The sequence below is a fragment of the Polaromonas aquatica genome (assembly GCF_050626995.1).
GTDB lineage: Bacteria > Pseudomonadota > Gammaproteobacteria > Burkholderiales > Burkholderiaceae_C > Polaromonas > Polaromonas aquatica_A.
The window spans coordinates 3453788-3511458 of the sequence record NZ_CP192467.1 but is presented as its reverse complement, the minus strand read 5'-3'; the positions used below and the strand labels follow the sequence as shown (position 1 = coordinate 3511458).

Here is a 57671-nt window from a genome sequence, read left to right as displayed (position 1 = left end):
TCGCACAGCAAGGCCATGGCAATCATCACACGCTGGCGCATGCCGCCCGAAAACTCATGCGGGTACATGGTGATGCGGCGGGCGGCTTCAGGGATCTTGACGGCGTCCAGCATTTGAACCGACCTTGCTCGGGCGGACTTCCGGTCAAAGCCCTTATGGAACTGCAGCACCTCGGTCATCTGCCGCTCCACCGTCAGGTAGGGATTCAGCGAAGTCATGGGGTCCTGGAAGATCATCGCCACGCGATTGCCGCGTATCTTGTTGAGCTCGGCCGGCTTCATGGCCAGCAGGTCCTGGCCCTTGTACAAGGCCTGGCCGGTAGCCTTGCCGTTGCTCGCGAGCAAACCCATCATGGCCAGCACGCTCTGGCTTTTGCCGGAGCCGCTTTCTCCTACGATGCCCAGGGTCTGGCCGCGCTCCAGCGCAAAGTTGATTCCGTTGACGGCGTAGATCAATCCGTCCTGGGTCCGGAACTGGACCCCGAGGTTCTTGACGTCAATCAGGCTCATGGTGTGTTCATGGGTTTAGAGCTTTCCGGGCGTGCCGTGGAAGTCAGCGGTCCTTGGGGTCGAGTGCATCCCGCAGGCCGTCACCGATGTAGTTAAAGCAGTAAAGCGTCAGCGACAACATCCCCGCGGGAAACAGCAGCATCCACGGAGAAACTTCCATGACGGACGCACCGTCGTGGATCAGCACGCCCCAGCTTGTCATAGGCTCTTGTATGCCCAACCCCAGGAACGACAGCACGGACTCGACGAGGATCACCGCCGGCACGGTGACCGTGGTGTAGATCGCCACAATGCCCAGGAGATTGGGAACAATGTGCTGGAAGATGATGCGCCGCGTGGGCACACCCAGTGCACGGGCGGCTTCGATAAACTCCTTGGAGCGCAGCGACAAGGTCTGGCCGCGCACGACGCGCGCCATGTTCATCCACGAAAACACCGTGATGGTGATGACCACCAGGTAAAAAGCCCGCCCGAGGATGGTCACCATCAAAATGGCGATCAACAGGTAAGGCACGGCATACATCATGTCGACGACGCGCATCATGAAGGCGTCGACCCTGCCACCTATAAAACCCGCCGTCGCACCCCAGACGATGCCCAGCGTCACGGCCGACAAGGTCGCGAGGAATCCCACCATCAGCGAGACGCGGCCGCCAACCAGGCTGCGCACCAGCAGGTCGCGGCCTGACTCGTCAGTGCCGAAAAAATGCCAGCCCTTGAGCATGGGCGGCAGACTCATGGCATCCCAGTCAGCGGTATCAAACGCATTGGGAAGCAACCAGGGGCCGGCGATGCAGCACAGCGTGATGAATGTGAGCAGGCACAGGCTGAACACGGCGGCCTTGTTGCGCATGAAGCGCGCGCGCGCATCCGCCCAGGGGCTACGGCCCTGGATGTCGGCCGCGGCCAGCGCCTGGCCGACGGCCGCCGCGAGCTTGTCCTGCTTGTCTTTATGTTCGAACAGCATGCTTGTCTCCGCTCAGTACCGTATCTTCGGGTCGAGCAAGGCGTAGGCCAGGTCCACCAGCAGGTTCAGCGTGACCGCAACCACAGTCACCAGCACCACAAGGCCCAGGACCAGTGTGTAGTCACGATTGGCGGCGCCGTTGACGATCAGCTTGCCGAGGCCGGGCAGGGAGAACACCGACTCGGTCACGATGGCGGAGGTGATGGATGAGATTGCCAGAGGACCCATGACGGACACCACCGGCAGCAGCGCGGGTTTGAGGGCGTGGCGCAGGATGACGGTACGCATGGGCAGGCCCTTGGCGCGCGCGGTGCGGATGAAATTACTGTGCAGCACCTCAATCAGGCTGCCGCGCATGACACGGCCGATGGTGGCCACATTGATGAAGATCAGCAGCAGCATCGGCAGGATCATGAAGCGCGGCGCAAAGTCATTCCATCCGCCGGCAGGCGCCACCTTGAGCCAGACGGCAAACACCAGGATCAACACCGGACCGATCACGAACGAAGGAAACACATGCCCGGCATTGCCGAGCAGCATCACGAGGTAGTCGACCGCACTGTTCTGGCGCACGGCGGCCATCGTCCCGAGGAACACCCCGAGAAAGAAGGAGATGATGATGGCGCCCCCGCCTATCGCCGCCGACACCGGCAGCGCCTTGGCGACCAGCTCATTGACCGACCAGTCGGCATAACGGAATGAGGCGCCCAGGTCGCCGTGCAGCAGGCTGTTGAGGTAATACAGGTATTGCTGCCACAGGGGTAAATCGAGGTGGTACTTGGCCTGGAGGTTGGCCAGCACCGCGGCGGACACCTTACGTTCGTCGTCAAACGGCCCGCCCGGTGTGCCGTGCAGCAGGAGATAGCAGACAGTGACGACGGCCAGCAAGGTGGGGATTGTCGCCAGGATGCGCCTGAAGGTGTAGGACCACATGGGAATGACTCCGGGCTATGTCTATGTCAGTAAAAGCGCATGAATGGGAGGCCGGGTACCGCTTCGCCCTGAAAGGCCCAAGAGGCATCAGAAAATTCAGGAAAGCGGAAGGAGAAGACCGGAAGCAGGCAGGCGCGCGACGGCGCCTGCTCCATGGCCGTCATCAGTGCTTGATGATGTACAGGTCCTTGCCGCGGTAGCGGTCCAGTGCGTTGGTGGTCGAATAACCGCCCACATAAGGCTTGACCAGCCGCGGCACGGTGTACTGCAACAGCGGGATGATGGGGTAGTCTTCCATGATCATCTTCGCCGCCTGCGTCAGCAGGGCCTTGCGCTTGGCCGGGTCCATCGACTGGTTGCCTTCGTCGATCAGCGCGGAGGCCTTGCGGTTGCAGCTGTTGTGGTAGTTCTGGTCAGAGTCGCACTGCACCAGGGTCAACCAAGTAGTGGCATCGTTGTAGTCGGCAATCCAGCCGTTGCGGGCGATCTGGTAATCCTTGTCGGTGCGCTTCTTGATCAGCACCTTGAATTCCATCGCTTCGAGTTCAACGTCCAGGCCCAGCTTGGTCTTCCACTCGGAGGCGGCAAAGATCGCCATTTTCTTGTGGTAATCACTGGTGTTGTAGGAGAACTTGAGCTTGGTTCCGGGTGGAAGATTGGCTTCCTTCAGCAGCTTCTTGGCTTCGGCAATGCGCTTGTCGGCGGGCCACTTGGCCCAGTCATAGGCGGTGACGTCGGCGCCCGATGTGCCCTTGACGATCACCCCGTAGGCCGGGGTCTGCCCGTCGGCCGTGACGCGCTGCGCCAGGATGTCCCGGTCCAGCGCCATGGACAGCGCCTTGCGCACACGGATGTCCTTGAGGGCCGGGTCCGCATTGTTCAGCGAGTAGTAACGCAGGCCCAGCATGTCGGTGTTGCGGATCTCCTTGGGGTATTGCGCCTTGTACTTGTCGTAGGTGCCGGGCGGGAGCTGGTAGACCCAATCGTTTTCGCCGGATTCATAAAGCTTGACGTCGGCATTGCCGTCCTCGACAGAGAGGTAGGTGATCTTGGTGAGCTGGACGTTCTTCGCATCCCAATAGTTGGGGTTTTTGGCCAGGAGGATCTTGCTGTTGACCTGCCAGTCTTTCAGCGAGAAGGCGCCGTTGTTCACCATGTTGGCGGGCCGGGTCCAGTCCTTGCCGAATTTTTCGATGGTGGCTTTATGCAAGGGGGCCAGCTGGGGGTTGGAGACGACTTCGGGGAGAAAGCTGACCGGGAAAGGCGTCTTGATTTCCAGGGTGTAGGGGTCCACCGCCTTGACGCCCAGTTCGGTAAGGGGCTTCTTGCCTTCAATGATCTCTTTGGCATTGAGCAGGAAGACACCGTAGGTGGAGGCGTATTTCGAGGCGGTCGCCGGATCGACGAAGCGGCGCATGCTGTAGATGAAGTCGTCGGCGGTTACGGCATCGCCGTTGGACCACTTGGCGTTCTTGCGCAACTTGAAGACCCAGGTCTGCGGGTCGACCTGCTTCCAGCTCTCGGCCACGCCGGGGACGATCTTGCCATTGTTGTCGGCGGCGCACAGTCCTTCGAACATGTCGCGGATGACATTGTTGGCGGGAACGCCGGTCGCCAGCGCAGCATCCAGTGTTTCAGGCTCGGAGCCGTTGTTGCGGACCAGCTCTTGCGTTTCATGCAGCTTCACGCCTGCGGGCACCGTGGCCGCGGCAGCCAGGCCGGCCGAAGCCAGCAGCACGGCGCTTGCCAGCGCCTTCATCGTCCAGTTTGAGTTCATGCTTGTTGCACTCCCATATAGAAAATTAGCGGACTTGTGGTCCGTCATGGTTGATGGAACGCTTCACCTCCCATGAGAGAGTCCACGTTTGCCTGTCAGTCGGCAGCGAATATACCGCCGCGCCAGGCGCGGCCCCGTAGGGAGTAACCCTTCAGCAATTACCGTGCCTTACGAAGCCGTTGAAGGGGCAAAAGGCGGGTGGATACATCCGGAACACTTGCTCACAACTGAGGGACTGGCAACGCCTGCTGCTGATCGTGGGCAGGTGTCGCAGTGGAGACAATGTGGTTGGCGGCGGTGCTTGTGGTGCACACGCGCACGTTGGTGATTCGAGCCAGATCGCTATAGTTTTGATAGCGCCTTGTGCCCATCCTGCTTGGACCGCAGGCACAAATCACATTGCAAGTGCAAGATAGAAACGGATAAGGCCCACATACCGTTACCCGAAAATTTATATCAAACCAGCCAGTACCCCTCAGCAGACGGTCGCAAGCAGCTATCAAATAGATAGCAAATCCTGCTCGCCAGGGTGAACCGGGCAGGCTCCCGGTGATCAGCGGCTGAGCTGGCGGGACGCCTTCAGGCTCAAGGCTTCTTCGGGCGGCGCTTCCTTCCAGCCGCCACCCAGGGTCTTGTACAGCGTGACCTGGCTTTGCAGCTGGGCCAGGCGGGTTTGCACCACGGCCTGGCGTGCCGCAAACAGCGAACGCTGGGCATCGAGCTGGTCCAGGTAGCTGGCGACGCCGTTCTGGTAGCGCAGATCCGCCAGTTTGAAGCGCGTCGCTTCGGCATTGGCCTGGGCCTGCTGGGCGCGCAATTGCTCGCCCAGGGTGTCACGGCCTGCAAGCGCATCGGCTACTTCCCGAAAAGCCGTCTGGATGGATTTTTCGTACTGGGCAATGGCGATATCACGCCCGGCATTGGCCGAGTCCAGGCTGGCCCGGTTACGGCCCGCATCAAAAAGCGGAAGGATCAGCTGCGGCGCCAGCGTCCAGCCGTAGGATCCGCTCTTGAACAGGCCCGACAGGTGCGAACTGGCACTGCCGGCGGAAGCCGTGAGCGAGATACGCGGGAAGAACGCTGCCCGGGCAGCGCCGATATCGGCGTTGGCAGCCAGCAGCTGCTGCTCGGCCTGGCGGATGTCAGGGCGGCGCGTCAGTAAATCGGACGGCAGCCCCGCGGGCACATCGACCATCAGGGGAGCATCGGACAGGCCCTTGCCGACAGGCAAAGCTACCGCAAGATCACCCGTTAGCGGCTGGCCGATCAGCAGGGTCAGGGCATTCTGGTCCAGCGCGCGCTGGCGTACCAGCTGGGCCAGCGATGCGCGGGCCGCTTCGGTCAATGACTCGGCCTGGCGGAAATCCAGCTCGGAAGCGACACCATTGTCAAAGCGCAGCTTGCTGAGCTTGAAAGATTCTTCCCGCGTGGCCAATGTCTGCTGCGTGATGGTCAGCAATTCTTCGTCGGCCAGCAGGCTGAGGTAGGTATTGGCCACCGACGCAATCAGGCTGATCTGCGCCGTCTTGCGGCCCTCTTCCGTCGCCAGGTACTGTGCCAATGCTGCTTCTTTCAGGCTGGCAACGCGGCCGAAAAAATCAAGCTCATAGGATGGCATCAGCAACCCGGCGGTGTAGGTGCTGGTGATGCTGCCGTTGCCGTTGGGATTGGGCTGGCGCGAACCTGTGATGCCGGCATTGATCGTGGGGAACTGGTCGGCACGCCGGATTCCGTACTGAGCCCTGGCCTGCTCGATGTTGAGCACGGCAATGCGCAGGTCGCGGTTGTTGCGCAGCGCAGCCTCTATCAGCTGCCGCAATTTGGGGTCACTGAAAAAGGCCTGCCATTCGATATCGGCCGCAGCGACCGCAGGCGCATTGGCGCCGGCAGGCTGCGCTTGCGCGGACGCGGTGGTGAAACCGGAAGTAGCCGGCCACTGGTCCGCGATAGGCGCTGCCGGCCGCTCATACTTCGGAATCATGGAACAGCCGGCAAGCAGTGCCGCTGCACTGACTGCCAACAGTTGCGGGAACCGGGGCTTCACGGCGAATCCAGCGCCGGATTTAACGGTGAATTTATTCATGGGCTTTACCTTCGCGTCCTTCTTCTCCGGTGATGCCTGCTGCCTTGGCATGCTCCGAGTACATCCTGTTTTGCCGCTCGCTGCCCTTGAAGAGGCCGCGCACCACCACAAAGAACACCGGAACGAAAATCACCGCCAGGACGGTGCCGGTGATCATCCCGCCGATCACGCCGGTGCCGATGGCGCGCTGGCTCGCGGAGCCGGCGCCCGAGGCCAGCACCAGGGGCAGCACACCCAGGCCGAAGGCGAGCGATGTCATGATGATGGGACGGAACCGCAGATGCGCGGCAGCCAGCGCCGACTCGATCACGCCCCTGCCCTGGGCCTGCAGATCCTTGGCGAATTCAATGATCAGAATCGCGTTCTTCGCCGACAGGCCGATGATGGTGATCAGGCCCACCTGGAAGTACACGTCGTTGGCATACCCCCGGAACAAGGTGGCAAGCAGCACGCCGATCACACCCAGCGGCACCACCAGAATCACTGCGAGCGGGATGCTCCAGCTTTCGTACAGTGCGGCAAGGCACAGGAACACCGCCAGGATGGCGAAGCCGTACAGCAGCGTAGCCTGCGCGCCTGCGAGTTTTTCCTCGCGCGACTGGCCTGTCCATTCAAAACCAAAACCCTGAGGCAATTGCGCTGCGAGTTTTTCCATCTCGGCCATCGCCGCACCCGTGCTGTAACCCGGTGCGGCACTGCCGCTGATACGCATGGCCGGGTAACCGTTGTAGCGCACTGTCTGCATCGCGCCCTTGATCCATCGCGTACTGGCAAATGCCGACAACGGAACCGGCAGACCGCGGCTGTTGACGGCGTTGAGCCGGAGCAGGTCGTCGGGCTGCATGCGCGAAGGCGCATCGGCCTGGACGACCACGCGTTGCAGGCGTCCCTGGTTGGGGAAGTCGTTCACATAGCTGGAGCCCAGCGATGTGGACAGAACCGAATTGATCGCATCAAACGACACACCCAATGCATTGGCCTTGTCGCGGTCAATGTCGAGCTGCAGCTGCGGCGCGTCTTCCAGGCCGTCGGGTCGCACCTGCGTGAGCACCGGGCTCTTGGCAATCATGCCCAGCAGCTGGTTGCGCGCATTGACAAGCGCATCATGACCCGCACCGCCGCGGTCTTGCAGGCGGAAGCTGAATCCCGACGCCGTACCCAGCTCGGGAATGGGGGGCGGGCTGAGCGGGAAGATAAAGGCATCGCGCACCCCCATGAGGGCACCGAATGCACGGCCCGCTACCGCTGCGGCCGAATGCTCCTCGCCTTCGCGCTCATCCCAGTCCTTGAGCGTCACGAACGCCAGCGCGGCATTCTGGCCTTGGCCTGAAAAGCTGAAGCCAAGCACGCCGACCATGCTTTGAACTTCAGGCTGCTTGAGCATGAAACCCTCGACTTTTTCCATCACGGACAGCGTGCGCTCGTAAGTTGCGCCTGGCGGCAACTGTACGTTGACCAACAGGTTGCCCTGGTCTTCGTTGGGCAGGAAAGATGTGGGCAGACGCAGGTACACCACGGCCACGGCCGCAATGATGGCCACATAAATCACGAGGTAACGCGCCGCCCGCTTGAGAATGCGTGCAACCATGCTTTCGTAGCTTTTGGCGGTACGCGAGAAACCCCGGTTGAACCAGCCGAAAAAACCCTTCTTTTCGTGGTGGTGCCCGGCCTCAACCGGTTTCAGCAGCGTGGCACAAAGTGCCGGCGTGAGCGACAGCGCGAGGAAGGCGGAAAAACCGATGGACGAAACCATCACAGCGGAGAACTGGCGGTAAATGTTGCCGGTCGAGCCCGCGAAGAACGCCAACGGCACGAACACGGAAATCAGCACCACGGTCACGCCAATGATGGCGCCCGAAATCTGGCCCATCGCCTTGCGGGTGGCTTCGAGCGGCGGCAAGCCCTCTTCGGTCATGATGCGTTCCACGTTTTCGACGACCACGATCGCATCATCGACCACGATACCGATGACCAGTACCATGCCAAACATGGTGAGCACATTGATCGAAAAACCGAGCGCCAACAAGGTGGCAAAAGTCCCCAGCAATGCAATCGGCACCACAATGGTCGGGATGATGGTGTAGCGCCAGTTCTGCAGGAACAGGAACATCACCAGGAACACCAGGGCTACCGCTTCAAACAGTGTTTCAGCTACCTGCGAAATCGATATCTTGACGAAGCGTGAGCTGTCGTAGGGAATGCTCCACTTCATGCCTTGCGGAAAGTAGCGCTCGAGTTCGGTCATTCTGGTTCGAACGGCCTTGGCCGCAGCAAGCGCGTTGCCACTGGGCGCCAGCTGAACGCCGATACCGATCGCCGTCTTGCCGTTCAAACGCGCCGACGTGGCATAAGTCTGGCCGCCCAGCTCAATGCGGGCAACGTCTTTGAGGCGCACCGACGAACCGTCGGTGTTGGCACGAAGGACGATATTGCCGAATTGCTCGACATTGGCAAGCTGGCCATTGACCACCACAGTGGCGGCAATGCCCTGGCCGGCGATATTGGGCCGGTCGCCAATGCTGCCGGCTGAGACCTGCGCATTCTGTGCGCGGATTGCTGCGTTCACGTCGGCGGCGGAAAGGCTGAAGCCTGTGAGTTTGGCCGGGTCCAGCCAGATACGCATGGCGCGTTCGCTACCGAACAGCTGGGCCTGGCCAATACCGGGCAGGCGCTGCAGTTCAGGCACGATGTTGCGCGAAGCATAGTCGCCGAGCGCCACAGGGTCATGCGCCGGGTTGTCGGAGGACAACATGGTGAACAGCAGGAAGTTGGCACGCGACTTGTCGACGCGCACGCCTTGCTGCGTGACGGCGGCGGGCAACCGCGGCGAGGCGCGCGACAGGCGGTTCTGCACATCTACCTGTGCCAGGTCAGGGTTGGTGCCGGGCTGGAAGCTCAACGTGATGCTGCCGGAACCGTCAGCTTGGGCAACGGACTCCATGTAGATCAGGCCGGGTGAACCGTTCATTTCACGCTCAATCACCGACAACACGCTGTCCTCCAGGGTCTGGGCAGACGCACCGGGATAGGCGGTGTTGATGACAATGGCGGGCGGCGCCACGGGCGGGTACTGGGCAATCGGCAGCTGAGTGATTGCCACACCGCCGACCACCAGGATGAACAGTGCGATCACCCAGGCAAAGATCGGCCTGTCAATGAAAAACTTGGCCATGCGGTTGGCTCCTTACTTCGCTGCTGCAGAAGCAGCGGAGGCAGCGGGTACGGCGGTTTTCGCGCCAGAGGCGGCGGCAGCAGGAGCGGAGGCGGCATCAGCCGGCTTCGCGCCGGCAGGCTGCCATGGCACCGGTTTCACCGTTGCGCCTGGCTGCAATTTCTGGAACCCATCCACCATGACTTTTTCACCGTTCTTCAACCCATCAAGAACCACCCACTGGTTTCCCTTGGCGGAACCGATCTTGATGGGGCGCGGGCTGACCTTGCCATCGTCCCCCACCACCATCACGGTGTCGCCCTGTGCGGTGCGCGTGACAGCCTGTTGGGGCAGGGTGATGGCATTGCTGGCCTGCGCCTGCTCCAGACGTACGCGCACATAGAGACCGGGGAGCAATTGGCCGCCGGGATTGGGTACTTCGGCCCTCAGGGTCACCTGCCCCGTTGTGGAGTCGACCGTCAAGTCGGAAAAGAGCAAACGGCCCGGGCGGGCGTATTCAGTACCGTCTTCGAGAACGATGCGCACGCTGGCTGCTTCGGCGCCGGTGGCACGCTTGAACTGGCCGCTTTCCATGGCCGCACGCAACTTCATGATCTCCGGGGCGGATTGCGTGAAGTTGACGTACATCGGGTTGATTTGCTGGATCACGGCGAGCTGGGTGGCCTCGCCCTGGCCAACCAGGGCGCCTTCGGTGACCAGCGCACGCCCGATGCGCCCGGAGATGGGCGCCGTCACCGCGGCATAGCCAAGATTGATGCTTGCGGTCTGCACATTCGCCTTGCCCACTGCGACGTCAGCCTCTGCCTGTTTTTGCGCGGCAACGGCGTTGGCATATTCCTGTTTGCTGATGGCGTTGGCCTCGACCAGCGGCTTGTAACGCTCGGCCAATGCGGTGGCCTGCGCCAGGTTAGCCTCGGCACGTGCCTGGCCAGCTTTTGCGCTTGCAGCGGCTGCTGCATAGGGGGCGGAATCAATCGTGAACAGCGGCTGCCCTTCTTTCACGTCGCTGCCCTCACGGAACAATCGTTTTTGCAGAATACCCGCGGCGCGAGCCCTGACCTGAGCCACGCGTGAAGCCTCCAGGCGGCCGGGCAGTTCGGTCACCAAACCGACGTCACCCTGGGTGACTGTCACCACACCCACTTCCGCAGGCGGAGGCGCTCCGCCGGGAGCGCCTCCGCCCTTGCCACATCCGGCCAGGAACAATCCGAGTGCGGCAACCAGGACAAGGGGTTTGTATGGCGCAGGCTGAGAAAAAGAAAATAACTGGGCAACGCGGAACTTGGGCATGCTGATCCTCAATAGGGGAAAAAAGCGCAAAGCAGAAATGAGAGCGGCATTTGATGCAAGTCATCTTTGCCGGAGCAGAAAAGAATATGGGGTTTTTACGAGTGGTATAGTTTACATACATTTATGAATGTATAACGACAACCCGCGAATTGCCGTGCAGGAGACATTGATTGGCCCGTCGAACAAAAGAAGAAGCGATGGCAACCCGGCACAGGTTGCTGGATGCGGCTGAGCATCTGTTTCAGGCTCAGGGCGTCTCACGCACAAGCCTTCAGGACATCGCACGGCGCGCCGGCGCCACCCGTGGCGCCGTTTATTGGCATTTCAAGGACAAGGCAGACCTGTTCAACGCCATGATGGAACGAGTCACCCTACCCATGGAAAACTCGTTCAACCATGAAAATAACCCGCAGCAACAACTGGATGGGGACCCTCTCAACTCGATGGACAGGATACGGCTTTCCACCATCAATGCGCTGCGACAAATTGTGACGGACGCACAAACGCGGCGCGTCTTTGAAGTCGCGACCCAAAAAGTGGAATATGTTGAAGAGCTTCAGGCGGTTCGCCTGCGCCATCTGGCAGTGCGCGGGGGATTTTTATCCGGCATCCAGCAGGGCATGGAAACGGCAGCGGGACAGATGCGTCTCAAATTGCCTGTGCCGGCTTCAGCAGCGGCGCAGGGACTGCATGCGATGATCGACGGACTGATACAGAACTGGCTGCTGGATCCGGAGGCTTTTGACTTGCTGGGAGTTGGCCAGCATGCGATCGACATTTATCTGCGCGGGCTTGGTTTTCCCGGCTCACAGCCAACCCCAAGTTCACCCAAGCCGGCTTAGTGCAAATGACGGGGCTTGCGGCCACCGCCGCCATGGCCCGAACCACCTTGCGGTCCGCCCAGGCCGCGCGGCGGCTTGCCAAGCTGCATGGAATTCACCAGCGCATCAAAACGCTGCTCGAACAGCTTGTCAACGGCCGCGACAACTTCCCCAAGCTCCGAGCCGTCAAAGTGACGCTCCATCAAACCGATCATGTCCTGAACCAGGAGATCGCGCTGAACCTGCATGATGGCGGCCGGCGTGGGCCCCACAAAATACATGGCGAAGTCATCGCGCGCCTCTTCATCGCCGGCACCGTCGTCTTCGTCGAAGTCGGAGTCGTAGAACGTCACTTCAATGGGAGCACCCGCTTCGGCGAGGTCGTTCAGGCCCATGCACATTTCGTCTAGCGCCTGGCGAAAGTCTTCATCGCCCGGTACTGTCCAGCACATCTGCAACATATGCTTCTGCGCGTCGAAGCGAATGCCCGGCTCTTCCTCATAAGCGCTCGCAGCGCCGGCAGCCAGGGACTTGGAGCCCGAGTACTTCCACAGTGGCTTGAGAGCCTCCTGCAACTGTTCAAAGGTGACTTCCGCACGCAAGGGTACTTCGCCGTGAACGTGGATCTCAAAAGGTGTGTTGTAGCGGGACATGATGGAATTTATCTTACCCAGTTTTTTAAAGCGCGCCCGCGCTTGGGTGAGCCGCACAATCGTGGTGCCTGAGACCGGAATCGAACCGGTACGCCCGTTATTCACGAAGCGGCGGATTTTAAGTCCGCTGTGTCTACCTATTTCACCACTCAGGCTCAAACGCCGCATTCAAACGTCTTGCAGCGTATTGTCAAACAAAAAAGCCCCATTACGGGGGCCAATGACAGGAGCTTTGATGGAGGCGCGGCCCGGAGTCGAACCGGGCTAGCCGGATTTGCAATCCGGTACATAACCGCTTTGTTACCGCGCCGTATTCTGTCTTACTGATAAAGCCCAACAGCTTTACCAACTAAATTCAATGCAATCCCCAATGAAAAAGGACAGCATTTTAACGTGCTGCCCTTTAAATTGGAGCGGGAGAAGAGTCTCGAACTCTCGACCTCAACCTTGGCAAGGTTGCGCTCTACCAACTGAGCTACTCCCGCGATTACAGCCTCAAATTATAGCTTAACTTTTTGGCCTTTTCCAGAACTTCGAAAAAACTTCTGAATTAATGTTTCACGCTACCAGCAGCTTGCGCAGGCGGAGCCACTGCAGCAGCCGCTGCAACGGCAACTTCTTCATCGGTAAGCGGGACCGGCTGACGCTCGAGCGCCACCTGCAGAACCTGGTCTATCCATTTCACCGGAACGATTTCCAGACCACTCTTGACGTTGTCAGGGATCTCTTGCAAATCCTTGGCATTTTCTTCCGGGATCAACACGGTCTTGATGCCGCCGCGCAAAGCCGCCAGCAGTTTCTCTTTGAGCCCGCCAATCGCCGTTACCTCTCCACGCAAGGTAATCTCGCCGGTCATGGCGACATCACCACGCACCGGAATACCGGTCAAGGCGGAAACAAAGGCCGTGGTCATCGCGGCGCCGGCGCTCGGGCCATCCTTGGGCGTTGCACCATCCGGCACGTGAATGTGGATGTCGCGCTTTTCGAACATCTCATCCTTGATACCAAGCACCTTCGAACGGCTACGCACCACCGTGCGTGCAGCCTCGACGGATTCTTTCATGACATCACCCAGCGAGCCAGTGCGCGTGATCACGCCCTTGCCGGGCATGATGGCGGCTTCAATGGTCAGCAGATCACCGCCGACTTCCGTCCAGGCCAACCCAACCACCTGGCCAACCTGGTTTTGCTGCTCTGCCCGGCCATAGTTGAACTTGCGCACGCCCAGATATTCGTTGAGGTTGTCTGGCGTGACGATGACCTTGGGCGTCAGCTTCTTGAGCTGGATTCCCTTGATGACCTTGCGGCAAATCTTGGAGAGCTCGCGCTCCAGCGAACGCACGCCGGCTTCACGTGTGTAGTAACGCACGATGTCGCGCACAGCCTGTTCCTGGACCTCGAGTTCGCCGTCCTTCACGCCATTGTTCTTGACCTGCTTGGGCAACAGGTAACGCATGGCGATGCTGGTTTTCTCGTCTTCCGTATAGCCGGAGAGCCGAATGACTTCCATACGGTCCAGCAGGGCTGGTGGAATATTCATCGAGTTCGATGTGGCCACAAACATCACGTCACTCAGGTCGAAGTCGACCTCAACGTAGTGATCACCAAAGGTATGGTTTTGTTCGGGATCCAGCACTTCGAGCAACGCGCTGGAGGGGTCACCGCGAAAATCCGTGCCCAGCTTGTCGATTTCATCGAGAAGGAAAAGCGGATTGCGGGTACCGGCCTTGGTCAGGCTTTGCAAAACCTTGCCGGGCAAAGCGCCGATGTAAGTGCGGCGATGGCCACGAATTTCCGCTTCGTCCCGCATGCCACCCAGGGCCATGCGCACATACTTGCGCCCGGTCGCCTTGGCAATCGATTGGCCCAGTGAAGTCTTGCCGACGCCTGGAGGTCCGACGAGGCACAGAATCGGCGCCTTGAGCTTGTCGACGCGTTGCTGCACCGCGAGATATTCAACGATACGATCCTTGACCTTCTCGAGGCCGTAGTGATCTTCGTTGAGCACGTTCTCGGCATTGCCCAGGTCATGCTTGATTTTGGTCTTCTTGCTCCACGGCAACCCGGTGAGCACATCAATATAAGTGCGCACCACCGTCGCCTCGGCGGACATGGGCGACATCAGCTTGAGTTTTTTGAGTTCGCTCTCGGCCTTTTTACGGGCCTCCTGCGGCATCTTGGCGGTCTTAATCTTCTTTTCGATCTCTTCGATGTCAGCGCCCTCTTCGCCTTCACCCAGTTCCTTCTGGATGGCTTTCACCTGCTCATTGAGGTAGAAGTCGCGCTGGTTTTTCTCCATCTGGCGCTTGACGCGGCCACGGATTTTTTTGTCGACGTTGAGGATGTCTACTTCGCGCTCAAGTTGCTCGTAGAGGTTCTCAAGCCGCGCCTTGACGTTGTCAAGGTCCAGGATCACCTGTTTCGCATCCAGCTTGAGCGGCAGGTGCGCGGCAATCGTGTCGGCCAGACGCCCCGCATCGTCAATACTGGAGATCGACGTGAGAATCTCCGGCGGAATTTTTTTATTGAGTTTGACGTAGTGGTCAAACTGCTGCATCACGGCACGGCGCAAAGCTTCGATTTCGCTGGTCTTGTCGCCTGCGATCACGACAACCGTTTCAACCGGTGTGACATTGGCCGTGAAATGCTGCTCACCCTCTTCGATCTTGTTGACGGTGGCGCGCTGCTGACCTTCTACCAGCACTTTTACAGTACCGTCAGGCAGCTTGAGCAATTGCAGGATGGTTGCGACGCAACCCACCTCAAACATGTCTTCGACAGATGGCTCATCTTTGGCGGCAGCTTTTTGTGCCACCAGCATGATGCGGCGCTCGGCTTCCATAGCCGACTCCAGCGCCTTGATGCTCTTGGGACGGCCCACGAACAGCGGGATCACCATGTGAGGAAAGACCACCACGTCCCGCAGAGGCAGGAGAGGCAGGTCAATCGGGGTGGAAGGCAATGAAGTTTGTCCGGACATATAAACCTTAAACGTTAGCCGTGACGGCCAGTTGCGTGGCCCGGCGAAGCACAATCAACCCAGACATGGGGCGCAGGGGAGCGCTTTTCAAGCATTCCGGCCAGCCTTTGGGTACTCAGGCTTTTTTGGCCGCTTCACGGTACACGAGCAGGGGGGCCTTGTTTTCTTCGATTGTGGACTCGTCCACAACAACCTTGTCCACATTGCTGGCATTGGGCAGGTCAAACATCGTATCGATCAGTGACTGTTCGAGGATGGAGCGCAAGCCCCGGGCGCCGGTTTTGCGGGCAAGCGCCCTGCGGGCAATGGCTTTCAGCGCAGACGGGCGAATCTCCAGATCGACCCCCTCCATGGCCAGCAGCTTGCTGAACTGTTTCACCACAGCATTCTTCGGCTCGGTCAGAATTTGCACCAGCGCGTCTTCACTGAGTTCTGCCAGCGTGGCAACCACGGGCATGCGACCCACTAGTTCGGGGATCAAGCCAAACTTGATCAAATCTTCCGGCTCGACTTCCTTGAAGGCGTCGGTCAAGGTGCGCGATTTTTTGCTTTTAACAGTCGCTCCAAAGCCCATGCCTGACGCTTCCGTGCGGTTTTCAATGACTTTTTCGAGGCCAGCGAAAGCGCCACCACAGATGAACAGGATGTTGGTGGTATCCACCTGCAGGAAATCCTGATTGGGGTGCTTGCGGCCGCCCTGCGGTGGTACCGAGGCCATGGTTCCTTCAATCAGCTTGAGCAGCGCCTGCTGAACGCCTTCGCCGGACACATCGCGGGTGATGGACGGGTTGTCGGACTTGCGCGATATCTTGTCGATCTCATCAATATAGACAATCCCTTGCTGGGCGCGCTCCACCTCATAATTGCAGCTCTGCAGCAGCTTCTGGATGATGTTTTCAACGTCTTCACCCACGTAGCCGGCTTCAGTCAAAGTCGTGGCGTCGGCCATCACAAAGGGCACATTGAGCGTGCGCGCCAGCGTCTGGGCCAGAAGCGTTTTGCCGGAGCCCGTTGGTCCGATCAGCAGAATGTTGCTCTTGGTCAGCTCGACGTCATCTTTTTTGGCTTTTTCTTTGTGACGCAGGCGCTTGTAGTGGTTATACACAGCCACGGCCAGCGTTCGCTTGGCCGGTTCCTGACCTATCACATAACCATCAAGCGTTCCCTTGATTTCGAGGGGTGTGGGCAGGTCCGTGCGTGTTTCGCGGACATCTTCGCCGGCGGGAAGCTCGTCGCGAATGATCTCGTTGCAGAGATCGATGCACTCGTCGCAGATAAAAACCGAGGGACCAGCGATAAGTTTTTTGACTTCATGCTGACTTTTACCGCAAAAAGAGCAGTGCAAAGTCTTTTCGCTGGAGGAGCCTTTTTTCTCGGCCATTGGTGGGGATGCCTTTAAGGTGCCTGGAGGGAACTGTTACCTAATGATAACCAATAAAAAAACGGCGTTTCTGTTACAGAAAACGCCGTTGTTGCAGAGCAACTTGAGAGAGTTTCAAGCCCTTCGAGCGACTGTGTCACCCTGGAAGTTGCCTAGGGGCGCTTGGAAATTACCTGGTCAACCAGGCCGTATTCCTTGGCCTCGTCCGCAAACATGAAATAGTCGCGTTCGGTATCGCGTTCGATCTTTTCAACCGGCTGACCGCAGTTGGCCGCCATGATCCGGTTGAGCTGGTCACGCGTCTTGAGGATGTCGCGGGCGTGGATTTCGATGTCGGTGGCCTGGCCTTGCGCGCCGCCCGAGGGCTGGTGAATCATCACGCGCGAGTTCGGCAGCGAGAAGCGTTTGCCCTTGGTGCCGGCCGACAGCAGGAAAGCGCCCATGCTGGCAGCCATGCCGACGCAGAGCGTGGAGACATCAGGCTTGATGAACTGCATGGTGTCGTAAATGGCCATGCCGGCCGTCACGGAGCCGCCCGGGGAGTTGATGTAGAAAGAAATGTCCTTGTCGGGGTTTTCGCTTTCCAGGAACAGCAGCTGGGCCACTACCAGATTGGCTGTCTGGTCATTCACGGGGCCGACCAGGAAAATCACGCGCTCCTTGAGCAGGCGGGAATAAATATCGTAGGAGCGCTCGCCCCGGCCGGACTGCTCAATCACCATGGGCACCATGCCCAGGCCTTGCGCATCCTGGGCGCCAGCTTGCGGGCCTGTGTAGGCGCCGCCGTAAATACTGTTTCGAACCATCATGTTTTCTCCAGAGATGTTTGTACTGTACCTAAAAACTCCATCAGAGTTTTGGCGATGGCTGGCAACAAGCTCGCGCGCTGTTGTGCCGTAGCCCAATGAAATTGGGGCCTGCGCCGCAAAGCACAAGCCCCAGATCAGGAAAGCCGCGAAGAAGAATCAGTTCTGACCCATCAGGTCGTCGAAGGAGATGGCTTTTTCCGTGACCTTGGCCTTGCTCAGCACGAAATCGGTCACATTGTTTTCGATGACAACAGCCTCGACTTCCGCCATGCGGCGGTTGTCGCTCAGGTACCAGCGCACCACATCTTGCGGCTTCTCGTAGCTGGCAGCCAGCTCTTCAATGTGGGCCTTGAGCTGTTCGGGCTTTGCCTGCAAGTCGTTGCTGCGCACCAGCTCGGCGACAACCAGGCCAAGGCGCACGCGCTTTTCGGCTTGAGGGCGGAAGATGTCGTCAGGGATCGGGGCCTTGTCAGCGTCCTTGATGCCACGCTGCTTCAAGTCGGCGCGGGCGCCTTCTATCATGCGGTCCAGTTCAGCCTGCACGCTGGACTTCGGCAGGTCGAGCTCGGCATTGGCGACCAGCGCATCCATCACGGCGTTCTTGTTACGCGCCAGCAGGCGGAACTTGACTTCGCGCTCGAGGTTTTTCTTGATGTCGGCGCGCAGGCCTTCGACCGTCGCGTCGGCAATGCCCAGTGACTTGGCCAATGCTTCGTTGACTTCAGGCAGGTGAGCGGCTTCGATCTTCTTGACCGTAACCAGGAAGTCAGCCTGTTTGCCGGCCACGTCCTTGCCGTGGTAGTCGGCTGGGAAGTTCAGAGGGAAGGTCTTGCTTTCGCCGGATTTCATGCCGCGGACGGCGTCTTCGAACTCCTTGAGCATCTGGCCGTCACCGATCAGGAACTGGTAGTCCTCGGCCTTGCCGCCGGCGAAAGGCTCGCCGTCGATCTTGCCTTCGAAGTCGATGGTAGCGCGGTCGCCGTCCTGGGCCGGCGCATCGGCTGCGCGCTGGGCAAAGGTGCGGCGCTGCTTGCGCAGGATGTCCAGGGTCTTGTCGATAGCGGCGTCGCTGACTTCTGCGCTGACCTTTTCGACTTCGGCGCCCGACAAATCTGCGATCTTGACTTCAGGGTAGACCTCGAACACCGCATCGAACACCAGTTCGCCCTCTGGCGCGCCTTCTTTTTCGCTGATGCGGGGCTGGCCGGCAACGCGCAGCTTGGCTTCGTTGGCAGCCACGGCAAATGCTTCGCCGACCTTGTCATTCATGACTTCGTAGTGCACCGAATAGCCATAGCGCTGGGCCACCACGTTCATGGGGACCTTGCCGGGACGGAAACCGTCCATCTTGACCGTGCGGGCCAGCTTCTTCAGGCGGGTGTCAACTTCCGACTGGATGGTGTTGACGGGCAGCGTGAGCGTCATTTTGCGCTCGAGCTTTTCAAGGGTTTCAACAGTCACGGCCATGATGGTTCCTAAGATCAAAAATAGTCAAAACAGGTTTTCACCTGGCATGTTGCGGGATTTGCCGCAACGACTGAAAGCCAAAAGGGCAAACGTATGCCGCCCACGGGCTTCAGGGTGGTGCGCGGGGGGGGACTCGAACCCCCACACCATTGCTGGCGTCAGGACCTAAACCTGGTGCGTCTACCAATTTCGCCACCCGCGCGCCGGAAACAAAAACGGGAATCCGAAAAAACCTCCGAATCCCCGCTTGAAATCGGTCAACTCTCTATTTTAGCCGGTATCGGCCCGGTTTTTACGCCCAGGCCGGCGGCCACAGAGAATCAGGCCGGCAGTGGTGGTTCAGCCGCGTTTGGCCTGCTTTCCTGCTTATCTTCGCGTTTGACGCGGAACCAGGCCGCATACATGGCGGGTAAAGCCAGCAAGGTCAGCACCGTCGCCACCACCAGGCCGCCCATGATGGCAACGGCCATCGGCCCCCAAAACACGCTGCGCGACAGTGGGATCATGGCCAGAACGGCGGCGGCGGCTGTCAGCACGATGGGGCGCAAGCGGCGCACGGCGGATTCGACAATTGCATCCCAGGCCGGTACCCCGCGCGACCGATCCTGTTCTATCTGGTCGATCAGGATGACGGAGTTGCGCTGGATCATGCCCATCAGGGCAATCACGCCCAGCAGGGCAACAAAGCCGAACGGCCGTCCCAGCAGAATGAGTGCAGCAGCCACGCCAGCAATGCCCAGCGGTCCGGTCAAAAAGACCAGCATGGCTCGGCTGAAACTGTGCAGTTGCAGCATCAGGAGTGTGAAGGTCAGAAACAACATGATGGGGATGCCGGCGGCGATCGACGACGAGCCCTTGCTGCTTTCCTCCACTGCGCCGGCCACCTGGATGCGGTAGCCCATCATGCCGTTACCCTGCCATTTCGCTTCCAGTGCCTTGAGCTTGGGCATTAACTCCTGCGTGACCGTGGCGCCCTGCAGGCCTTCGACGATGTCACTCTGCACCGTGATGGCGTAGTCGCGGTTCTCGCGCCACATCACGCCCGGCTCCCAGGTGAACACCGGCTTGGCAATCTGCGTCAGCGGGATTGATTTGCCCGATGCCGTGGGCAAATAGGCGTTGCCGATGTCGGTGATGGCATTGCGCTCGTCCAGCGGCTGGCGCAACACGATGTCGATCAGTTTGTCACCTTCACGGAACTGGCCTACGGGTGTGCCCGCCAGGATGGTGCGTGAAGCCTGCGCAATCGACTGGCTGGTCACACCCAGTGCGCGGGCCTTGGCCTGATCTACCTCGAGACGCAGCACCTTGACTGACTCATTCCAGTTATCGTTCACGCCGCGGGTATTGCTGCTCTCCCGCATCACCGCCTTGACCTCGTCGGCGCGCTCGCGCAGCACCAACGGGTCTATGCCCACCACGCGGAACTGCACCGGGTAAGGCACCGGCGGGCCGTTGGGCAGCAGCTTGACGCGGCCGCGCACTTCGGGAAATTCAGTGGCCAGCAAAGCCGGCAGCTTGATGCGCAGCGACTCACGCACCTTCAGGTCCTTGGGTAGCACGATCATCTGCGATACGTTGGTCTGCGGGAAAACCTGATCCAACGGCAAATAAAAGCGCGGCACGCCGGAGCCTATCCAGGTGCTGACGGTAGTGACGCCCTCCTCCCGCATCAATCGCTGCTCCACCCGCTTGGCGGTGGCTTCATTGGCGGCAAAAGAAGTGCCTTCGGGAAACCAGATGTCGACCATGATTTCAGGGCGGCTGGAATCCGGGAAGAATTGTTGCTGCACCTTGCCCATGCCGACGATGCCCAGGGCAAATATCAGTACGGTAGAGCCGATGGTGATCCAGCGGTGCTCCACGCACCAGTTCACGGTTTTGCGAAAGGTGTTGTAGAACGCGCTGTTGAACATTTCATGCGGACTGTCCTTGCCCGCAGCGACTTCCTGCACATGAGGGGGCACCTTCAGGAATAAGGTGCCGAGATACGGCACAAAGTACACCGACACGATCCAGCTGAGCACCAGTGCGATCACCGTCACCGCGAAAATTGCGAAGGTGTATTCACCGGTCGTGGACTTGGCCAGACCGATAGGCAGAAAGCCCGCGGCGGTGATCAACGTGCCCGTCAGCATGGGCATGGCCGTGATCTCATAGGCAAAGGTTGCGGCCCGCACCTTGTCGTAGCCCTCTTCCATCTTGCGCACCATCATCTCGACGGCAATGATGGCGTCGTCCACCAGCAGGCCCAGCGCGATGATGAGCGAGCCCAGCGATATCTTGTGCAGGCCGATGCCGTAGTACCACATGGCCAGGAAGGTCAGGCTCAACACCAGCGGGATGGTGATGCCCACCACCAGCCCGGGTCGCATGTCAATGTAATAGCGCTTCCACAAGGGCAACTGGCCCGGGCCATCGTACGGCCGTTTGTGAAAACCCAGGCTGATGAAACTGACCGCCAGCACGATAATCACGGCCTCAATCAGCACACCCACAAACTCGTTGACGGAAGTGGCCACTGCCTTGGGCTGGTTTTGCACGTTCACCAGCTTGATACCAGCCGGCAGGGTTTTTTCGATGCGGCCCGACAGCGCGGTGAGCGATTGTCCCAGCTCGATGATGTCGCCGCCTTTGGCCATGGACACGCCCAGCGCGATCACCTCCTTGCCCTGGTGGTGCACCTTCACGGAAGGCGGGTCCACATAGCCGCGCTTGATCTCGGCAATGTCACCCAGCTGGAGCTGATTGCCCGAACTACCCCTGATCGGCATGACGCGCAACTGCTCAATGACTTCGAACTGGCCTGCTACGCGCACTTGCACGACGTCCAGCGGTGTCTGCACCGCGCCGGCCGATTCGATCGCGTTTTGCTGGCCGAGCTGAGCCAGTACCTGGTTCAGGTCCAGCCCCAGCTGCGCCAGACGCTTTTGCGAAATCTCGATGAAGACTTTTTCGTCCTGTACGCCGAAGAGCTCAACCTTGCTTACGTCGGGCACACGCAGCAGCTGCTGGCGCACGTCGTCTGCGAAGGTCTTGAGTTCGGCGTAATTGAAGCCATCGGCTTCCAGCGCATAGATGACGCCATACACGTCGCCGAAATCGTCATTAAAAAACGGCCCCTGGATTCCGCCCGGCAACGTACCGCGCATGTCGCCGACCTTCTTGCGGACCGAATACCAGACGTTGGGCACGTCCGCAGGCTTGGACGAATCCTTGATCTGGAAAATGATCTGCGACTCGCCCGGCTTGGAGTAGCTGCGTATCTTGTCGGCAAAGGGCACTTCCTGCAGCGTGCGTTCCAGCTTGTCGGTTACCTGCTCGGCCACCTGCTGTGCCGTGGCGCCCGGCCAGTAGGTACGCACCACCATGGCGCGAAAGGTAAAGGGCGGGTCTTCGTCCTGCCCCAACTGGAAATAGGACGCAAAGCCCAGGATCATCAGCACCAGGAGCAGGTAACGCGTGAGCGCCGGATGGTCCAGCGCCCATTTGGAAAGATTGAAACGGCTGGAGGGCGAAGCAAGTTCACTGGCAGGATGGCTGTCGTGTTCGGGTTGCGTCATGCCGGCCTCACTTCGCGGCCGAAACGGCAGACGCAGCAGACGCCGGGGCAGCAGGCGCCGCTACGGAATTAATAGCGGTCTGCGCAGGTGTAGCACCGGCCAGAGCCACACTTGGCTGATAAAAACTGACTTTCTGGCCAGGCGACAGTACATGCACACCGGCGCTTACCACCAGCATGCCGGGCTGCAGGCCGGAAGCCACCACCACCTCATTGCCGTCCGCCGTGGCGACCTGGATCGGCTGCGGCTTGATAGTCATGGTGGCCTTGTCGACTACCCACACGGCTGTGGCCTTGCCCTCCTGGCGCAACGCCGTGGTAGGTAATTTGATGACGGGCGCACCCACAGCGCTTCCGGCTTGCGGCACCACATACACCGTGGCTCCCAGCGGCGGCGGCTCCTTGGCGTCGATGGAAACCTTGACGGTGTAGGTCCGTGTGACCGGATCACTGCTGGCTGCCACCTCCCTGATTTTTCCGGTGAGCTCGGTCGCCTGCGACCAGACCCGGATGCTCACAGGCGAGCCAACCCGAAGCCCCGCCACCTTGTCTTCGGGCACGGCAAACACCACATCGCGCACGCCGTCTGCAGCGATACGGACAACGGGTGCTCCAGCCGTCACAACCTGGCCTGGCTCCGCCTCAATGGCAGTCACGACACCGGACACGTCGGCAACCAGCGCTGTGTAGTTGGCCTGGTTGCCCTGCACCGCCAGTTGCGACTGCGCCTGCTCCAGCTGCGCCTGAGCCGCCTTGAGTGTGGTTTCGCGGCGCTCCAGCTCGGCACCGCTGATGAAATTTTGCTCTTTCAGCTCCTTGTAGCGCTTGAAATCGGCCGCAGCAAGGTCACGGTTGGTGGTGGCCGCGGCTACCTGTGCACGAGCTGAATCCGCCGCCAGCCTGAAATCCTGGGGATCGAGATTAGCCAGTACCTGCCCGGCTTTGACACGTTGCCCAAGTTCAGCCTGCCGCTTGATGATCTTGCCGCCCACCCTGAAGCCCAGCCTGGACTCAACCTGAGCCCGGACTTCGCCCGCGTACTCATGGCTCGACGAAAAGGCATTGGTTCCCACGGTGACCACCTTCACGGCACGGACCGGCTCCTCGGGTGGGGCGGATTTGGAACAGGCGGCCAATAAGAAGGCGGCACCCACCACGGAGAAAACGGTTTTGTTCATGATCTGATTCGGATGAAACCCGCACAAAGTCGGGCGATAAAGAGCGTCAGGAATCCTGTTACTGACTGACCGGTTAGTAATCTAGGGTAAATGCCCATGCTTGTCAAGCGACAATCGCCCGCATGACCCAAGGCCCCCCACCGTCAGGTGCCCCGACCCCATCTCTTCAGGGCGTGGCGCATTATGAGAACTTCCCCGTAGCGTCAGTTCTGTGTCCGCCAGTCCTGCGCCCACCCATCGCGGCGATTTACTGGTTTGCCCGAACAGCGGACGACATTGCCGATGAAGGCGAGGCTGCACCGCAGGCTCGCCTGGACGACCTCGCCGCTTACCGAGCCGACTTGATGGCGGTGGCGGCAGGCTTATCGCCGTCGCCACGCTGGGCTGCGGTTTTTGGGCAGCTGGCGCCAATGATGGCGCAGTTCCAGCTACCCGTAAACCTGCTGGCAGACCTGCTCAGCGCTTTTGAGCAGGACGTCGTCAAGCAGCGCTATGCCAGTGAAGCCGAGTTGCTGGACTACTGCAGCCGCTCCGCCAATCCGGTGGGCCGGTTGCTGCTGCACCTGTACGGCATCCACGACACCGCTTCGCTTGAGATGAGCGACTGCATATGCTCGGCCTTGCAGTTGATCAACTTCTGGCAGGACCTCGGTGTGGACATCCCGCGCGGGCGTATTTACCTGCCGGCCGATGCCTGGGCCAGCCACGGCGTCAACGAAGCGCAGCTGCTGGCGCTGGACGTGAATTCATCTACTATCAATTTGATAGCTGCTTGCGCACGTTCTGCTAGGGCCAGGATGCTAAAAGGTTCACAACTGGCAAAAAAAGTACCGGGAAGGGGCGGCTGGGAGCTGCGTCTGGTGGTGCAAGGCGGACTGCGCATCCTCGACAAAATCGAGGCCCAGGGCTTCAACACCCTGCAGCGGCGCCCCAAGCTCGGTCCCTGGGATGTCGCGGTAATGGGCTGGCGCGCGCTGTTCATGTGAATGCGCGCCGATCACACAGGCGACATATGCAGACAACATAGAGCAACCATAGCGATCAACCAGAAAAACCAGAACAGCGGGGATAGCGATCGCATGGCAACTTCACGGGCCGCACAAACTCCACCGGCCAGGAAACCTCCTTCGGCCACCTACCGCGTGCTGGTGTGGGGCTTGGTCTTTTTTTGCATCAGCTTCGCACTGATTGGCGGTGTCATCGCCGAGCAGGCCATGGCCGCGCTGAATTGCCAGTACAACGCGAACCCCACAGCGGGCTCCTGTTCCTTCCTCCAGAACGCCCTGGCCTCGCGGTTTGCGCCTTTCCTGTCAGCCGAAACACCGCTGGACTATCCCTTCATGCTGCTGCACAGTTTCTGGGGCTTTATCCTCGTCTGGCTGGTGGCCATTGGCTTTGCCCGCCATGCATCGCACAACCTACGCTCGCCCGCTGCAGCTCCCGCCTCCACGATCCCCACAACTGTTTCGCCGCTGCAGACACTGCACGCCACACTGCAAGCCAGCTTCTGGATCCTGCTGGTGGGCCTCATCGCCTTTTGCATCGCCTTCGGCACACCGTTTCTGGGCACCTACGTGTCGCGCGAAGTACTGCAGGCTCTTGGCTGCAGTCCCGGCGGCTTTGACCCCCTGGTGTCTGCCTGCATGGCCTCGCCTGGTTTCTGGACACCGCGCCTGCAGCCTTTCCTGCTTCCATTCCTGGGCCAATTGGGCTCACCGCTTTGGCTCTTCTGGCAGTTCGGCGATGTGCTGATCATTTGGGTCACCATGATTGCCGTGGTATTTGTACTGAAGCTTTACGTCGCCCAGCACATCGCCGCCAAAGCACCGTGACTCCATCCGGCCCCTCAAGTCCCATGGGACAATTACCGCATGACGCCTGAGCAATATGTCCAGCAAAAAGCCGCCGCCTCCGGCAGCAGTTTTTATTACGCCTTCCTGTTTCTACCCAAAGAACGGCGTGCCGCCATCACGGCGTTTTATGCCTTTTGCCGCGAGATCGACGACGTGGTCGACGAAATTACCGACCCCGGCGTGGCACGCACCAAGCTCGCCTGGTGGCAAGGCGAAGTGTTGCAGGCCTATGCCGGCAACCCAACACATCCGGTGATGAAGGCGCTGATGCCGCTGGCGCTTACCTACGGCATCGAAGCGCGTCACCTGCAAGCCGTGATTGACGGCTGCCAGATGGACCTGGAACAAAACCGCTACCTGGATTTTCCCGGCCTCAAGCAATATTGCCACCTCGTGGCCGGCATTGTGGGTGAAGTGGCTGCACGCATTTTCGGGCAGGCCGATGAAGCTACCACCGCCTACGCGCACAAGCTCGGCCTGGCATTCCAGCTCACCAACATCATCCGTGACGTCGGCGAAGACGCAATGCGCGGCCGCATCTATCTACCCGTCAACGAGCTGCAGCAATTTGATGTGAAGGCCCACGAAATCCTCAAGCGCCAGTACTCTGACCGATTCAGCGCGTTGATGAAATTCCAGACTGAACGCGCGCTTGCGCTGTATGACGAGGCGCTCGCCCTGCTGCCCGAAGCTGATCGCCGCGCGCAAAAGCCCGGGCTCATGATGGCTAGCATCTACCGCACCTTGCTACGGGAGATTGCCGCAGACGGCTACCAGGTGCTACATCAGCGCGTGAGCCTTACGCCGCTGCGAAAGTTCTGGTTAGCGTGGAAGACCCAGGCCTTCGGCAAGGTGGTCTGATGGCTTCCACGCTGGAAGTGAAGCCCCCACGGTCGCTCACTGCGTGTAGCTTCCTTCCCCCCGAGGGGGCCGCTGCGCCTGCGGCCCGGCAAAGCCGGTTCCGCGGCCCCTGCTGGCATGTCCCTGTGGCGATTGCGCAGCGCGTGTGCGGGTCATGAGGGTTGCCGTGATCGGCGCCGGCTGGGCCGGCTGCGCTGCGGCTGTGGAGGCCACGCGCCTGGGTTACCAGGTTACGTTGTTTGAAACCACACGCGTCGCCGGCGGACGCGCGCGCCGCGTTGGCGGCACTGTGGCAGGCAAGCCGGTTGTGCTCGACAACGGCCAGCACATCCTCATTGGTGCCTACGCAGAAACGCTGCGCCTGATGAAGGACCTGGGTGTTGACGTGGACGCATCCCTGTTGCGGATGCCGCTGACGCTGCGCTTTCCTGATGGCAGTGGGCTGAAGCTTCCGCAGTTGCCGCCGCCTTTCGATGCGTTGAGCGGTATCCTGCTGGCGCGCGGCTGGTCCTGGGCCGACAAACTCTCCCTGCTAAAAGTCGCCACAGGCTGGCAACTCAGGAAATTTCAGTGCGATCCCGGCGCATCGGTGACCGACCTGTGCCGCGGCCTGACGCCCGGCGCCATGGCGTCATTGATTGAGCCGCTATGCGTGTCGGCCTTGAACACGCCCGCCGAACGCGCCAGCGGCCAGGTCTTCCTGCGCGTAATGCACGACTCGCTGTTTGCCGAGAGCGGCGGCTCCAACCTTCTGCTGCCGCGCGCTGACCTCAGCGCCCTGCTGCCCGACGCCGCCCTGCGCTGGCTGACGGCCCAGGGCGGCACCGTGCGGCTGGGTGCCCGCGTGCAGTCCATGGCACCCCTTGGTTCGAGCTGGGTGGTGAGCACCGACGTCAGCACGGCATTCGACTGTGTGGTGCTGGCCTGTCCGCCCCATGAAGCAGCGCGGCTGGTGGAAGGCAGCGGCCTGCAGCCCGGCGACTGGCTGGCGCAGGTGAAAAGCCTTCAGCACGAAGCACTGACCACCGTCTATGCCTGGGCACCAGACGCGCGCCTTGAGCATCCCATGCTGGCATTGGCCGCGAATGCCGACTCACCCGCGCAATTCGTGTTCGACCGCGCACAGCTGGGCGGCCCGGCCGGCCTGCTGGCTTTTGTCATCAGCGCCAGCACAGGCGATGGCGCGAGCCTCGCCACACAGGTGATGGCGCAGGCGGCGCAGCAACTGGGCCTGGATACATTACAGGTGGTGCAAACCATTGTGGAAAAACGCGCGACATTTGCGTGCACGCCGGGCTTGCTGCGTCCGGCTGTTGAGGTGGCGCCGGGGCTCTATGCCTGCGGCGACTACATCGCCGGGCCTTATCCGGCCACACTGGAAGGCGCCGTGCGCTCGGGCCTGGAAGCGGCTCGCCGCCTGCATTGACATGTACACGCACATGCGCCTCGCGGCGATGGCTTGACGCAGCAGCAGCAGCAGGCATGCTATCAATTAGATAGCTGATTGCGCCGGTTTGTAAAGGGGTTCAGGCACTTTTTGCCATTAATCGTACCGCGCGGTAGGCCGGCCGTGCGAGACAGCGCTTGAGCCACTCATCCACTGCCGGGCACTGCGCCATCAGGCTCGCGGCGCCCTGCACCCACGCCAGCACCGATGCCACGCAGATATCGGCCACCGTGAATCGTTCACCGGCCAGGTAACTGCGCCCTTGCAAATGCTGCTCAAGCACGCGCAGCGGGCCCAGCAGGTGCCGTTCGGCATCCGTTGCCAGCTGGGGCTTGCGGCGCTCTGCTGGCATCATGATGCGGTGCATCAAAAATGCCAGGGCGTCCTTCTCGCACTCGGTGACCACCCAGAAACTCCAGCGCAGGATGTCCGCCTGCTCCGCATGGTTTTGCGCGGCAAGCAAGGGCAGACCGGGAGCCTTGAATCGCTCGGCCAGGTAGAGCACGCAAGCCATGGACTCCCAAACCAGCACACCGTCGTCATCCACAACAGGGATGCGGCCATTCGGGTTGATGGCAAGAAACTCCGGCGTACGCGTGGCGCCACCCACGTACGGCAACGCCACGTGCTCATAGGTCAGGCTCATTTCGTGCGCTACCCAGAGAGGCCGCGCCGCGCGGGAGGCTGCAGTTCCGTAGATCTTGAGTGTCATGGGGGCGCCTCTACTGAAAATGAATCCGCTCAGCGCGGGAACAAATCACACAGTTCGGTCAGCGTGGTCACCGTCTCGTGCGGCACTTCGGGGTGGGCCCACAACTGGTCGGATCGATTCACCCATACCGTCTGCATGCCGCAATTGAGCGCACCCAACACGTCCAGCGTTGCGTCGTCACCCACGTGCAGCACCTCTTCGGGCTGCACCTCCACCGCTCCCGCAGCCGCATGAAAGATTCGCGGATCGGGTTTGCCCACACCAAACTCCTGGGCGCTGATGCTGGCCTTGAAATACCGGCCAACGCCGATACGTTCGATGTCGGCGTTGCCGTTGGATACCGCCACCAGCGGGTAACGCACCGACAGGAATTCCAGCGCCAGCACCGCATCTTCAAACAAGGTGACCTTGTTGCGCTCATCAAAGAAAACGTTGAATGCGGCTTCGGCCATCAGCGGATCTTCGCCTGCGCGGTACAGCGCCAGCCGTATGGCCTCCCGGCGTATGGCGCTCAGGTTGTGTTTAAGCTCCGGCCGCGAACGTATGACGTGTTCCCGGATCTCATGCCGCGTCGCCGGGTTGGAAAACAGCGCCGCGGTCATCGGTGCATGCTGGCTGAGCCAGTCGTCCAGTGCTTTCTCGGCCCTTTCAATGGCGGGCCAGATGGGCCACAGAGTGTCGTCAAGGTCGAATGTGATGGCTTTAATGGTAGACAGGTCGAGCATAGGCAGAATCAATGGGATAGGCGAGAATAACCCATGTCTTTTTCCACGCGTTTTGCCCCGGAGCCCCCCTTCACGCATGGCACAGCGCCGCCCAACTCCCCGGCATCCGGCACCGCCGTCCTGCTCTGCAACCTGGGCACGCCCGATGAGGCGACGGCGCCCGCATTGCGCCGTTACCTCTCTGAGTTTTTAAGCGACCCCCGCGTGGTGGAAATTCCCAGGGCGCTCTGGTGGCTGATCCTGCACGGCATCATCCTGCGCGTACGGCCCAAAAAGTCCGCGGCCAAGTACGCCAGCATCTGGATGAAGGAAGGTTCACCGCTTCGGGTGTGGACACAAAAACAGGCCGTCATGCTGCGCGGTTACCTGGCTGTGCGCGGCACACCCGTCGAGGTTCGCTATGCCATGCGTTACGGCAATCCGTCCATCGCCTCGCAGCTTGACCAACTCAAGGCCGACGGTGTCACGCGCATCCTGATCCTGCCGGCGTATCCGCAGTACAGCGGCACCACCACGGCCAGCGTCTTTGATGCGGTCTACAGCTGGGCCGCGCGCACCCGGCGCATTCCCGAGTTCCGCTTTGTCAACCACTACCACGATCACCCGGGCTATATCAGCGCCCTGGCTGCCCGCGTGCGCGAGCACTGGCGCACCGCCGGCCGCGCCGAACAGCTGGTGATGAGTTTTCACGGAGTGCCCGAACGCACACTGAAACTGGGCGACCCGTATCACTGTGAGTGCTACAAAACGGCCCGGCTGCTGGCGACTCAGCTAGGGCTGCAACCCGCGCAATACAAGGTCACATTCCAGTCGCGTTTTGGCAAAGCCAAATGGCTTGAGCCGTATACCGAGCCCACGCTGGTGGCCATGGCCCAAGCCGGGGTGAAGCGGGTCGATGTAATCTGCCCCGGCTTTACCGGTGACTGCCTTGAAACGCTGGAAGAAATCAGCATGGAGGCCCGCGAGGCTTTCCTGCATGCGGGCGGCAAGGAATTCAACTACATCCCCTGCCTGAACGACAGCCACGAATGGATTGCGGGGCTTGCCGAGTTGGCGCTGCAGCATCTTTCAGGCTGGCCGGCAGGCAGCGAAGAAAACGCGGAAGCACTGGCCGGCACACGCCAGCGGGCCCTTGCGCTGGGCGCCACACAATAAACACCCACCGCGGGCGATTTCAAGCCTTGAGCTTGAGCAACTGCATCATCAGCTGTGTGGTCTTGGTGTCAAAGTCGATGAAATTGGTAAGGTCCGCTCCGGATAACCAGGACTGCTCCCAATAACTTTGTTTGAGCGTCTTTTTCCACAGCTCATACGCCAGCGACGCCTTGACGGCCTCAACCATTTCCAGCTGGCGTGCGGGCGTGACGCCCTGGCCGGTGAAGACCGCGCGCCAATTCGCCAGGTCCAGATCCAGTCCCTGCTCCCGCACCGAACGTACACCGTAGCTTGTCTTCTTCGATGACACACCCACCGCGCGGAGCTTGCCGCTGGCCAGCTCCGCACTGAACGTGCCGTATCCGGAAACGCCGGCCACTGCCTTGCCGGCCAATACCGCATCCACCAGTTCAAAATTACGGGCAAAAGGCAGGTACATCGGGTCTTCAGGGCGGCTGCCCGCCGATTTGGCCAGCAGACCGGCAAACACGTGATCCACACCTCCGACAGAGCCTATCGCAATGGGTGTCAGCCTGGGGCTGGTGCGCAGGCGCTCGGCCAGTTCGTTGACTGTCTTGATGGGCGAGTTGCCCGCGACCACCACCACCAGGTAGTCGGTGGTCAGCCTGGCAACCGGGCGGAGCCGGGTCAGGTCCACCACTGGCTTTTGCAAAGCCACGGCACCGACCAGGTTGCTGTCGCCCATGAAGAGTGCATTGGGATCAGTGCCGTACTTCCCGGCATACCAGGCCAGCCCCGCGGTGCCGCCATTGCCCTCTTTGTTTTCATATTCGATTTCGTCGCTCAGGCCCAGTCCCACCAGGGCATCGCCCAGCGCGCGGCCTGCTTCGTCGAGCGTGCTGCGAGAAGCTGCAGGTATGACGATGCGTAATTTGGGCGCAAGCTTGCCCTTCACCGCGGTCTGCGCCCGCAAAGGTATGGAGATACCTCCAACGGTTGCCGCACCCAGGCACGTAAGCCCATGAAGAAGAGTACGTCGTCGGACAGTCAGCATGGTGTTCTCCAGCACAGGTGGCATATATCGGGCAACACGGAGGCATGGCACCGTGCCTGGTCCAATACGACACAGCACGTTCCATGCCATCCGTGAATGGCGATCAGGAGAAAAGCGGGTGCCCCCGCATAGGCGCCTCCGTTGGAGGCTATACAGCAGGGCCTCAGGCCTTGAGTTTGAGCAAATGCACCATGACCCGCGAGGTCGTCAGGTCAAAGTCAATGAAACTGGCAAAGCCTGGGCCTGAGAGCAGCGAAGACTCCCAGTGGTTCTGCTTCAACGTTTTTTGCCACGACTCATGCCCCGCAGCAGCTTTCACCGCTTCGACCATTTCAGCCTGGCGGGCGGGTGTCACGTTCTGGCCGGTGAAGATGCCACGCCAGTTAGCCATATCGACATCGAGGCCCTGCTCGCGAATCGAGGGAATACCAAAAACCGTCCGCTTGGACGACACACCAATCGCGCGCAATTTTCCGCTGCTGAGCTCGTTGCTGAATTCGCTGTAGCCTGATATGCCGGCCACTGCCTTGCCGCCCAGCACAGCCTGCACCACTTCAGTTCCGCCGGCGAAGGGTAAATACACCAGTTCTTCCGGCTTGCTTTGTGAGGCACGGGTCAGCACCCCTGCAAACACGTGGTCGACGCCGCCAGCCGAGCCGCCGGCGATTGGCACGTCTTTGGGGCTGGTGCGCAGCCGGCTGGCAAGGTCGGCCATGGTGCGGATGGGCGAGCTCGCAGCCACCACCACCACCAGGTAGTCACTCGTCAGGCGGGCAATCGGCTGAATCCGCGACATATCGACGGCGGGCTTTTGCAAGGCCACCGCGCCCACCATGACCATACCGCCCATCAGCAGCGTATTGGGATCGTTGCCATACTTTTCGGCGTAGTAGGACAAACCGATGGTGCCGCCCTTTCCACCCTTGTTTTCGTATTCGATTTCGTCGGCGGCGCCCGCACCCAGCAAGGCCGTACCCAGTGCGCGGCCAGTCTGGTCCCAGCCTCCACCGGCGTTGGCCGGTATCACGATACGAAGTTTCGGAGCAAGTTTGCTGGCCTTGGCCTTTGGAGAAGTGGCAGCTGTCGGCGCTTTGGCAGATTGCGCCAACGCGGGGAATGTGCTGCCCAGTGTGGTCAGTCCCAGCCCGGCGAGCCCACCCAATGCGGTGCGTCGTTTGATATTCAGCATGTCATCTCCTTTTAGTGAAACTTAACTTACAGGTCTTTTCGCCTTCCAGAACTTGGCCAGACGCGGAAGCACCAACACCGCCACCACAACTATAACCAGCGTGATCGACATCGGGCGCTGGAAAAACACGGCAGCGCTGCCCTCCCCGATCGACATGGCATTGCGCAATTGGGCCTCTGCCAGCGGGCCGAGGATCATTCCCACCACGACTGGAGCCGTCGGAAAGTCAAAGCGGCGCATCAGCACACCCAGCAGTCCAATGGCATACAACAGGAAAAGGTCAAATGCGCTCTGCCGCATGCCGTAGGCACCCACCGTCGCAAAAATCAGGATACCAGCATAAAGCTGTGGCTTGGGAATTTTCAGCAACTTGACCCAGAGGCTCACCAGGGGCAGGTTAAGTATCAGCAGCATCACGTTGCCGATGTAGAGCGAGGCAATCAACGCCCACACCAGCGCTGCGGAGGTGGTAAACAGCTGCGGGCCCGGCTGAATGCCGTAATTCTGGAAGGCACCCAGCAAGATAGCAGTGGTGTTCGAGGTCGGAATGCCGAGTGTAAGCAGCGGGATCAGCGCCGCCGTGACGGTCGCATTGTTGGCGGCCTCGGGGCCTGCAACCCCTTCGATAGCGCCTTTGGTACCGAACTCTGCGCTGTGCGCCTGGTTTTTCGCCAGCTTCTTTTCCGTCGCATAGCTCAGGAAGGTCGGGATCTCGGTGCCGCCCGCGGGGATGCAACCGAAAGGCGTGCCGATGGCGGTGCCGCGCAGCCAGGCGGGAATCGACCGCTTCCAGTCCGCCTTGGTCATGTGCACGCGGCTGAGCTTGTTCTGGTCTTCCACCAGACGGCCTTCGTAGAGCACCGCATAAAGCACTTCGGCCACCGCAAACAGGCCCACCGCCACCAGTACGATTTCAATACCATCGAGCAGTTCCGGAATACCGCCGGTGTAACGGCCCTGGCCGGATATCTGGTCCAGGCCGATACAACCCGCAGCCAGCCCCACCAGAAGTGCCGTCATGCCGCGCACGGTGCTCTTGCCCAGCACCGCGCTCACTGTGGTGAACGCCAGCAACATCAGGAGGAAGTATTCCGGCGGGCCCAGTTTCACCGCAAACTCCGCGACAAAAGGCGCAAACAGCGTAACGACAACGGTGGCAATGGTGCCCGCCACAAACGAGCCGATGGCCGCCGTGGCGAGAGCGGCGCCCGCCCGTCCGCTCTTGGCCATCTTGTTGCCCTCCATCGCCGTGACCATGCTGGCCGTCTCGCCGGGCGTGTTCAGCAGAATGGAGGTGGTCGAGCCGCCGTACATCGCGCCGTAATAAATGCCCGAGAAAAAAATCATCGAGGCAGTGATGTCGACCTTGCCAGTAATGGGCAGCAGCATCGCCACAGCCACAGCCGGGCCGATACCGGGAAGCACGCCAACTGCGGTGCCGAGGGCGCAGCCTACCAGGCACCAGATCAAATTAACCGGCGTGATCGCCGTGGCGAAACCCGCCATCAGGGCATTAAAAATTTCCATGTCAGATCCACCCTGTTGATGTCAGGCCTGGAAGATTGATCGCCAGGAACTTGGTAAACATCCAGAACACGGGTGCGGAAATCGCGAGGCCCACACCAAAATCCGTGACCCAGGTGAGCGGCGCATTGACACCGGCCTGGCCGCCCGCACGGCGGAGGCCCTGCACAGCCAGCAGGTAGCACAGCGTGCAGCTCAGGATAAAACCGATGGTAGTGATGAGGGCCGCATTGAGAAGCAGCCCGGCTGAGACCCATACAAAGCCCGGCCAGTAAGCGCGCGCTGCGCCAGATGGCAGATCCATATCCCGAAAGCCGCCGCTGCGCGCCTCCCAAACGATGAAAGCGCCGCAAATGGTGAGGCCGATGGACACCACCCAGGGCAGAAAATTGGGGCCTACGCCGCTATAACCCGCCTCCGACGAAATGCTGATGGCACCAAAGGCCAGCGCCAGGCCAACCAGGAGCACACCGGCACCGACCAGAGTTTGCGGCCAGACGGCCGAGGGATCTGAAGTTGTCATCGTTATGAGTTCCCGTAGGACGTGGGAAGATGGAGCCAGACATGGGAAGTCTGGCGGCACGCGGGCCTTTCGTCAAATTTGCATCAAATCAAATTTGCACCAGGGCCGCGTGCCGCTGACACGCGAAGGCGTGGAAGGCTGTAAAAGCGGGAGGTCAGACCATGCCGGACTTGACCATGGTCGCGCGCAGGGCGGCAAAGTCGTCGTCGACGAACTTGGCAAACGCTTCGCCCGACAGCACCGCAGGGGTCCAGTTGTTTTTCTGGACGGCCTCGGCCCAGGCGGGCGATTTGAGTGCGGCCAGCACCATGTCGGTCAGTGCCTTGCGCTGTGCAGCGGAGATGCCGGGGGCGCCGTAGACGCCGCGCCAGTTGCCGATTTCAACGTCAATGCCCTGCTCCTTCAGCGTGGGCACATCCACGCCGGGCAAGCGCTTGCCGGAGGTGACCGCAATGGCTTTCATCTTGCCTGCCTTGACGTATTCGGCGAACTCGCTGTAACCACTGCCGCCCACGGTGACGTTGCCGCCCAGGATGGCCGCCGTGGCTTCGCCGCCGCCCCGGAACGCGACATAGTTGATCTTGGAAGGATCGACGCCGACATTCCGCGCGATCATGGCCGCTGCGATGTGCTCAGTTGAGCCGCGCGAGCCGCCGCCCCATTTCACGCTGCCGGGGTCTTTTTTGAGCTGATCAATCACTTCTTTCATCGATTTGAACGGTGAGTTGGCGGGCAGCACAAACACGTTGTATTCACTGGACAGGCGGGCAATCGGCGTGGCCTGCGAGAGGCTGACCGGTGGCTTGCCGGTAATCAGGCCGCCCAGCATCACGGCGCCCATCACCATCAATGCGTTCGGGTCACCTTTGGAACCATTCACGAACTGGGCCAGACCCAGCGCACCGGCAGCGCCGCCCTTGTTGTCGTAGGTAACGGTGTCCGCCACCTTGGAATCGGTCAGGGCCTTGCCAAGCGCGCGGCCCGTTGTGTCCCAGCCACCGCCGGGATTGGCGGGGATCATCATCTTCACGTTGGCAGCAGCAAAAGCTGGCAGGGGCAAGGCGCCCGCAGCGGCCAGAGCGGCCATGGACTTGAGGAAAGTATCGCGACGCATGAATGTCTCCTTGAAATAGGACTTGGAAGTGGTGAAGTAGCCGGGCTGGCCAAGGTAGCCAGCCGATCACGCGCTTATCATGCGCTTCCTTTCTGTCAAACGGCTGTCCGCAAACATTGGGGAAAGTGCTAATGTCTAGGGCCTGCTGACACTGTGTTTCCAACTACGGATGGGGCGGGCAAGCCCCCATCAAGGCCTTTTTGACTCGCAACGCATTTTGCAAACACAGCGTTAGCTGGCCCTAACCCATGCCGCCTCCATGAAACTGTTACTGATCGAAGACGATGCGTCGATGCAGGCTGCGCTGCAGCGGGCCCTGAGCCGGCGCGGCATGGAGGTCTTCAGCTGCACCGATGGCCGCCAGGCGCTGGCGCAGTGGACGGCGACACAGCCCGATGTGGTCGTACTGGACCTGAGCCTGCCCGGAATGGATGGCTTGCAGGTGCTGGAGCAGGCGCGCCTCAAAGGGCTGGCCACGCCGGTGCTGATCCTCACGGCGCGCGGCACCGTCGGCGACCGCATCATGGGCCTGAACACCGGGGCTGATGACTACCTGCCCAAGCCTTTTGACCTGGACGAACTTGAGGCGCGCCTGCGCGCCCTGAGCCGGCGGCGCGCAGCACCTTCGTCCCCTCCGGAAAACGATGCCGGAGCGCAAATCGTGGGCGAGCTGCGCTATGAAAAAGACAGCGGGGCCATCTATCACCGCGACCAGGTGCTGGAACTCACTCCCCGCGAACTGGCGCTGCTGCAGGCATTGATCGCCAAGCCCGGCCATGCGGTATCCAAAGAGCGCCTGTTCGAACTGGTGTTTCCAGGGGAAGCGGATGTGCAATACGAAGCGGTGGAAGTGGTGGTGTACCGCCTGCGCAAGAAGCTCGCGCAAACCGGCGTCACGCTGGTGACGCTGCGCGGCCTGGGTTACCTGCTGAAAGTGGATGCATGAGCTCCCGGCAGCGCCCGCTGAACGCATCGCCAGACAATACAAATGCCAATGCGCTGGCGGCCGCACCAGGCGCTGCGCCGCATGCCGATGGGCGGCCATCGGGAAGCACGGTTCACGATCCCTCCCCGCCGCCTGACACTGCCAGCACCGGAGCCATCTCCCTTCGCAAGTACCTGCTCGTTGGCATTCTTTTGCCGGTGGGCCTGCTGGTGGTGGCCAACACCTTCAGCCTGTACCGGCAAGCGCTGGACGCAGTGAACACGGCGTACGACCGCACACTGCTGGCATCAGCCAAATCCATCGGCGAGCAGCTCGACGTCACCGGCTACGACGAGCAATCCGAGCTGCGCGTCACAGTGCCCTACGCGGCGCTGGAGGCTTTTGAGGCCGACAACCAGAGCCGGCTTTTTTACCGGGTGTCCAGCCTCAACGGCAAGATGGTATCGGGCTTTGCCCAGCTGCCTTTCTGGCGCGGCACCATCCCCGCCAGGCCGCCCTATTCGGCGCTGGTGGACTTTTACGACGACGCCTTCATGGGTGACGATGTCCGCGTCGCGGTTTTGCTGCAGCCCGTGGCCAGCGCGAAGGGCCGCGCCATGGCGGTCATCCAGGTGGCTGAAACGCTGGAGCTGCGCAAGACGCTGGCCCGCAAGATCCTGCTGGACACGCTGTGGCGCCAGGCCCTGCTGCTGGCGGTGATCGCCCTGGTGGCGGTCATTGTGGTCCAGCGCGCGACGCGGCCGGTGCGCCGCCTCAGCGCGGAGTTGCAAGGCCGGCCCGAAGGCGACCTGACGGCGATTACCGCGCCTGATGCACCGCGTGAGCTGTTGCCGCTGGTGGACGCCACCAACGAAGTGATGGGCCGGCTGCAACACCTGCTGGACAACCAGAAGCGCTTTGTCCGGGATGCGGCCCATCAGCTTCGCACGCCGCTGGCCGTGCTGAAGGTGCAGGTGCAGTCCGCGCTGCGCGGCGACATGGAAGCGCGCGACGCGCTGGTGGAAATCAACCAGACCGTCGACCGCGCCACCGTGCTGGCCAACCAGATGCTGGCGCTCGCCAAGGTGGAACAACTGCGCCAGCAAGCCGACCTGCAGGCCATCGACCTGGCCCAGGTCGTGCGCTCCGTGGCACTGGACCTGTCACCGCTGATCGCCGAGAAAGACATCGACTTCGAGATCGAAACCGTGCCGGCACGGGTGACCTCGCATGAATGGATGCTGGGCGAGCTGACGCGCAACCTGCTGCACAACGCCATCAAGCACATGCCAGTCGGCGGCACCCTGGCGGTGCGCATCGTGCGCGACGCCAGTGTGGTCGCCATGACGGTCAGCGACAGCGGTCCCGGAATATCGGCCGAATTGTCGGCACGGCTGTACCAGCCATTTTCCGCAGGCAACGTGCGCCATGGCTCCGGCCTGGGGCTGGCCATTTGCCGCGAAATCACCGAGACCATGCACGGCAGCATTTCGCTGGAAAACCGCGTCGTGCACGGCCGTGTGGTGGGGCTTGACGCCACGGTACGCCTGCCCACGACGTAATCGCGGGATGCCATCCTACGCAGCCCTCGGCGCCTTGGTACAAAATAGGCGCCAATGGACAAACTGCGAATCGACAAGTGGCTTTGGGCCGCCCGCTTCTACAAAACCCGTGCACTGGCAGTGGAAGAAATTGACAAAGGCCGTGTGCACGTCAATGGCATCGAAGCCAAGCCCGCACGTGAGGTCAAATCAGGCGACACCGTCACACTGCGGCAAGGCCCGTACACCCGTACCCTGGTGGTGCGCGGCATCAGCAAGCAACGCGGCGCGGCACCCGTGGCGCAGCAGCTCTATGAAGAAACCGGGGAAAGCCTGCGCCTCAAGGCAGAAGCCATGGAGCAGCGCCGGATGGCAGCCGATCCTGCCGGCAGCCTGGAACATGGACGCCCCACCAAACGCGACCGGCGCACGCTCGACAAAGCCTGGAACAACCGCTGGAGCGCCTCGGCAGACTGAAAACTGCCCCAGCCGATTTTTCAGGCGTGGACCGGACGCTACTATATTGATAGCTGCTTGCGCCCAGAAATATTGGGCTCGAGGCCAATTTGGCTGCATAAAACCCAGCTGCAGGAGGTGTAGTCGCGCGGCAGAGCGTCCCCCGCCAGCTCAGGCATAGGCGCGTTGCGCCAGCGCCTGTGCGAGCAGAGCCGCCGGGTCGACCAGTTCAAGCGCATCCATTCCTGGCACTGCGCTGAGGGCCAGCGGAATCTCGGTACAGCCCAGTACCAGCACGGAAAGGCCATGCCGCTTGGCAAGCGCACCGGCCACACCGGCAAAACACGCGTGCGCCAAAGCCATATCGCCTGCTTTCACGCCGTCATAAATGCCGCGCATCACGCTTTCCCGCTCCTCTTCAGAAGGAATGTGGCACTGCAAACCCGCCTGGCGAAAGGCCTGGTCGTAGAGGCCTGCCCGGTAGGTGCCTTCGGTTGCCAATAAGCCTACTTGCCGTACACCGCGGCCGGCCAGGTTGTGGGCGACTTCCCGCGCCACATGCAGTACCTCAAGTTGCGGAAAGCGCTCCTGCAATGCGCCATGCCAGGCATGGGCAGTGTTGCACGCCACAGCAACTGTGGTGGCACCCAGTGCGGCCAGCTTTCCCATGGCCTGCAGCATCGGGTCCAGCGGCTGGTGGCCGCCCGGTCCTGGCGAACCGAGCGCGGTGCTGCGGTCGGGCACCGGCACCTGCGCCAGCCAGTGCTCGGGAAATGCCTGGTCAGACATGGGAATCTGCAGGGACCGCATGTGGTCCGCACAAGCCTGGACAAACAGCCGCGCAAAGTCCGCGCCGGCCGCAGGGCCCATGCCGCCCAGGATGCCGACCACGCGGGTTCTGTGGAGGGCCTGTCTTTCAATGCTGCTCATGGCTCAAGCTCCAATCAAGGTTCGAGGCGCGCACCCATCCACTGGAGTGAAAAGCTCCGGGCTGGGGATATGGGGGAGATGCTGCCGGCCTGACCAGGCGCGGCAGCTGTGAAAGCAAGCTGGCGAAGCGGCGCGCGGCGCTTCGCCAGTCGCTTACATCGCTGGCTTGTCGCTCAGCGCCTTGAGGTTGGCCTTCAGCTCATTGCTCATCGGCAGGTTCAGGTTCACGCCCTTGGGAGGGATTGGCGAGGTGAACCACTTGGCATACATCTTGGCGAAGTCGCCCGACTTGATCAGACGCATGATGGTGCCATCGACCAGCTTCTTGAACTCAGGGTCGTCCTTGCGCAGCATGCAGGCATAGGGCTCGACCTGCAGGGAGTCACCCACAACTTCCAGCGACGCCGGATTCTTGGAATTGGCCATCAGGCCGAACAGCAGGATGTCGTCCATGGCGAAGGCCAGCGCGCGGTCATTCTCTACCAGCAGCAGCGAGTCGTCGTGGTCCTTGCCCAGGATGAGCTGCATGTCGAGTTTCTTGTCAGCGCTGTATTTGCGGATCACCTGCGCGTTGGTGGTGCCCGTGGTGCTGGCGACCGTCTTTTTGGCCAGGTCGGCGTAGTTCTTGATGCCGGACGATTTTTTCACCAGCAGGCGGGTGCCGGTATAGAAGTGGTTGATGGCGAAGGCCACATCCTTGCCACGTGCGCTGTTGTTGGTGGTGGAGCCGCACTCCAGGTCATACGTACCGTTGACCAGCAGCGGAATACGGTTTTGCGACGTGACGGGCATGTACGAGACTTCAAGGTTGGGCTTTTTCACCTTCTTGCGCACGTCGTCGATGATGGCTTCGGTCAGTTCCGCCGAAAAACCCACCGAGGTCTTCGAACCGATCAGGTAGCTGAAAGGCACCGAAGCTTCGCGATAGGACACGGTGATCTTGTTGGTGTCGGCGACTTTTTTCAGTGTCGGCACAGTTTGCGCACCGGCGGTGGTGGCCAGGCCAGCTGTCAACAGCACGGCGGTCATGAGGATAGTGAGTTTCATGCTTGTCCTTTCGGGGGCGGTGGATAGGTAGTTTCGGAAACTGGGTGCTGGCGGAAACCGGCATCGCTAGTGTAGGAACACCAGCACGATACGTGCCATTCATTTTCGCGGCAAACCCATGACGGAAACTCATGGTTTACCCAGAACCCTCCCCTGCGCCGCTTCGGTGGCAGGCATAACCACAGGTCATGGCCTGCACGCATTCAGCATTGTTCAAACGGCCGGCGGCTGCGTAAAGTGGCGCTCTTTCAATGACCAAAGAGGCTTCCATGCATGTGTGTGTGCTCGGCGCAGGAATCGTGGGACTGGCAACCGCCTACAGCTTGCGGCAAGCCGGCCATGAGGTGACCGTTATAGACCGCATGCGTCCCGGCAGCGGTGCCAGCGGTGGCAACGGCGCGCAACTGAGCTACTCCTACGTGCAACCTCTGGCGGATCCCGCCATCTGGCGGCAGCTTCCCCGGTTGTTGCTGTCGCCCTCCTCGCCGTTCAAGCTGCGGCCTCGCCTTGACATACACCAGTGGTTGTGGGGTGCGCAGTTTCTGGCGGCCTGCAACAGCAAGACCTCACGCGATACCACCCGCCATCTGCTTTCGCTCGCGGCGCTCAGCCGCGAGTCTTTTGACGCGATGATGGCCAGGGAAAAACTGGACTGCGACTTTTCGGCGAGCGGCAAACTGGTGCTTTACTCCAGCGATTCAGCGTTTGCCGCGGCACGCCGGCAGATGTTGCTGCAGCGTGAACTGGGCAGCACCCAGGAGGCCGTCAGCGCAGACCGCTGCGTGGAGATAGAGCCCGCCCTTGAAAGCCGGCATGGACAAATTTCCGGCGCAATCCATACACCCGGCGAGTGCGCCGCCGACTGCCAGAAAACCTGTGATGCCCTGCTGGCCATACTGCGCCGTGATGGCGTACGGTTCCTGCTGGACACGCCGGTCGAGCACCTCGTGCAGCGAAAAGGCCTGATCGCCGCTATTGCCACGCCACAGGGGCCCATCGAAGCCGATCGCTATGTACTGGCCCTGGGCGCAGAGTCAGCCCGTATGGCACGTCCGCTGGGGGTGCATCTTCCGGTCTACCCGCTGAAGGGTTACAGCATCACGGTGGATGTTGCCGCCGGCGACAGCGCAGCGCCGCATGTCAGCGTCACCGACAGCGCCCGCAAAGTGGTGTTCGCCCGCATCGGTTCGCGCCTGCGCGTGGCGGGCATGGCCGAGCTCTCAGGTTATGACACCGCCATCGACCCGGCCCAGATAGCTTCGCTCAAAGCATCCACCCAGACGGTTTTCCCCAACTGCAGCCGCTTTGAAGATCTCAGCCCCTGGGCCGGCATGCGCCCTGCCACGCCGACCGGCCTGCCGATCATTGGCCCGCACGCCAGAGGCCCGGCCAACCTGTTGTTCAACACCGGTCACGGCGCTCTGGGTTTTACCTTGGCCTTCGGTTCTGCGCAACGCATCAGCCGCATCCTGGAACGCTGACCTTCAGGCTTATGCCGCGCAGCGTGTCAGGCGCGCTGCTTCAAGGCTTGCTGAAAGCAGCGCACAAACGATCGCACAATGACCGAGCCCGGCTTGCCGGCGGGCAGCAACGCATTGATGGGCACGGGGATCAGGGGCTCCAGCTCCAGCAGGTCTACACGCGTGAGGTCGGCGGAAGCAGCTGTACAAGTGTCAATCACTGCAATGCCCAGCCCGTGATGGGCCAGCGCCAGTGCCGAATGATAGGTCTGCACGGTGATGTGGAATTCGAGGCCAACGCCTGCTTCGCGGCAGGCCTGGTTGAGGCTGCGGCCCACCGGGTCCATCACATCAAGCCCGACCACCGGCACTTTGGTGAGATCTTCCAACGTAACGCTGCCTCGCTTGACGAGGCGCGCGGGCAGCATGCCCTTGGGTGCCACGCACACCATGCGGCCATCGGCCAGGTGTTCCTGCGCCAGCGCCGAATGCGCCGCCGGGCTGAACAGGAAACCGACATCGCCCTCCTGCAATGCCAGCGCCGAAATAATCTGCGGCGAATGCAACGCCCGCACGGTAATCGCCACGTCAGCATGCTTGACCTGGAAAAGCTTGATCGCATGGGGCAGGATTTCGTAGCTCAATGCCAGCACCGTCAGGATACGAAGTTCCCTGGCGCTTTCGCCCGTCTTGAGGTTGGCGGCCAGGCGCTGCACCTCATCGAGCTGGGCGAACAGCCGTTCAATGTGCGGGTACAGCGTCAATGCTTCGGAGGTCGGCGTCAGCCGGCCCTTGCTGCGCTGGAAAAGCGCAAAACCCAGCTGCAGCTCGGCATGCTGCAGGATGCGGCTGACTGCCGGCTGGGTGACGTTGATCAGGCGCGCCGCCCCGCTGACGCTTCCGGTAAGCATGACCGCGTTGAAGACTTCGATATGGCGCAGGCGCATGGGGTGATTCCGTGGTCCGTTCAGGCAGGATGGTGCAGATTCAGCACAGCAATTATCGTGCGCATGCGCGTGTCAGCCAGTCACGGAAAACACCCATGGCCCCAGTCAAGCGCCGGGACTTGAGCCGGGTCAGCCAGTAGCTGCCGTTCTGGATTTCCAGTGAAAACGGCCTTGCCAAACGTTCTTCCTGCAGCTCCCGCGCAAACAGGCTCACCGGGAGCAAGGCAACGCCAGCGCCCTGTGCGGCAGCTTCCGCCATGGTCAGCGACGAATCAAACACAGCACCCCTGACCACCGGACAGTCCACCCCTGCCTCGGCAAACCAGCTGACCCATTCATCGGACCGGTAGGAGCGCAGCAACACTTCACCAGCCAGGTCTGCCGGTTTACGCAGGCGGGACGCCGTTAGGGGCGAACAAACGGGCGACAGCGGCGACGGGAACAGCAGGTCAGCCTCAGTACCATGCCACGCGCCATCGCCGAAGCGGATGGCGTAGTCCAATCCCTCACCGGCCAGGTCCACACGGTTGTTATTGGTAAACAGCCTGAAATCAACGAAAGGGTGCGCTCGCTGGAACTCCGCCAGCCGCGGAATCAACCAGCCTACCGCGAAGGTACCGACAGCCCCGACACTGAGAACCTCCCGAAAACGGCCATCGCGAAATTGCTCCAGCAGCGCGCCGATGCGGCCGAACGATTCCGCCAGGACAGGCAATAACGCCAGGCCTTCGTCCGTCAACGCCAGGCCACGCGGAAGCCGCCGAAACAGCGGAACGCCCATGCGTTCCTCCAGGTTTTTAACGTGCTGGCTGATCGCGGTTTGTGTGACGTTCAACTCGTCGGCGGCCCGCGTGAAGCTCAGATGGCGTGCGGACACCTCAAAGGCGCGCAAGGCATTCAAAGGAAGATGCATCTGTTCAAGCCCAAGATTTACTTATGAGTTACCCCGATTATTGCCATTTGCACGAACTGCAGTCATTCCATATCGTTACCGTCCTCACATCACCCCTAGAGGAAAATCATGCAAAGACGACAATTTACCGGGACACTGGGAAGTTTGATGCTGGCCGGTATGGCTTCAGCTCAAGCCCAGAATTTATTGGGCATTGGCACCGCACGACAAGTCACAGACGCAAGCGCTGTTACCGCACAGCTCAAAGCCCTGGAACAGGAAAGCGGCGGCAGGCTGGGTATTGCCATCCTCAATACCGGTACCGGCGTGCAGTATGGACACCGTACCGGGGAACGATTCCCCATGTGCAGCACTTTCAAGCTGCTGGCAGCCGCGCTGGTGCTGCACCGGGTAGACACCGGCAAGGAAAGCCTCGACCGCCAACTGCCTGTTGACGGCGCAGCACTGGTTGCCCATTCACCCGTCACCGGGCCAAGAGCCGGCGGCAGCATGTCTCTCGCGGAACTGTGCGAGGCGACCGTCACTGTGAGCGACAACACAGCCGCCAACCTGATGCTGGCCAGCTTCGGCGGACCCATGGGCCTGACCCGCTACGCACGCTCCCTCGGCGACCGCATGACGCGGCTGGACCGTATTGAAACCGCGCTGAACGAGGCCAGGCCCGGCGACCCGCGCGACACAACCACACCAGCCGCGATGCTGGGCACCGTACAAAAAATCGTGCTGGGCAATTCACTGTCAGACGCCTCGCGCCGGCAGATGCGCCAGTGGCTGACCGCCAGCAAAACGTCCGACCGGCGATTGCGCGCGCTGCTGCCACGGGACTGCGAGGTTGGCGACAAGACAGGGACCGGAGCTCACGGCACGACCAACGATATCGGCGTCCTCTGGCCTGCAGGGCACGCCCCTGTGGTGATCACCATGTATTTGACGGAGAGCCAAAAGCCCCTGGAGCAACGAGAGGCCATCGTGGCAAAGGCCGGTCAGCTGGCGGTTTCGCTGGCCACGCCAGCTTGAAAAAATCGTGACCACACGTTGACCATCGCCTGAAAGCCAACTTCCGGGCGGCTTTGTACGCCGGTGGGAGGTGGACAAGTCCCTCTCAAACAGCTCCGCCAGGTGATGCGTTGGGAAGCTTGCAATTTATTACCAAGGTCCGGCTGCAACAGCTTGACCCTCCTACTGTGGCAAGGTCTACATTCAACTGATGACCCCGGCCAGACCGGACGCTGCCGGCAAAGCAGGGCCTGAACTTCAATGCCCTGGAGACATCCATGATTGCCCAACCCATCGACTACTTTTTGATTGTCTGGTTTGCCCTGGCCCTGGGGTCAACGGCCTATGTCGCCTGGGACCAGTTTCGCCATAACCCGGAACCAGTGGTCATGAAGTGGGGTTTCGTGCTGGTCACCCTGTATATGGGCCCGATAGGCCTCTTGCTTTACGTCATGGCCGACAAGGAACCGCATCCAGGCCAGCATGAAGCGTTCATCAAACCGTTATGGAAGCAGGGAGCCGGCTCGACCATCCACTGCGTTGCCGGTGACGCGACCGGCATCATCCTCGCGGCCGTCATTACCGCAGCGTTGGGCCTGCCGATGTGGCTGGACCTCATTGTGGAATACCTGGCGGGCTTCGCGTTTGGCCTTTTTATCTTCCAGTCGCTGTTCATGAAAAACATGATGGGCGGCACCTACATGGAGAACGTGAAGAAATCCTTCATACCCGAATTCATCAGCATGAACGCCATGATGGCCGGGATGGCGCCGGTGATGTCCCTGCTGATGATGGGGCGCGACATGCGTGCGATGGACCCCACTGAACTGATTTTCTGGGGCGTCATGTCTTTGGGGGTTGTGGCCGGTTTTGCCATTGCTTATCCGGTCAATGTCTGGATGGTGTCCAGAAAAATGAAGCACGGCCTGATGACCCGGCGCGGCGACGGCAAACACGGAGCGCCGGCAACATCAAGTGCCCATGGGAACCATCACAGCGCCAGCCCGGCCGAAAGCGGGATGGGGCATGCCGGGCATGCCATGCAACCCGATGTGACTAAACCCCAACTGGCAGCCGTCTGCATGACCACTTTGCTGATGCTCGCCGGAGGAATGACGGTTCCCGCACTGTTCGTGAACATGACCCTGTCGGCCCGGGATGTCGGCGGCGCCATCATGCCGCCGGGAATGATCATGGGATGGGACACGCCCGGCGAGGCCATGAAGGACATGGCCGCAATTCATCCACGCCTTGTAACCCGCGAAGCCGGAGCCATTGCACGGGGAGATAGCCCCCTTGAACCCACGTTGAAAGACGGCGTCAAGGTTTTTGAGCTGGAAACGGGTGTAGCGCGCTGGAGCATCCTGCCGGATGTCAAAGTGGAAGCCTATGCCTTCAACGGCCAGGTGCCCGGGCCACGCCTGCGCGTCACCGAGGGGGACAAGGTTCGTATCAGGGTCACCAATCGGCTTCCCGAATCCACCACGGTGCACTGGCACGGCCTGATTGTCCCGAACGAGATGGACGGCCCGGCCAAGATCACCCAGCCGCCTATCCCGCCCGGAGGTAGCTATACCTACGAATTCACCACCGGGCAGCCCGGAACATTTTTCTACCACACACACGACCATGCAGATCGCCAGCAAGCCCTGGGCCTGTATGGTGCGCTCATCATCGATCCCAGGAATCCCGCCCAAGAGCTGAACGCCGACAAGGAATATGTCATTCAATTGCAGGAGTGGCTCAAGCGCGAAGGTCTTACCTACCCTGCCATGTTGATGGAGGGCGCCCTGCCCAATTACTTCACCATCAACGGAAAAGCCTATCCCGAAACCGAGACCATCAATATGCGTGTAGGTGAAACCATCAAACTACGGTTCATCGGTAGCCATAACAATTTCGTGCATCCCATGCATGTCCATGGCGGGCCATTTACCGTTGTAGCGCGGGATGGCTATCCACTGGCTGAAGCGGCGCGGTTTGAAGCGGACACCGTCAACGTAGGTCCGGGGCAACGCTATGACGTCATCTGGAAAGCCCGCAACCCCGGCAAATGGGTCGTGCATTGCCACATACCGCACCACACGACGAACAATAATGTCGAGCACCAAGGCGGAGGCGGATTGACCATGATCCTGGCAGCCAGCTGAATTCGGTATCTGCCCCTTCGAAATGCTGGAGTGGCCCAACATTCAGCAAAAACCTTGATTTTCGGGTTTTTAGCATTGCATACTGTTGAAAACAAAATACCTCAGTACCCGAAAGCTGGTTACAACGAAAATCGCACAATGTAATACTAAAGATAGATAATCGGGAGATTCCCAGAAGAATTCACCCGCAACATGAAGATCAACCCGCAGGTAGTGGTCGATGGCCTCATCAACCAGATCACCGCCGCCGTTCTCACCACGCCTGAAGTTGAAGAATTACTGCAGCGAGGGAAAAAGGACAAGTTCAACCGGGCTGGCCATCAGCTTCTTGGGGCGCTTCCCGACGGCCCCACAAGGCTCGATTTCATCTGCGAAATAACATTTCAGGCAGAGAAGCAACGCAGCTCCTTCCTCGTGAAGGTCCTCGGCCAGGCGAGCCATGACAGCTCGCACTGGAACATCACCCAGATTTATGGCGTTGAGGTTGATCCGCTGGACCGCGAGGGCACGGGATTTCAAGCGTGATGTGAAACGGACCGCGCGGAGCAGATCGGCAACAACTGCGTGCCGACCAGGTCGGTGAAACACGGCTGCCCGTCCGCTAGCCGCCCCTGTCGTGGCGTCGATAAGACTTGCATTCACAACCGCAGCGCGGCGAGCACGGCAGCACCGAAGGCAATGAGATTGAGCACCGCGGATGCGGCGTGGGAGTACTCCCATTTGCGACGTAGTGCTTCCCAATTCGAGGGGGCCGCCGTCCAGTTCTGTGTCGCCCTATTAACCGGAAAGGTAAACATCCAGAACACCGCCTGTGTGGCTGCCACGCAGAGAAAGGCAACAATGGCCGCGATCTCCGCTCCGGATCCGGCAGTTCTCGCACGGACGAACAGCACAGCGGTACTTACCATGGCAAGGATGACAACCGGCGCCACAAAGTGCCAGCCACGGTAGAGCTTCTGGGCAACGAGATACTCTTCTTTGCTCAAGTGAATCTTGTTGGGTAGCTCCATGGCATGGGCAGCGGCCGGGATGAGCGCAAGACCGCAAAAGAAAATGGCAACAAATGAAACCAAATGGTGTGACATACAAGGTGCCTCACATTGAATATGACCCGGCAGACAACAGGTGAGCAAAGTCGCCGGTAGGACGTCTGTGCCGACTGACCTGGTAGACCTCTTAACCGCAGGATAGCGAGTGCCAGTTCGATCCTTTGAAAAAGTCTGAGTTCATCAAATTTTTTAAAAAAAGTGATCAGATGGAGATGCCAGGCGGCGGCGCATAAAAAGTGCTCGCCCTACTCCAGCCAGGCGACACTTTAGTGGTCTACAAACTGGACCGCATTGCACGTCTCTGAAGCACCTACTGACGTTTCTCGACCGCATCAATGCCCAGGGTGCCCAGTTTCGCAGTCTTACCGAAACCATCGATACCAGCACCGCAGCGGGTCGGATGATGATGCAGATTGTTGGCGCCTTCGCTGAGTTCGAATTGGAAATGATTCGGGAACGCACAAGGGTCGGACTCCACGCGGCCATGCGACGAGGCTCTAAGCCCGGCGGGTCCAGGGCTATGGCCGGACAATGCGATATCTTTCCAGAGCCGACCTGTTAGACCTCAGCGCATCGTCACGGATCACGACCGAACTCCTGTCTGAAAATCTCTGAGCTGGAACGCAGTGCATTCTCCGCGCGTTCGCCTGTCAATAGGGTGAGATAGCCTGGCTGACCGGCTGTGCAGATGAAGAGAAAGTAGCGTCCTTCTGTGGACCGGTAGATGCGATGGGTCTGAAGCGGGTAGTCGCCGGTATCTTCGTCTCGCTTTCGCACGAGAACAGCCTCGCATAGTTCTTGGTATGCCTGTGCGCGATTCGCGAATGCGGCTTCCACCTGTTCTTGCTGCGTCGGACGGGTCACTAACGTATCCCTGGGGTCTAACGTCGGAGTTGACCGGCTCGCTGCCGGTGCGTGTCCGTGTCCGTGTCGGTCGACCTGTTAGACAGCGTTAGCAATTGCATGACTACTGAACTCCAAGCCGTATTCCGCCTCCGAACGCAGCTATCCCGGCGAGGATAAGAGCGAACTCAATGGCTATGCGGAAACGGGGACCGAGCGCGACAAAAAGGCCGTGCCGTACCAGAACACCCATGTACAGCAGTACCGGGCCGAGAGTGACTATCCAAGCGGCGAGCCCCCGCAAATGAAGTCCTCCCTCGCCGCGCTTATACGGGATGTACTGGTCTCCAACGATTGCCCCGTATGCCAGGTACACGATCATTCCGCCGAAGACGATTACCCCAACAAGATGGTCACGTGGACTGAGTGAGCGGTGCATCTGCGGTCTAACGTCGGAGGTGAGCGGTGACCAAGGAACAGGAGCGGCGTAGCCGCGGACGCCATTGGACGTCCGTCTCGACCGACTTGTTAGCGTGCATGGCCTGGAACCTCTCTTTCACGCGCCATCCAAATGACCGTGAGCAAGCTAAGCGCCAGGGCCACAGGACCCCAACGCGGCATGACTACAACGAATACGGTAGGTGACAGCACAAAGACGGCAAGCACAAAAGCGGCCACCCAAGGTTTAGCACCCGCTGCATTCAGCCAACGCCAATACAGATGGCCCGTGAAGAGGACTCCCAACGCGACGATGATTGTCGCAGCAGTTACCGCCAGGCTTTCGCGAGCGTGTGGCGCACCGAAGATGAAGATGAGGGCTGCGAATCCGAATGCCGCAGCAACCGTGGCGCCACAGAAGTGGACGAGCATTGGGAGAGCTTGCCTGGGAATTACGCGCCAACGCATATCTGCTAACGCTTGACATGTGAGGCGTCGCCCGGCTCGCCGGGCGACCTCCTCTCGATGGAAGGGTTAGACCGCACTTCTAGGAGAGCCACTGAATGACCACATCTCCGCGAGCAGCGGCGTCTTGATAGAAGACCTGCAGTTGCCGGTAGTTCTCGAGGGCATAGTCCAGCGCTTCCTGTCCATCCCGAACCCAGATTGCGTCGGGGTAAATTTGCTTGGCTTCCATGTCTTTCGGGTTGAAGCGCTGCGACAGCGCTTCTTCGGAAATGCCCGACAACGATGTGGCTACGCTTCGGACTTGTTGGGGAGTCAGAAAACGAGCCGGACCGTAGCCAACCTCTGGGCCAAACTCTTGGCCACCGATGACCGCGAGAGATTGCGGCTGCGTACCGCCATCGGCCAGGCCGGTGAGGAGATAGTGAATGCCGTGCCAAGCCTTGTCTAGGTCAAGGTAGTTTGGCGGCTCACTCTCGCCGTCGTCAGGAGAGAGGTACGCCTCGATCCGATCTGGTTCTTCCTGTAGCTCCAGGAGCGCTTCAGATGACAGGGATGTGAAGCAGGCAACCATTCCCATGTGACTAATCTCCAAAAGTTATGTGTGCGGTGTACCGTTGGAGATGATCGGCGGACAGTAGGCGGGCAACGCCCACCGATAGGACGTCCGTGTCGATCGATTTGTTAGGCTGCATCGCTATCCCGGAAATAGAAGGTATACCCTGTTGCCCTAAAGAAAATACATCGAGGAACGACGTCCGCCGAACCCACTCAATCGATAGCTTTGGAGGTGCACCCAGATTGGTATGCGCATACTTCCCCGTTGTCCAGTGCACCTCCACATTTCGACGTGCGCTCCTCTCGGCTTCTGATTCAGACGAGGCGCGGACCAAGCGTGTCGTGTAGAAGCCAATGATGTCTTGCCCAGACTCCTTGCTGGGCACTCGAATGCCGGTTCCGTGGGGCATGACGCGGTAGTAGGACATCGGGAGTTCTGTGCAGTCTAATGTAGAAATGACCGGACGGCCAACACGAGCGGCGAAGCCGCCTCTTGCTGTTGTGGATCCGTGTCGATTGACCAGTTAGATGTGCACGCAGAAACCAGCTTGCTCATTGAGTACCTCCTGGCATTGGATCAGAACCATCACCCGGCGGAGGCGTTTTGCGTCTGCGAGACCCCGCGTCGGTCAAGTGCACAAGAAAAACGCAGACTGCTCCAAGGACAGGCACTAGCCACACAATCAGGCATTGAAGGATCTTCTGAGTCGTGGTCAGTGCCGGCGAAAGCACAACCCACGCAGCGACGGTAAGGTTCGCCACGACCAGAACGACGACGCATATGCCGAGTGTGTTGATCATCTAACGTTGCCGCTGACCGGAGCACAACCGACGCGGCGAAACCGCAACGTTCAGTTGTGTTTCCGTGTCGAGAAAAAAGTTATATGCTTTTAGCATTTGAGTCCCGTGCTTTTGCTGGATCGATATACAACTACAGCAATAATAGAAAACACTACTGCCATAGCAAGCGAGCCAACATCCATGCTTTTCGCAAAAAAGTATGAAAGGCCGGCCACAATCCACATAACGGCGGAAAGCAGTATCCAAACCCACACTCCGCTAGCTAATTTGCTCGTCTTGTAGTCTCCAATACCGTATAGCTTTTTTGCACGCTCATTCATTTCCACCAACTCTACAGCGTCTTTTAAACAGGCATCAGAACAAGCCAGACCTTTTGGAAATGATATTGCACACGTCCTGCATATAGCCTTATTACATGACTTACAGATGCCTATTGCGGGCATAGCACTGTGCTCAAAGCATTCCATGTCTTCTCCCAGATGTATAACGTAGAAATGAGCGGCGACCAAGCATAGGTGCCAACGCCGCAAGTGGAAGCACCTGGGCGTCCGTCTCGATTGCCCTGTTAGGTCTCTGCTGCTCAGTCATACGTGAGGTCGTGAAAACTGGTGGAGGGCGCGACTTGCCCAAGTTCTTCGCCTAAGTGGTCGATAGACACAAGCCACTCTTGAAGTGGGGCATCGGAAGTGACAACTTTACCAAGAGTAGCCGCAACTTTACGCCGAAATTCCAGCAGCGTTGAACCCGAAATCGGTTTGTGCAAATGCACGTAGATAACGACGTCATCCTCCCTCCAGTCGTAACTCATACGCTGGACATCTACCTCAGCCGCGTTGCCAACAGAATCCACTAGGGCCAAACGAATGGACTCCTCGATTGGCTGTCGGCCAAGATGGCGTTTGCGTTGCTTCGACACCTGAGACCTAACGTCGGCCGCGAGTGGACCGCAACGGCGCACCCAGTTGCGAAGAATGGCTGAAGCGCATCCCGCCGTTGTGGGTCCAATCGACGAACCTGTTAGGACTTAGCCGGCTCAACACGCAGTCTTCCTTTCACTGCTGAAAGATGAGCGCGATCTTGAACGGTCACATACCACTCCGGCTCTCCCCTTTCCACGTCAGTCAATAGACGAATACCGTTCGAGAACCCCACCAACAATTCAGAGTTTGACTGGACTTCGATGTTGATAATCTCTGCCCCCAAGATCTCCGTGCCTTGAGGCTTCTTGATGTCACCTTGCCAGTGAAAGCCAGCATAGAAGGTGACCTCGCCTTGAGGGTTGTTTCGCTTCGGCGGTGTTAGCTTCCCAAGCTCGATGTACATGGCCCTGTAATCGCCGAACCAAACGTGCGACACGGTCTTGCCTTTCGTTGCGTTCAAGATATCCACGGGCGTCAAGCTGAGTCCTAACGTAAAGGTGACCGGCACGTTAGGTCTCAACGTCACGCTCCTCGCCTACCCTGTCGATCAGAGACAAACCTTCCGCGGCAGCTGCGGCAACCTCAGAAGTGCCGCTCATCGCAGGTGACCGAAGCATGCGCACTGACTCAGGATGCCGGAAGAACGGCAATGTCAACGCGACGTCTTCTTGCATTGACACGGAGCCCGTCGCAAGGAGACCGGCCAGGAAAGCTGGATCAGTGCGGCGATGCTTCCTTCGGAGAGCCCAGAGCAGCTCTGTGACATCGTCCTCATCGAGCGCAGCCTCGGCGAGACGGGCCTTCACTTCAGGAAGTGAGGGCAGTTTTGGCTGTGGTTCCAAGCGCTCACGGATAGCCTTGGACCTGGCGCTTCCCCGCGGGAGGCAAACCGGACACCCGCAGAGCGGTTTGCCGTGAGCGTGAGGTTTATAGCGCCAGCCCACACCATGCGGCAGGCTTCGCACCTTTTCGATTTCGCTCGGACCAATTTTCCGGGCTACGAATACCTCATACCCCAGAGGGTCCGACAGCGCTCGTAGTTCCTTCACCGCGTCAGCCAGCGGCATCTCTCGGTGCGGCTCGTGGTACTTTGCCGCCCACACGGTTTCGGTCGACGGCAAGCGGAAGTAGACGCCCGCAAGCACGCGCGATCCGCGCCTCCGCAACTCGCGAATCCACTGGTGCGAAATGAAATGGCTTTGAAGCATCGGCATGAAGTAGATCGCGCCCGTTTCCTTCGGCAGCCGAATGCCCGCGCGCAGCACAGAGGCCGCGTTCTTCTCGTCGGTGATGTGAACGACTACCGGCACTTCAGATCTAACGCTGGAGTTGACCGGCGACGGGGAGGAGTATGCGCGAAGCGCACTGAAGCACCTGGGCGCCCATGTCGAACGACCCGTTAGGCCGCAGTGGGGGCTCGCCTAGAAGCATTCGCATTTCCCTCGGTAGGAGCCTTTCGCAGACATTGGGTAATCCTTGTCTGGTACGACTTTCGAAAACCTTGGCGAGCATTGGACGCGACATTCCGCATGCGCATCCCGAGGCGGCGGCAGAACGCTCCCGAGAAGAAAGCTGCCGCCGGCTAGGAGGCCAAGTACGGCCACGAGCACGAGTGGTCGAGGAACACGGGCCAAGAACTGACGGAGGCACGATCTGACTTCCATGCGGTCTAACGTTGGAGTTGACCGGCACGCAGCTGCATTGCGCCGCGAACCGTGCGCGGAAGCATACGTCTCGCGGCGCAATGCAGCTGCGTGTTCGTGTCGAATGACCTGTTAGGTCTCATTTCTGTCTAACTCCCTTCCACCAATGCCACAGGCCAGGCAAGACAAGCGCTACGTACGCAATGCCGCCGAACACTGCCTCGATCTTGCCCTGCCAAATGCCGAAACCAATGCCTCCGAGACCAACTAAGGCGAAAAGCGCAAAGAACACAGCTAGGACGGCCGGCGGAAGGAGGCGCCCGTCGGATTTTCGACCGCGACCGGTTAGTGCGCGGTAGGTGAGCAAGCACAGGAAGTAGGCTAGCACCGAACTGATACCGAAAGCGACTACGAAGAACCAATCAAATTTGCTGGGCTCTCGAAAAATCGTTTCGAGCATCCCATAGCAGATGAACAAAGGCACGTACGCAAAGACCGCGAGGATGGCTGCACCGAACCAGCGTATGACGATCTCCAGGATGTCAGTCATTGAGACCTAACGTCGGCGTTGTCCGGCGAGCAGCACACGCCGCGCAGCGGCCTTCCGCTGCTTGTCCGTGACGAACAAAATGTTAGGTGTCATGGCGCATCAACAAAGAGGAAATAGATAACGCAGCCAATAAAGACGACGAAAAACATCCCAAGACCGCGCCTCATGGCTCTTGGCGTGACGAATCCAAAAAACCGGAATGCAGTTGCATGAAACACTTTCCCGCAACCTGGGCATTTGACGCGCGTATCCAAGTCTTGCAATGCTGGCGCGATCATGAGGCCTGTCATCGTCCGGCTTGCCCACGCCCCGTTCGCGGGGAATTTGGAACCACACTTTGGGCACTGTTCGTCGGTCATGAAAGGAGACCTAACGTTTGACTTGAGCGGCGCCGTCAGGCGTCCGCTCGAAGGATGGGTTAGCCAGCACGGCGCTCACCGTTCGCAAAACTCAGCAGCATGGTTCCAGCGACCACCACTATCGAGACAGCCGTCAATTGCCACGAAGTGTAAAACAGGGCCAAGGGTCACAACACCAATGAGGACAAGGGCGACCACCATTAGCGCCAGCCAAAGACGTCGGTTTCGGATCGGACGGAGGAGCGACTTTTCCATGCTGGCTAACGTAATGTATACCGCAAGGTCTGCGGTATAACCTGGCCGCCAAATCCAGCCAAGTGCTTGTTATTAAAAGACTTATTACCCATTTTGAGTTTCACTCAGGTCGATAAAAAGGGAGCAAACCCCGCAAGCCGATTCTAGGCGGACAGGGGTGGAAACCGCCTCCTCAATATGGACGAGCGCAGCCCAAACAGCCAATTTCGTTGTGTTTGACCATCGCTAGCTTTAACCCGGCCCGGCTGCGCTTGGTGTCATGTCGGCTGCGGGCGTCAGGCCTGCCCTGTGAAAAGTCGCGCTGCCTCTCCTCCTACTTGGCACGGACCATGACATCAGTAGGGCTTCGATGACAAAGCGTCCGCCAAGGCCGTAAAGCACTGGGTTATTGTGGCTGAGGCTGAGCAGCTACCGGATGCAAAGCGCGACTGGCTTTTTAACGCCATCGGCATCAACCCAATTCTTCTACGTCGGGATGTGGCTTTGCATGAGGCAGAAACACAAAAGCCGCCCGAAGGCGGCTCTGTGTCTTGGCGGAAACGGAGGGATTCGAACCCTCGATGAGGCTCTACACCCCATACTCCCTTAGCAGGGGAGCACCTTCGGCCACTCGGTCACGTTTCCAATAAATCGATTATCTCACGACTTCCCGGCCATTTTCAGGCGGCTGGCTGGTCCAGGTCAAAAGCCTTGTGCAGGGCGCGCACGGCGAGTTCCATGTATTTCTCGTCTATGACGACGGAAGTCTTGATTTCGCTGGTGGAAATCATCTGGATGTTGATGCCCTCTTCGCTCAGCACGCGGAACATCTTGCTGGCGATGCCCACATGGCTGCGCATGCCGATGCCGACGATGCTGACTTTGCAGATCTTGGCGTCGCCGGTGACTTCTTGCGCGCCCAGTTTGGGCAGGACCTGGGTTTTGAGCAGGTCGACGGCTTTGGAGTAGTCGTTGCGGTGAACGGTGAAGCTGAAGTCGGTTTTGCCGTCTTTGCTGATGTTCTGGATGATCACGTCCACTTCGATGTTGGCGTCGGCCACGGCGCCCAGGATCTGGTACGCAATGCCGGGGGTGTCGGGCACGCCGAGCACGGAGATTTTGGCTTCATCGCGGTTAAATGCGATGCCCGATACGATGGCTTGTTCCATGTTTTCGTCTTCCTCAAAGCTGATCAAAGTGCCTGACTTGGCTTCTTCGTTGATGTCGATGTCCCATTCGGTGAAGCTGGACAGCACGCGCAGCGGCACCTTGTACTTGCCGGCAAATTCCACCGAACGAATCTGCAGCACCTTGGAGCCCATGGAGGCCATCTCGAGCATCTCTTCAAAGCTCACGGTGTGCAGGCGGCGTGCCTCGGGCACCACGCGCGGGTCGGTGGTGTAGACGCCATCGACGTCGGTGTAGATCAGGCACTCATGCGCCTTGAGCGCGGCCGCAATCGCCACGGCCGAGGTGTCGGAGCCGCCGCGGCCCAGCGTGGTGACGTTGCCGCCCTCGTCCACGCCCTGGAAACCGGTGATGATGACGACCTTGCCGGCGTCCAGGTCGGCGCGCACGCGCTCGTCGTCGATCGACTCGATGCGGGCCTTGGTGTAGGCGTTGTTGGTCTTGATGGTGACTTGCCAGCCGGCGTAGCTCACGGCCTGCATGCCTTCGGCCTGCAGGGCAATGGCCAGCAGCGCGCTGGAGGCCTGCTCGCCGGTGGCGGCCAGGGCGTCAAGTTCGCGGCTGTAGGCGTCGCCGGGCTTGCCGGGGGCCAGTTCTTTGGCCAGGCCCAGGAGGCGGTTGGTTTCGCCACTCATGGCGCTGGGAACGACGACCATCTGGTGGCCGGCCCGCGCCCACTTGGCCACGCGTTTGGCCACGTTGCGGATGCGCTCTGTGGAGCCCATCGAGGTGCCGCCGTATTTATGAACGATCAATGCCATTGCAGGGTTCAATCAGGAAGTTGTTGCGAGTTTCTTGCGGGCGGTTAGCGGCAAAAGCGCTTGCCAAACGCTGTTTAGCAGGCTTTTGGCGGCTCTTCTGCGCCAGCAAAGCCTTCAATTATACCTAGGCCTACTACCTGGTTAGGCTGGCTTATCCACTGCTGCGGCGTACTGCAGCACCGCGCCGGCCCGCGTGACATGCCCGGTTGCCACCTTGAGGTGAATCTGGTGGCCGCGCGTGGTGCAGGCGGCGATTTGCGACAGCAGTTGCTCCAGTTGCGCGGCGCTGGGCGTGGCCTGCTGTTGCAACAGCCAATGGCGCAGCACATTGGCCTGCCGTGGCTCAGACAAGGCCTGCAGGGCCTTGATGACCGGGGGCGAACCAACCGTTGCAAGGTCCTGCTGCGCGACTTCCAGCAACAGTGCCTGGGCCTGGGCGGCATGCCGGGCGCTGCGACCGAATGTTTCGCGGAACTGCGGAAAAGCCTCTTCGAGCGCGGGCAGCAGCCGCGCGCGGATGCGGTTGCGCGTATAGCGTTCATCCGTGTTGGTCGGGTCTTCCACCCAGGCAATGCCACGCTCACTCAGCCACGCGCGCAACAGCGCCCCCGGCACAGCGAGCAGCGGTCGGTGGTAGGTGATGCCGTCCCGCTCCCAGCGCGCCGGCATGGCGGCAAGCCCCGGCAGCCCGGCGCCGCGCGAAAGCGCCAGCAAAATCGTTTCAACCTGGTCGTCGGCATGCTGGGCGACTGCTATATCTTTGATAGCGCCTGGTGCGCGTCCTTCCTTGGCCGCAG

At 60.3% G+C, this 57671-nt stretch carries 48 protein-coding genes and 5 tRNA genes (2 of these 53 running past the window's edge); 14 read left to right on the top strand and 39 right to left on the bottom strand.

From position 1 onward, the window contains the following. The 7 genes from ACQ4MS_RS16870 to ACQ4MS_RS16840 all read right to left on the bottom strand — a co-directional run. On the bottom strand, positions 1 to 509 hold the 5' portion of the coding sequence (locus ACQ4MS_RS16870; protein WP_431095782.1) for an oligopeptide/dipeptide ABC transporter ATP-binding protein. Its footprint begins 496 nt before the window's first position; only the first 509 of its 1005 coding nucleotides appear in the window; its start codon is at positions 507 to 509; its stop codon lies beyond the left edge, outside the window. Positions 510 to 552: 43 nt separating this feature from the next. Next, complete coding sequence (locus ACQ4MS_RS16865; protein WP_431095781.1) at positions 553 to 1476, bottom strand: ABC transporter permease subunit; 924 nt, start codon at positions 1474 to 1476, stop codon at positions 553 to 555. 12 nt (positions 1477 to 1488) lie between these two features. After that, positions 1489 to 2409, bottom strand: coding sequence for an oligopeptide ABC transporter permease OppB (gene oppB / locus ACQ4MS_RS16860; protein WP_431095780.1), 921 nt, complete (start codon positions 2407 to 2409; stop codon positions 1489 to 1491). 163 nt (positions 2410 to 2572) lie between these two features. Beyond that, positions 2573 to 4186 carry a peptide ABC transporter substrate-binding protein gene (locus ACQ4MS_RS16855; protein WP_431095779.1) on the bottom strand — a complete coding sequence of 538 codons (1614 nt, stop codon included), beginning with the start codon at positions 4184 to 4186 and terminating at the stop codon, positions 2573 to 2575. Positions 4187 to 4739: 553 nt separating this feature from the next. Further along, positions 4740 to 6269, bottom strand: a complete 1530-nt coding sequence (locus ACQ4MS_RS16850) for an efflux transporter outer membrane subunit (protein ID WP_431095778.1) — start codon at positions 6267 to 6269, stop codon at positions 4740 to 4742. Then, complete coding sequence (locus tag ACQ4MS_RS16845) at positions 6262 to 9441, bottom strand: efflux RND transporter permease subunit (protein ID WP_431095777.1); 3180 nt, start codon at positions 9439 to 9441, stop codon at positions 6262 to 6264. The genes ACQ4MS_RS16850 and ACQ4MS_RS16845 overlap by 8 nt, the downstream gene beginning before the upstream one ends. Before the next feature lie 12 nt (positions 9442 to 9453). Then, positions 9454 to 10731 (bottom strand): efflux RND transporter periplasmic adaptor subunit, encoded by a 1278-nt coding sequence (locus ACQ4MS_RS16840; RefSeq protein WP_431095776.1) that lies wholly within the window; start codon positions 10729 to 10731, stop codon positions 9454 to 9456. 170 nt (positions 10732 to 10901) lie between these two features. Here ACQ4MS_RS16840 and ACQ4MS_RS16835 point away from each other — a divergent pair, with 170 nt between their 5' ends. Continuing rightward, a complete protein-coding gene (locus tag ACQ4MS_RS16835) occupies positions 10902 to 11573 on the top strand; it encodes a TetR family transcriptional regulator (protein WP_431095775.1) in 672 nt (223 codons plus the stop codon). On the opposite strand, the gene ACQ4MS_RS16830 is transcribed toward ACQ4MS_RS16835, so the two are convergent. The 11 genes from ACQ4MS_RS16830 to ACQ4MS_RS16780 all read right to left on the bottom strand — a co-directional run bounded on the left by ACQ4MS_RS16830 (position 11570) and on the right by ACQ4MS_RS16780 (position 23582). Next, on the bottom strand, positions 11570 to 12205 hold the full coding sequence (locus ACQ4MS_RS16830) for a DUF6806 family protein (protein ID WP_431095774.1): 636 nt from the start codon (positions 12203 to 12205) through the stop codon (positions 11570 to 11572). The two genes, ACQ4MS_RS16835 and ACQ4MS_RS16830, sit on opposite strands and share 4 nt — an antisense overlap. A gap of 62 nt (positions 12206 to 12267) precedes the next feature. Then, positions 12268 to 12360: transfer RNA gene (locus ACQ4MS_RS16825), tRNA-Leu, on the bottom strand. Positions 12361 to 12441: 81 nt separating this feature from the next. Next, positions 12442 to 12515, bottom strand: a tRNA-Cys gene (locus ACQ4MS_RS16820). Positions 12516 to 12614: 99 nt separating this feature from the next. Next, positions 12615 to 12690, bottom strand: a tRNA-Gly gene (locus tag ACQ4MS_RS16815). A gap of 65 nt (positions 12691 to 12755) precedes the next feature. Beyond that, positions 12756 to 15185: an endopeptidase La gene (gene lon, locus ACQ4MS_RS16810; protein WP_431095773.1), complete on the bottom strand. Its 2430-nt coding sequence runs from the start codon at positions 15183 to 15185 to the stop codon at positions 12756 to 12758. Between the two features lie 115 nt (positions 15186 to 15300). Continuing rightward, entirely contained in the window at positions 15301 to 16566 is a 1266-nt protein-coding gene (clpX, locus tag ACQ4MS_RS16805) for an ATP-dependent Clp protease ATP-binding subunit ClpX (RefSeq protein WP_431095772.1), read from the bottom strand. 152 nt (positions 16567 to 16718) lie between these two features. After that, positions 16719 to 17375 carry an ATP-dependent Clp endopeptidase proteolytic subunit ClpP gene (gene clpP, locus ACQ4MS_RS16800; protein ID WP_431095771.1) on the bottom strand — a complete coding sequence of 219 codons (657 nt, stop codon included), beginning with the start codon at positions 17373 to 17375 and terminating at the stop codon, positions 16719 to 16721. Positions 17376 to 17531: 156 nt separating this feature from the next. Beyond that, positions 17532 to 18842: a trigger factor gene (gene tig, locus ACQ4MS_RS16795; RefSeq protein WP_431095770.1), complete on the bottom strand. Its 1311-nt coding sequence runs from the start codon at positions 18840 to 18842 to the stop codon at positions 17532 to 17534. 115 nt (positions 18843 to 18957) lie between these two features. Continuing rightward, a tRNA-Leu gene (locus ACQ4MS_RS16790) sits at positions 18958 to 19044 on the bottom strand. Between the two features lie 118 nt (positions 19045 to 19162). Further along, complete coding sequence (locus ACQ4MS_RS16785; protein WP_431095769.1) at positions 19163 to 22405, bottom strand: efflux RND transporter permease subunit; 3243 nt, start codon at positions 22403 to 22405, stop codon at positions 19163 to 19165. A gap of 7 nt (positions 22406 to 22412) precedes the next feature. Further along, positions 22413 to 23582, bottom strand: coding sequence for an efflux RND transporter periplasmic adaptor subunit (locus ACQ4MS_RS16780; RefSeq protein WP_431095768.1), 1170 nt, complete (start codon positions 23580 to 23582; stop codon positions 22413 to 22415). A 122-nt stretch (positions 23583 to 23704) separates the two neighbouring features. Between ACQ4MS_RS16780 and hpnC the strand changes: the two genes are divergently transcribed. The 4 genes from hpnC (at position 23705) to hpnE (ending at position 27722) form a co-directional block, all read left to right on the top strand. Continuing rightward, positions 23705 to 24568 (top strand): squalene synthase HpnC, encoded by an 864-nt coding sequence (hpnC, locus tag ACQ4MS_RS16775; protein WP_431095767.1) that lies wholly within the window; start codon positions 23705 to 23707, stop codon positions 24566 to 24568. A gap of 93 nt (positions 24569 to 24661) precedes the next feature. Beyond that, on the top strand, positions 24662 to 25414 hold the full coding sequence (locus tag ACQ4MS_RS16770; RefSeq protein ID WP_431095766.1) for a hypothetical protein: 753 nt from the start codon (positions 24662 to 24664) through the stop codon (positions 25412 to 25414). Positions 25415 to 25453: 39 nt separating this feature from the next. Next, positions 25454 to 26296, top strand: coding sequence for a presqualene diphosphate synthase HpnD (gene hpnD, locus ACQ4MS_RS16765; RefSeq protein WP_431095765.1), 843 nt, complete (start codon positions 25454 to 25456; stop codon positions 26294 to 26296). A 154-nt stretch (positions 26297 to 26450) separates the two neighbouring features. Further along, on the top strand, positions 26451 to 27722 hold the full coding sequence (gene hpnE / locus ACQ4MS_RS16760) for a hydroxysqualene dehydroxylase HpnE (protein ID WP_431095764.1): 1272 nt from the start codon (positions 26451 to 26453) through the stop codon (positions 27720 to 27722). A gap of 100 nt (positions 27723 to 27822) precedes the next feature. Here the strand turns inward: hpnE and ACQ4MS_RS16755 are convergent, their stop codons facing one another. Both ACQ4MS_RS16755 and ACQ4MS_RS16750 read right to left on the bottom strand, forming a co-directional pair. After that, positions 27823 to 28455 carry a glutathione S-transferase family protein gene (locus ACQ4MS_RS16755; RefSeq protein WP_431095763.1) on the bottom strand — a complete coding sequence of 211 codons (633 nt, stop codon included), beginning with the start codon at positions 28453 to 28455 and terminating at the stop codon, positions 27823 to 27825. Positions 28456 to 28484: 29 nt separating this feature from the next. Next, entirely contained in the window at positions 28485 to 29180 is a 696-nt protein-coding gene (locus tag ACQ4MS_RS16750) for an HAD family hydrolase (RefSeq protein ID WP_431095762.1), read from the bottom strand. Between the two features lie 33 nt (positions 29181 to 29213). Between ACQ4MS_RS16750 and hemH the strand changes: the two genes are divergently transcribed. Next, on the top strand, positions 29214 to 30335 hold the full coding sequence (hemH, locus tag ACQ4MS_RS16745) for a ferrochelatase (RefSeq protein WP_431095761.1): 1122 nt from the start codon (positions 29214 to 29216) through the stop codon (positions 30333 to 30335). Positions 30336 to 30354: 19 nt separating this feature from the next. Here the strand turns inward: hemH and ACQ4MS_RS16740 are convergent, their stop codons facing one another. The 5 genes from ACQ4MS_RS16740 to ACQ4MS_RS16720 form a co-directional block, all read right to left on the bottom strand. Continuing rightward, positions 30355 to 31251 (bottom strand): tripartite tricarboxylate transporter substrate-binding protein, encoded by an 897-nt coding sequence (locus ACQ4MS_RS16740; protein ID WP_431095760.1) that lies wholly within the window; start codon positions 31249 to 31251, stop codon positions 30355 to 30357. Between the two features lie 262 nt (positions 31252 to 31513). Next, on the bottom strand, positions 31514 to 32539 hold the full coding sequence (locus tag ACQ4MS_RS16735) for a Bug family tripartite tricarboxylate transporter substrate binding protein (protein ID WP_431095759.1): 1026 nt from the start codon (positions 32537 to 32539) through the stop codon (positions 31514 to 31516). 21 nt (positions 32540 to 32560) lie between these two features. Beyond that, positions 32561 to 34066: a tripartite tricarboxylate transporter permease gene (locus ACQ4MS_RS16730; protein ID WP_431095758.1), complete on the bottom strand. Its 1506-nt coding sequence runs from the start codon at positions 34064 to 34066 to the stop codon at positions 32561 to 32563. A 1-nt stretch (position 34067) separates the two neighbouring features. Then, positions 34068 to 34586, bottom strand: coding sequence for a tripartite tricarboxylate transporter TctB family protein (locus ACQ4MS_RS16725; RefSeq protein WP_431095757.1), 519 nt, complete (start codon positions 34584 to 34586; stop codon positions 34068 to 34070). Positions 34587 to 34740: 154 nt separating this feature from the next. Next, positions 34741 to 35700 carry a Bug family tripartite tricarboxylate transporter substrate binding protein gene (locus ACQ4MS_RS16720; RefSeq protein ID WP_431095756.1) on the bottom strand — a complete coding sequence of 320 codons (960 nt, stop codon included), beginning with the start codon at positions 35698 to 35700 and terminating at the stop codon, positions 34741 to 34743. A 259-nt stretch (positions 35701 to 35959) separates the two neighbouring features. Here ACQ4MS_RS16720 and ACQ4MS_RS16715 point away from each other — a divergent pair, with 259 nt between their 5' ends. Genes ACQ4MS_RS16715 through ACQ4MS_RS16705 form a run of 3 tightly spaced genes read left to right on the top strand, consistent with a single transcriptional unit; the run spans position 35960 to position 38643 of the window. After that, complete coding sequence (locus ACQ4MS_RS16715) at positions 35960 to 36646, top strand: response regulator (RefSeq protein ID WP_431095755.1); 687 nt, start codon at positions 35960 to 35962, stop codon at positions 36644 to 36646. Next, positions 36643 to 38187 carry a sensor histidine kinase gene (locus ACQ4MS_RS16710; protein WP_431095754.1) on the top strand — a complete coding sequence of 515 codons (1545 nt, stop codon included), beginning with the start codon at positions 36643 to 36645 and terminating at the stop codon, positions 38185 to 38187. Before ACQ4MS_RS16715 ends, ACQ4MS_RS16710 begins: the two co-directional genes overlap by 4 nt. 54 nt (positions 38188 to 38241) lie before the next feature. After that, positions 38242 to 38643, top strand: coding sequence for an RNA-binding S4 domain-containing protein (locus ACQ4MS_RS16705; protein ID WP_431095753.1), 402 nt, complete (start codon positions 38242 to 38244; stop codon positions 38641 to 38643). Positions 38644 to 38793: 150 nt separating this feature from the next. On the opposite strand, the gene ACQ4MS_RS16700 is transcribed toward ACQ4MS_RS16705, so the two are convergent. Further along, the gene (locus tag ACQ4MS_RS16700) at positions 38794 to 39552 is read right to left on the bottom strand and encodes an aspartate/glutamate racemase family protein (protein WP_431095752.1); all 759 of its coding nucleotides are present in this window, start codon (positions 39550 to 39552) and stop codon (positions 38794 to 38796) included. A 153-nt stretch (positions 39553 to 39705) separates the two neighbouring features. Continuing rightward, the gene (locus ACQ4MS_RS16695; protein ID WP_431095751.1) at positions 39706 to 40599 is read right to left on the bottom strand and encodes a transporter substrate-binding domain-containing protein; all 894 of its coding nucleotides are present in this window, start codon (positions 40597 to 40599) and stop codon (positions 39706 to 39708) included. Between the two features lie 269 nt (positions 40600 to 40868). On the opposite strand from ACQ4MS_RS16695, the gene ACQ4MS_RS16690 reads away from it, so the two are divergent. Next, positions 40869 to 42080 (top strand): D-amino acid dehydrogenase, encoded by a 1212-nt coding sequence (locus ACQ4MS_RS16690; RefSeq protein WP_431099607.1) that lies wholly within the window; start codon positions 40869 to 40871, stop codon positions 42078 to 42080. Positions 42081 to 42106: 26 nt separating this feature from the next. Here ACQ4MS_RS16690 and ACQ4MS_RS16685 read toward each other — a convergent pair whose 3' ends face one another. Beyond that, positions 42107 to 43006: a LysR family transcriptional regulator gene (locus tag ACQ4MS_RS16685; protein WP_431095750.1), complete on the bottom strand. Its 900-nt coding sequence runs from the start codon at positions 43004 to 43006 to the stop codon at positions 42107 to 42109. Positions 43007 to 43058: 52 nt separating this feature from the next. Beyond that, complete coding sequence (locus tag ACQ4MS_RS16680; protein WP_431095749.1) at positions 43059 to 43919, bottom strand: LysR substrate-binding domain-containing protein; 861 nt, start codon at positions 43917 to 43919, stop codon at positions 43059 to 43061. Positions 43920 to 44027: 108 nt separating this feature from the next. On the opposite strand from ACQ4MS_RS16680, the gene bla reads away from it, so the two are divergent. The 3 genes from bla to ACQ4MS_RS16665 all read left to right on the top strand — a co-directional run bounded on the left by bla (position 44028) and on the right by ACQ4MS_RS16665 (position 47590). Beyond that, positions 44028 to 44936, top strand: coding sequence for a class A beta-lactamase (gene bla / locus ACQ4MS_RS16675; protein WP_431095748.1), 909 nt, complete (start codon positions 44028 to 44030; stop codon positions 44934 to 44936). A gap of 257 nt (positions 44937 to 45193) precedes the next feature. Then, a complete protein-coding gene (locus tag ACQ4MS_RS16670; RefSeq protein WP_431095747.1) occupies positions 45194 to 47065 on the top strand; it encodes a DUF4396 domain-containing protein in 1872 nt (623 codons plus the stop codon). Between the two features lie 192 nt (positions 47066 to 47257). Then, positions 47258 to 47590, top strand: a complete 333-nt coding sequence (locus tag ACQ4MS_RS16665; RefSeq protein WP_431095746.1) for a hypothetical protein — start codon at positions 47258 to 47260, stop codon at positions 47588 to 47590. 113 nt (positions 47591 to 47703) lie between these two features. On the opposite strand, the gene ACQ4MS_RS16660 is transcribed toward ACQ4MS_RS16665, so the two are convergent. After that, positions 47704 to 48150, bottom strand: a complete 447-nt coding sequence (locus ACQ4MS_RS16660; protein WP_431095745.1) for a DUF1772 domain-containing protein — start codon at positions 48148 to 48150, stop codon at positions 47704 to 47706. A gap of 193 nt (positions 48151 to 48343) precedes the next feature. Here ACQ4MS_RS16660 and ACQ4MS_RS16655 point away from each other — a divergent pair, with 193 nt between their 5' ends. Further along, positions 48344 to 48676, top strand: coding sequence for a recombinase family protein (locus ACQ4MS_RS16655; RefSeq protein WP_431099606.1), 333 nt, complete (start codon positions 48344 to 48346; stop codon positions 48674 to 48676). A gap of 809 nt (positions 48677 to 49485) precedes the next feature. Here the strand turns inward: ACQ4MS_RS16655 and ACQ4MS_RS16650 are convergent. The 9 genes from ACQ4MS_RS16650 to tilS all read right to left on the bottom strand — a co-directional run. After that, positions 49486 to 49827, bottom strand: a complete 342-nt coding sequence (locus ACQ4MS_RS16650; RefSeq protein WP_431095744.1) for a hypothetical protein — start codon at positions 49825 to 49827, stop codon at positions 49486 to 49488. 115 nt (positions 49828 to 49942) lie between these two features. Continuing rightward, positions 49943 to 50440 carry a YfbM family protein gene (locus tag ACQ4MS_RS16645; RefSeq protein ID WP_431095743.1) on the bottom strand — a complete coding sequence of 166 codons (498 nt, stop codon included), beginning with the start codon at positions 50438 to 50440 and terminating at the stop codon, positions 49943 to 49945. A 1796-nt stretch (positions 50441 to 52236) separates the two neighbouring features. Continuing rightward, positions 52237 to 52617 (bottom strand): hypothetical protein, encoded by a 381-nt coding sequence (locus tag ACQ4MS_RS16640; protein WP_431095742.1) that lies wholly within the window; start codon positions 52615 to 52617, stop codon positions 52237 to 52239. 31 nt (positions 52618 to 52648) lie between these two features. Then, positions 52649 to 53449 carry a hypothetical protein gene (locus ACQ4MS_RS16635; protein ID WP_431095741.1) on the bottom strand — a complete coding sequence of 267 codons (801 nt, stop codon included), beginning with the start codon at positions 53447 to 53449 and terminating at the stop codon, positions 52649 to 52651. 472 nt (positions 53450 to 53921) lie between these two features. Continuing rightward, positions 53922 to 54332 carry a hypothetical protein gene (locus ACQ4MS_RS16630; protein WP_431095740.1) on the bottom strand — a complete coding sequence of 137 codons (411 nt, stop codon included), beginning with the start codon at positions 54330 to 54332 and terminating at the stop codon, positions 53922 to 53924. A gap of 89 nt (positions 54333 to 54421) precedes the next feature. Beyond that, positions 54422 to 54691 (bottom strand): hypothetical protein, encoded by a 270-nt coding sequence (locus tag ACQ4MS_RS16625; RefSeq protein WP_431095739.1) that lies wholly within the window; start codon positions 54689 to 54691, stop codon positions 54422 to 54424. Between the two features lie 786 nt (positions 54692 to 55477). Further along, positions 55478 to 55570 (bottom strand) — tRNA-Ser (locus ACQ4MS_RS16620). 35 nt (positions 55571 to 55605) lie between these two features. After that, positions 55606 to 56874 carry an aspartate kinase gene (locus ACQ4MS_RS16615; RefSeq protein WP_431095738.1) on the bottom strand — a complete coding sequence of 423 codons (1269 nt, stop codon included), beginning with the start codon at positions 56872 to 56874 and terminating at the stop codon, positions 55606 to 55608. A gap of 141 nt (positions 56875 to 57015) precedes the next feature. Then, positions 57016 to 57671, bottom strand: the 3' portion of a protein-coding gene (gene tilS, locus ACQ4MS_RS16610) for a tRNA lysidine(34) synthetase TilS (RefSeq protein ID WP_431095737.1). 352 nt of this gene lie beyond the right edge of the window; the window shows 656 of its 1008 coding nt (coding positions 353-1008); the start codon falls outside the window, past its right edge; its stop codon occupies positions 57016 to 57018.

Bases quoted from the DNA above. Each gene is read 5' to 3' on its own strand.
- ACQ4MS_RS16865 (WP_431095781.1), bottom strand. From the start codon at position 1,476: ATGCTGTTCGAACATAAAGACAAGCAGGACAAGCTCGCGGCGGCCGTC.
- oppB (WP_431095780.1), bottom strand. From the start codon at position 2,409: ATGTGGTCCTACACCTTCAGGCGCATCCTGGCGACAATCCCCACCTTG.
- ACQ4MS_RS16855 (WP_431095779.1), bottom strand. From the start codon at position 4,186: ATGAACTCAAACTGGACGATGAAGGCGCTGGCAAGCGCCGTGCTGCTG.
- ACQ4MS_RS16850 (WP_431095778.1), bottom strand. From the start codon at position 6,269: ATGAATAAATTCACCGTTAAATCCGGCGCTGGATTCGCCGTGAAGCCC.
- ACQ4MS_RS16845 (WP_431095777.1), bottom strand. From the start codon at position 9,441: ATGGCCAAGTTTTTCATTGACAGGCCGATCTTTGCCTGGGTGATCGCA.
- ACQ4MS_RS16840 (WP_431095776.1), bottom strand. From the start codon at position 10,731: ATGCCCAAGTTCCGCGTTGCCCAGTTATTTTCTTTTTCTCAGCCTGCG.
- ACQ4MS_RS16830 (WP_431095774.1), bottom strand. From the start codon at position 12,205: ATGTCCCGCTACAACACACCTTTTGAGATCCACGTTCACGGCGAAGTA.
- lon (WP_431095773.1), bottom strand. From the start codon at position 15,185: ATGTCCGGACAAACTTCATTGCCTTCCACCCCGATTGACCTGCCTCTC.
- clpX (WP_431095772.1), bottom strand. From the start codon at position 16,566: ATGGCCGAGAAAAAAGGCTCCTCCAGCGAAAAGACTTTGCACTGCTCT.
- clpP (WP_431095771.1), bottom strand. From the start codon at position 17,375: ATGATGGTTCGAAACAGTATTTACGGCGGCGCCTACACAGGCCCGCAA.
- tig (WP_431095770.1), bottom strand. From the start codon at position 18,842: ATGGCCGTGACTGTTGAAACCCTTGAAAAGCTCGAGCGCAAAATGACG.
- ACQ4MS_RS16785 (WP_431095769.1), bottom strand. From the start codon at position 22,405: ATGACGCAACCCGAACACGACAGCCATCCTGCCAGTGAACTTGCTTCG.
- ACQ4MS_RS16780 (WP_431095768.1), bottom strand. From the start codon at position 23,582: ATGAACAAAACCGTTTTCTCCGTGGTGGGTGCCGCCTTCTTATTGGCC.
- hpnC (WP_431095767.1), top strand. From the start codon at position 23,705: ATGACCCAAGGCCCCCCACCGTCAGGTGCCCCGACCCCATCTCTTCAG.
- ACQ4MS_RS16770 (WP_431095766.1), top strand. From the start codon at position 24,662: ATGGCAACTTCACGGGCCGCACAAACTCCACCGGCCAGGAAACCTCCT.
- hpnD (WP_431095765.1), top strand. From the start codon at position 25,454: ATGACGCCTGAGCAATATGTCCAGCAAAAAGCCGCCGCCTCCGGCAGC.
- hpnE (WP_431095764.1), top strand. From the start codon at position 26,451: ATGAGGGTTGCCGTGATCGGCGCCGGCTGGGCCGGCTGCGCTGCGGCT.
- ACQ4MS_RS16755 (WP_431095763.1), bottom strand. From the start codon at position 28,455: ATGACACTCAAGATCTACGGAACTGCAGCCTCCCGCGCGGCGCGGCCT.
- ACQ4MS_RS16750 (WP_431095762.1), bottom strand. From the start codon at position 29,180: ATGCTCGACCTGTCTACCATTAAAGCCATCACATTCGACCTTGACGAC.
- hemH (WP_431095761.1), top strand. From the start codon at position 29,214: ATGTCTTTTTCCACGCGTTTTGCCCCGGAGCCCCCCTTCACGCATGGC.
- ACQ4MS_RS16735 (WP_431095759.1), bottom strand. From the start codon at position 32,539: ATGCTGAATATCAAACGACGCACCGCATTGGGTGGGCTCGCCGGGCTG.
- ACQ4MS_RS16730 (WP_431095758.1), bottom strand. From the start codon at position 34,066: ATGGAAATTTTTAATGCCCTGATGGCGGGTTTCGCCACGGCGATCACG.
- ACQ4MS_RS16725 (WP_431095757.1), bottom strand. From the start codon at position 34,586: ATGACAACTTCAGATCCCTCGGCCGTCTGGCCGCAAACTCTGGTCGGT.
- ACQ4MS_RS16720 (WP_431095756.1), bottom strand. From the start codon at position 35,700: ATGCGTCGCGATACTTTCCTCAAGTCCATGGCCGCTCTGGCCGCTGCG.
- ACQ4MS_RS16715 (WP_431095755.1), top strand. From the start codon at position 35,960: ATGAAACTGTTACTGATCGAAGACGATGCGTCGATGCAGGCTGCGCTG.
- ACQ4MS_RS16710 (WP_431095754.1), top strand. From the start codon at position 36,643: ATGAGCTCCCGGCAGCGCCCGCTGAACGCATCGCCAGACAATACAAAT.
- ACQ4MS_RS16705 (WP_431095753.1), top strand. From the start codon at position 38,242: ATGGACAAACTGCGAATCGACAAGTGGCTTTGGGCCGCCCGCTTCTAC.
- ACQ4MS_RS16700 (WP_431095752.1), bottom strand. From the start codon at position 39,552: ATGAGCAGCATTGAAAGACAGGCCCTCCACAGAACCCGCGTGGTCGGC.
- ACQ4MS_RS16695 (WP_431095751.1), bottom strand. From the start codon at position 40,599: ATGAAACTCACTATCCTCATGACCGCCGTGCTGTTGACAGCTGGCCTG.
- ACQ4MS_RS16690 (WP_431099607.1), top strand. From the start codon at position 40,869: ATGCATGTGTGTGTGCTCGGCGCAGGAATCGTGGGACTGGCAACCGCC.
- ACQ4MS_RS16685 (WP_431095750.1), bottom strand. From the start codon at position 43,006: ATGCGCCTGCGCCATATCGAAGTCTTCAACGCGGTCATGCTTACCGGA.
- ACQ4MS_RS16680 (WP_431095749.1), bottom strand. From the start codon at position 43,919: ATGCATCTTCCTTTGAATGCCTTGCGCGCCTTTGAGGTGTCCGCACGC.
- bla (WP_431095748.1), top strand. From the start codon at position 44,028: ATGCAAAGACGACAATTTACCGGGACACTGGGAAGTTTGATGCTGGCC.
- ACQ4MS_RS16670 (WP_431095747.1), top strand. From the start codon at position 45,194: ATGATTGCCCAACCCATCGACTACTTTTTGATTGTCTGGTTTGCCCTG.
- ACQ4MS_RS16665 (WP_431095746.1), top strand. From the start codon at position 47,258: ATGAAGATCAACCCGCAGGTAGTGGTCGATGGCCTCATCAACCAGATC.
- ACQ4MS_RS16660 (WP_431095745.1), bottom strand. From the start codon at position 48,150: ATGTCACACCATTTGGTTTCATTTGTTGCCATTTTCTTTTGCGGTCTT.
- ACQ4MS_RS16650 (WP_431095744.1), bottom strand. From the start codon at position 49,827: ATGCTCGTCCACTTCTGTGGCGCCACGGTTGCTGCGGCATTCGGATTC.
- ACQ4MS_RS16645 (WP_431095743.1), bottom strand. From the start codon at position 50,440: ATGGGAATGGTTGCCTGCTTCACATCCCTGTCATCTGAAGCGCTCCTG.
- ACQ4MS_RS16630 (WP_431095740.1), bottom strand. From the start codon at position 54,332: ATGACTGACATCCTGGAGATCGTCATACGCTGGTTCGGTGCAGCCATC.
- ACQ4MS_RS16625 (WP_431095739.1), bottom strand. From the start codon at position 54,691: ATGACCGACGAACAGTGCCCAAAGTGTGGTTCCAAATTCCCCGCGAAC.
- ACQ4MS_RS16615 (WP_431095738.1), bottom strand. From the start codon at position 56,874: ATGGCATTGATCGTTCATAAATACGGCGGCACCTCGATGGGCTCCACA.